Annotated in this window: 56 protein-coding genes (1 of these 56 only partly in view); 31 read left to right on the top strand and 25 right to left on the bottom strand. The window is 72.0% G+C overall.

Annotated features, from left to right (window positions below):
- The 7 genes from ACIQUR_RS13125 to ACIQUR_RS13095 form a co-directional block, all read left to right on the top strand.
- Positions 1-142, top strand: partial view of a sensor histidine kinase gene (locus ACIQUR_RS13125; protein WP_403662875.1) — the final stretch only. It extends 1,169 nt beyond the left edge of the window; 142 of the gene's 1,311 nt are visible here — the last part of the coding sequence; its start codon lies beyond the left edge, outside the window; the stop codon is at positions 140-142.
- A 50-nt stretch (positions 143-192) separates the two neighbouring features.
- Complete coding sequence (locus tag ACIQUR_RS13120; RefSeq protein WP_403662872.1) at positions 193-1,089, top strand: response regulator; 897 nt, start codon at positions 193-195, stop codon at positions 1,087-1,089.
- 212 nt (positions 1,090-1,301) lie between these two features.
- A complete protein-coding gene (locus ACIQUR_RS13115) occupies positions 1,302-1,532 on the top strand; it encodes a hypothetical protein (protein ID WP_403663903.1) in 231 nt (76 codons plus the stop codon).
- A 2-nt stretch (positions 1,533-1,534) separates the two neighbouring features.
- Positions 1,535-2,173 carry a pilus assembly protein TadG-related protein gene (locus tag ACIQUR_RS13110; RefSeq protein WP_403662869.1) on the top strand — a complete coding sequence of 213 codons (639 nt, stop codon included), beginning with the start codon at positions 1,535-1,537 and terminating at the stop codon, positions 2,171-2,173.
- 30 nt (positions 2,174-2,203) lie between these two features.
- Positions 2,204-2,800 carry a hypothetical protein gene (locus tag ACIQUR_RS13105; protein ID WP_403662866.1) on the top strand — a complete coding sequence of 199 codons (597 nt, stop codon included), beginning with the start codon at positions 2,204-2,206 and terminating at the stop codon, positions 2,798-2,800.
- Between the two features lie 4 nt (positions 2,801-2,804).
- Complete coding sequence (locus tag ACIQUR_RS13100; RefSeq protein WP_403662863.1) at positions 2,805-3,464, top strand: OmpA family protein; 660 nt, start codon at positions 2,805-2,807, stop codon at positions 3,462-3,464.
- 218 nt (positions 3,465-3,682) lie between these two features.
- Positions 3,683-4,555, top strand: coding sequence for a hypothetical protein (locus ACIQUR_RS13095; protein ID WP_403662860.1), 873 nt, complete (start codon positions 3,683-3,685; stop codon positions 4,553-4,555).
- A 137-nt stretch (positions 4,556-4,692) separates the two neighbouring features.
- Here the strand turns inward: ACIQUR_RS13095 and ACIQUR_RS13090 are convergent, their stop codons facing one another.
- A complete protein-coding gene (locus ACIQUR_RS13090; protein ID WP_403662857.1) occupies positions 4,693-5,301 on the bottom strand; it encodes a TetR/AcrR family transcriptional regulator in 609 nt (202 codons plus the stop codon).
- 101 nt (positions 5,302-5,402) lie between these two features.
- Between ACIQUR_RS13090 and ACIQUR_RS13085 the strand changes: the two genes are divergently transcribed.
- Complete coding sequence (locus ACIQUR_RS13085; RefSeq protein WP_403662854.1) at positions 5,403-5,813, top strand: nuclear transport factor 2 family protein; 411 nt, start codon at positions 5,403-5,405, stop codon at positions 5,811-5,813.
- Between the two features lie 48 nt (positions 5,814-5,861).
- On the opposite strand, the gene ACIQUR_RS13080 is transcribed toward ACIQUR_RS13085, so the two are convergent.
- Together ACIQUR_RS13080 and ACIQUR_RS13075 are read right to left on the bottom strand one after the other, a co-directional pair.
- Positions 5,862-6,053 (bottom strand): hypothetical protein, encoded by a 192-nt coding sequence (locus tag ACIQUR_RS13080; protein WP_403662852.1) that lies wholly within the window; start codon positions 6,051-6,053, stop codon positions 5,862-5,864.
- A 9-nt stretch (positions 6,054-6,062) separates the two neighbouring features.
- Positions 6,063-6,914, bottom strand: a complete 852-nt coding sequence (locus ACIQUR_RS13075) for a helix-turn-helix domain-containing protein (protein WP_403662849.1) — start codon at positions 6,912-6,914, stop codon at positions 6,063-6,065.
- Between the two features lie 269 nt (positions 6,915-7,183).
- Between ACIQUR_RS13075 and ACIQUR_RS13070 the strand changes: the two genes are divergently transcribed.
- The 3 genes from ACIQUR_RS13070 (at position 7,184) to ACIQUR_RS13060 (ending at position 9,207) form a co-directional block, all read left to right on the top strand.
- A complete protein-coding gene (locus ACIQUR_RS13070) occupies positions 7,184-7,705 on the top strand; it encodes an ATP-binding protein (protein WP_403662846.1) in 522 nt (173 codons plus the stop codon).
- Positions 7,706-7,960: 255 nt separating this feature from the next.
- A complete protein-coding gene (locus tag ACIQUR_RS13065) occupies positions 7,961-8,782 on the top strand; it encodes a polysaccharide deacetylase family protein (RefSeq protein ID WP_403663900.1) in 822 nt (273 codons plus the stop codon).
- 98 nt (positions 8,783-8,880) lie between these two features.
- Positions 8,881-9,207: a nuclear transport factor 2 family protein gene (locus tag ACIQUR_RS13060; protein ID WP_403662843.1), complete on the top strand. Its 327-nt coding sequence runs from the start codon at positions 8,881-8,883 to the stop codon at positions 9,205-9,207.
- 42 nt (positions 9,208-9,249) lie between these two features.
- Here the strand turns inward: ACIQUR_RS13060 and ACIQUR_RS13055 are convergent, their stop codons facing one another.
- Positions 9,250-10,410, bottom strand: coding sequence for a serine hydrolase domain-containing protein (locus ACIQUR_RS13055; RefSeq protein ID WP_403662840.1), 1,161 nt, complete (start codon positions 10,408-10,410; stop codon positions 9,250-9,252).
- A 162-nt stretch (positions 10,411-10,572) separates the two neighbouring features.
- Between ACIQUR_RS13055 and ACIQUR_RS13050 the strand changes: the two genes are divergently transcribed.
- Complete coding sequence (locus tag ACIQUR_RS13050; RefSeq protein ID WP_403662837.1) at positions 10,573-11,196, top strand: hypothetical protein; 624 nt, start codon at positions 10,573-10,575, stop codon at positions 11,194-11,196.
- A gap of 285 nt (positions 11,197-11,481) precedes the next feature.
- Here ACIQUR_RS13050 and ACIQUR_RS13045 read toward each other — a convergent pair whose 3' ends face one another.
- Complete coding sequence (locus ACIQUR_RS13045) at positions 11,482-12,750, bottom strand: extracellular solute-binding protein (protein ID WP_403662834.1); 1,269 nt, start codon at positions 12,748-12,750, stop codon at positions 11,482-11,484.
- Between the two features lie 458 nt (positions 12,751-13,208).
- Here ACIQUR_RS13045 and ACIQUR_RS13040 point away from each other — a divergent pair, with 458 nt between their 5' ends.
- From ACIQUR_RS13040 to ACIQUR_RS13030, 3 genes are read left to right on the top strand one after another with little or no spacing between them, the layout of a single operon-like run.
- A complete protein-coding gene (locus ACIQUR_RS13040) occupies positions 13,209-15,290 on the top strand; it encodes a hypothetical protein (RefSeq protein ID WP_403662831.1) in 2,082 nt (693 codons plus the stop codon).
- A 22-nt stretch (positions 15,291-15,312) separates the two neighbouring features.
- Positions 15,313-15,915, top strand: coding sequence for a hypothetical protein (locus ACIQUR_RS13035; protein WP_403662828.1), 603 nt, complete (start codon positions 15,313-15,315; stop codon positions 15,913-15,915).
- A gap of 2 nt (positions 15,916-15,917) precedes the next feature.
- Positions 15,918-16,343 carry a DUF3592 domain-containing protein gene (locus tag ACIQUR_RS13030; RefSeq protein WP_403662825.1) on the top strand — a complete coding sequence of 142 codons (426 nt, stop codon included), beginning with the start codon at positions 15,918-15,920 and terminating at the stop codon, positions 16,341-16,343.
- A gap of 146 nt (positions 16,344-16,489) precedes the next feature.
- On the opposite strand, the gene ACIQUR_RS13025 is transcribed toward ACIQUR_RS13030, so the two are convergent.
- Positions 16,490-17,101 carry an SMI1/KNR4 family protein gene (locus ACIQUR_RS13025; protein ID WP_403662822.1) on the bottom strand — a complete coding sequence of 204 codons (612 nt, stop codon included), beginning with the start codon at positions 17,099-17,101 and terminating at the stop codon, positions 16,490-16,492.
- Between the two features lie 106 nt (positions 17,102-17,207).
- The gene (locus ACIQUR_RS13020; RefSeq protein WP_403662819.1) at positions 17,208-17,561 is read right to left on the bottom strand and encodes a DUF192 domain-containing protein; all 354 of its coding nucleotides are present in this window, start codon (positions 17,559-17,561) and stop codon (positions 17,208-17,210) included.
- A gap of 168 nt (positions 17,562-17,729) precedes the next feature.
- Here ACIQUR_RS13020 and ACIQUR_RS13015 point away from each other — a divergent pair, with 168 nt between their 5' ends.
- On the top strand, positions 17,730-18,461 hold the full coding sequence (locus ACIQUR_RS13015) for a prepilin peptidase (RefSeq protein WP_403662816.1): 732 nt from the start codon (positions 17,730-17,732) through the stop codon (positions 18,459-18,461).
- Between the two features lie 141 nt (positions 18,462-18,602).
- On the opposite strand, the gene mgrA is transcribed toward ACIQUR_RS13015, so the two are convergent.
- A complete protein-coding gene (gene mgrA / locus ACIQUR_RS13010; RefSeq protein WP_403662813.1) occupies positions 18,603-19,670 on the bottom strand; it encodes an L-glyceraldehyde 3-phosphate reductase in 1,068 nt (355 codons plus the stop codon).
- A 94-nt stretch (positions 19,671-19,764) separates the two neighbouring features.
- Here mgrA and ACIQUR_RS13005 point away from each other — a divergent pair, with 94 nt between their 5' ends.
- The 5 genes from ACIQUR_RS13005 to ACIQUR_RS12985 all read left to right on the top strand — a co-directional run bounded on the left by ACIQUR_RS13005 (position 19,765) and on the right by ACIQUR_RS12985 (position 25,431).
- Positions 19,765-20,526, top strand: a complete 762-nt coding sequence (locus ACIQUR_RS13005) for an isoprenyl transferase (protein WP_403662810.1) — start codon at positions 19,765-19,767, stop codon at positions 20,524-20,526.
- A gap of 345 nt (positions 20,527-20,871) precedes the next feature.
- A complete protein-coding gene (locus ACIQUR_RS13000) occupies positions 20,872-22,188 on the top strand; it encodes a PhoH family protein (protein WP_403662807.1) in 1,317 nt (438 codons plus the stop codon).
- A 401-nt stretch (positions 22,189-22,589) separates the two neighbouring features.
- Positions 22,590-23,276: a transglycosylase SLT domain-containing protein gene (locus ACIQUR_RS12995; RefSeq protein WP_403662804.1), complete on the top strand. Its 687-nt coding sequence runs from the start codon at positions 22,590-22,592 to the stop codon at positions 23,274-23,276.
- 111 nt (positions 23,277-23,387) lie between these two features.
- A complete protein-coding gene (locus ACIQUR_RS12990; protein ID WP_403662801.1) occupies positions 23,388-24,707 on the top strand; it encodes an AI-2E family transporter in 1,320 nt (439 codons plus the stop codon).
- Positions 24,691-25,431 (top strand): hypothetical protein, encoded by a 741-nt coding sequence (locus ACIQUR_RS12985; RefSeq protein ID WP_403662798.1) that lies wholly within the window; start codon positions 24,691-24,693, stop codon positions 25,429-25,431. Before ACIQUR_RS12990 ends, ACIQUR_RS12985 begins: the two co-directional genes overlap by 17 nt.
- Before the next feature lie 63 nt (positions 25,432-25,494).
- Here the strand turns inward: ACIQUR_RS12985 and ACIQUR_RS12980 are convergent, their stop codons facing one another.
- Both ACIQUR_RS12980 and ACIQUR_RS12975 read right to left on the bottom strand, forming a co-directional pair.
- A complete protein-coding gene (locus ACIQUR_RS12980; RefSeq protein WP_399954513.1) occupies positions 25,495-26,031 on the bottom strand; it encodes an alkyl hydroperoxide reductase in 537 nt (178 codons plus the stop codon).
- A gap of 2 nt (positions 26,032-26,033) precedes the next feature.
- Positions 26,034-26,588, bottom strand: a complete 555-nt coding sequence (locus ACIQUR_RS12975) for a peroxiredoxin (protein ID WP_399954516.1) — start codon at positions 26,586-26,588, stop codon at positions 26,034-26,036.
- A 147-nt stretch (positions 26,589-26,735) separates the two neighbouring features.
- On the opposite strand from ACIQUR_RS12975, the gene ACIQUR_RS12970 reads away from it, so the two are divergent.
- Entirely contained in the window at positions 26,736-27,683 is a 948-nt protein-coding gene (locus ACIQUR_RS12970) for a LysR substrate-binding domain-containing protein (protein WP_403662794.1), read from the top strand.
- A 22-nt stretch (positions 27,684-27,705) separates the two neighbouring features.
- Here the strand turns inward: ACIQUR_RS12970 and ACIQUR_RS12965 are convergent, their stop codons facing one another.
- The 5 genes from ACIQUR_RS12965 to ACIQUR_RS12945 form a co-directional block, all read right to left on the bottom strand.
- Positions 27,706-30,045: an FtsX-like permease family protein gene (locus tag ACIQUR_RS12965; RefSeq protein WP_403662791.1), complete on the bottom strand. Its 2,340-nt coding sequence runs from the start codon at positions 30,043-30,045 to the stop codon at positions 27,706-27,708.
- Positions 30,042-30,728, bottom strand: coding sequence for an ABC transporter ATP-binding protein (locus tag ACIQUR_RS12960; protein WP_403662788.1), 687 nt, complete (start codon positions 30,726-30,728; stop codon positions 30,042-30,044). Before ACIQUR_RS12960 ends, ACIQUR_RS12965 begins: the two co-directional genes overlap by 4 nt.
- Positions 30,725-31,249: a PadR family transcriptional regulator gene (locus ACIQUR_RS12955; RefSeq protein WP_403662785.1), complete on the bottom strand. Its 525-nt coding sequence runs from the start codon at positions 31,247-31,249 to the stop codon at positions 30,725-30,727. The genes ACIQUR_RS12960 and ACIQUR_RS12955 overlap by 4 nt, the downstream gene beginning before the upstream one ends.
- A 196-nt stretch (positions 31,250-31,445) precedes the next feature.
- Complete coding sequence (locus ACIQUR_RS12950; protein ID WP_403662782.1) at positions 31,446-31,748, bottom strand: hypothetical protein; 303 nt, start codon at positions 31,746-31,748, stop codon at positions 31,446-31,448.
- On the bottom strand, positions 31,745-32,683 hold the full coding sequence (locus tag ACIQUR_RS12945; protein WP_403662779.1) for an SPFH domain-containing protein: 939 nt from the start codon (positions 32,681-32,683) through the stop codon (positions 31,745-31,747). The genes ACIQUR_RS12950 and ACIQUR_RS12945 overlap by 4 nt, the downstream gene beginning before the upstream one ends.
- Before the next feature lie 211 nt (positions 32,684-32,894).
- On the opposite strand from ACIQUR_RS12945, the gene ACIQUR_RS12940 reads away from it, so the two are divergent.
- A complete protein-coding gene (locus ACIQUR_RS12940) occupies positions 32,895-35,138 on the top strand; it encodes a transglycosylase domain-containing protein (protein WP_403662776.1) in 2,244 nt (747 codons plus the stop codon).
- 99 nt (positions 35,139-35,237) lie between these two features.
- Here the strand turns inward: ACIQUR_RS12940 and ACIQUR_RS12935 are convergent, their stop codons facing one another.
- The 3 genes from ACIQUR_RS12935 to ACIQUR_RS12925 all read right to left on the bottom strand — a co-directional run bounded on the left by ACIQUR_RS12935 (position 35,238) and on the right by ACIQUR_RS12925 (position 39,944).
- Positions 35,238-37,409, bottom strand: a complete 2,172-nt coding sequence (locus ACIQUR_RS12935; RefSeq protein WP_403662773.1) for a SpoIIE family protein phosphatase — start codon at positions 37,407-37,409, stop codon at positions 35,238-35,240.
- A gap of 232 nt (positions 37,410-37,641) precedes the next feature.
- Positions 37,642-38,337, bottom strand: coding sequence for a DUF402 domain-containing protein (locus ACIQUR_RS12930; protein ID WP_403662770.1), 696 nt, complete (start codon positions 38,335-38,337; stop codon positions 37,642-37,644).
- A 203-nt stretch (positions 38,338-38,540) separates the two neighbouring features.
- Positions 38,541-39,944, bottom strand: a complete 1,404-nt coding sequence (locus ACIQUR_RS12925; RefSeq protein ID WP_403662767.1) for a class II fumarate hydratase — start codon at positions 39,942-39,944, stop codon at positions 38,541-38,543.
- Between the two features lie 108 nt (positions 39,945-40,052).
- On the opposite strand from ACIQUR_RS12925, the gene ACIQUR_RS12920 reads away from it, so the two are divergent.
- Both ACIQUR_RS12920 and ACIQUR_RS12915 read left to right on the top strand, forming a co-directional pair.
- Positions 40,053-41,573, top strand: a complete 1,521-nt coding sequence (locus tag ACIQUR_RS12920) for a ricin-type beta-trefoil lectin domain protein (RefSeq protein ID WP_403662764.1) — start codon at positions 40,053-40,055, stop codon at positions 41,571-41,573.
- Between the two features lie 191 nt (positions 41,574-41,764).
- Positions 41,765-42,262: a hypothetical protein gene (locus tag ACIQUR_RS12915; RefSeq protein ID WP_403662761.1), complete on the top strand. Its 498-nt coding sequence runs from the start codon at positions 41,765-41,767 to the stop codon at positions 42,260-42,262.
- A 74-nt stretch (positions 42,263-42,336) separates the two neighbouring features.
- Here ACIQUR_RS12915 and ACIQUR_RS12910 read toward each other — a convergent pair whose 3' ends face one another.
- A complete protein-coding gene (locus tag ACIQUR_RS12910; RefSeq protein ID WP_403662758.1) occupies positions 42,337-44,004 on the bottom strand; it encodes a fumarate hydratase in 1,668 nt (555 codons plus the stop codon).
- A gap of 150 nt (positions 44,005-44,154) precedes the next feature.
- Between ACIQUR_RS12910 and ACIQUR_RS12905 the strand changes: the two genes are divergently transcribed.
- Positions 44,155-44,823 carry a DUF1707 domain-containing protein gene (locus ACIQUR_RS12905; RefSeq protein WP_403662755.1) on the top strand — a complete coding sequence of 223 codons (669 nt, stop codon included), beginning with the start codon at positions 44,155-44,157 and terminating at the stop codon, positions 44,821-44,823.
- A 140-nt stretch (positions 44,824-44,963) separates the two neighbouring features.
- A complete protein-coding gene (locus ACIQUR_RS12900; RefSeq protein ID WP_403662752.1) occupies positions 44,964-45,341 on the top strand; it encodes a WhiB family transcriptional regulator in 378 nt (125 codons plus the stop codon).
- 108 nt (positions 45,342-45,449) lie between these two features.
- Here the strand turns inward: ACIQUR_RS12900 and glpX are convergent, their stop codons facing one another.
- On the bottom strand, positions 45,450-46,481 hold the full coding sequence (gene glpX, locus ACIQUR_RS12895) for a class II fructose-bisphosphatase (RefSeq protein WP_399954567.1): 1,032 nt from the start codon (positions 46,479-46,481) through the stop codon (positions 45,450-45,452).
- A gap of 205 nt (positions 46,482-46,686) precedes the next feature.
- Between glpX and ACIQUR_RS12890 the strand changes: the two genes are divergently transcribed.
- Positions 46,687-47,202 (top strand): DUF4245 domain-containing protein, encoded by a 516-nt coding sequence (locus ACIQUR_RS12890; protein WP_403663897.1) that lies wholly within the window; start codon positions 46,687-46,689, stop codon positions 47,200-47,202.
- Between the two features lie 126 nt (positions 47,203-47,328).
- Here ACIQUR_RS12890 and ACIQUR_RS12885 read toward each other — a convergent pair whose 3' ends face one another.
- The 4 genes from ACIQUR_RS12885 to ACIQUR_RS12870 all read right to left on the bottom strand — a co-directional run bounded on the left by ACIQUR_RS12885 (position 47,329) and on the right by ACIQUR_RS12870 (position 51,156).
- Positions 47,329-47,919 (bottom strand): malonic semialdehyde reductase, encoded by a 591-nt coding sequence (locus tag ACIQUR_RS12885; RefSeq protein ID WP_403662750.1) that lies wholly within the window; start codon positions 47,917-47,919, stop codon positions 47,329-47,331.
- A 123-nt stretch (positions 47,920-48,042) separates the two neighbouring features.
- The gene (locus ACIQUR_RS12880; protein ID WP_403662747.1) at positions 48,043-48,306 is read right to left on the bottom strand and encodes an exodeoxyribonuclease VII small subunit; all 264 of its coding nucleotides are present in this window, start codon (positions 48,304-48,306) and stop codon (positions 48,043-48,045) included.
- Positions 48,307-48,441: 135 nt separating this feature from the next.
- Positions 48,442-49,764, bottom strand: coding sequence for an exodeoxyribonuclease VII large subunit (xseA, locus tag ACIQUR_RS12875; RefSeq protein ID WP_403662744.1), 1,323 nt, complete (start codon positions 49,762-49,764; stop codon positions 48,442-48,444).
- A 9-nt stretch (positions 49,765-49,773) separates the two neighbouring features.
- Positions 49,774-51,156 carry an APC family permease gene (locus tag ACIQUR_RS12870; RefSeq protein WP_403662741.1) on the bottom strand — a complete coding sequence of 461 codons (1,383 nt, stop codon included), beginning with the start codon at positions 51,154-51,156 and terminating at the stop codon, positions 49,774-49,776.
- Between the two features lie 123 nt (positions 51,157-51,279).
- Here ACIQUR_RS12870 and ACIQUR_RS12865 point away from each other — a divergent pair, with 123 nt between their 5' ends.
- The gene (locus ACIQUR_RS12865) at positions 51,280-52,272 is read left to right on the top strand and encodes a 4-hydroxy-3-methylbut-2-enyl diphosphate reductase (RefSeq protein WP_403662738.1); all 993 of its coding nucleotides are present in this window, start codon (positions 51,280-51,282) and stop codon (positions 52,270-52,272) included.
- 87 nt (positions 52,273-52,359) lie between these two features.
- Positions 52,360-53,109, top strand: coding sequence for a polyphosphate--glucose phosphotransferase (ppgK, locus tag ACIQUR_RS12860; protein ID WP_403662735.1), 750 nt, complete (start codon positions 52,360-52,362; stop codon positions 53,107-53,109).
- A gap of 69 nt (positions 53,110-53,178) precedes the next feature.
- On the opposite strand, the gene ACIQUR_RS12855 is transcribed toward ppgK, so the two are convergent.
- On the bottom strand, positions 53,179-53,706 hold the full coding sequence (locus ACIQUR_RS12855; protein WP_403662732.1) for a DUF6542 domain-containing protein: 528 nt from the start codon (positions 53,704-53,706) through the stop codon (positions 53,179-53,181).
- 137 nt (positions 53,707-53,843) lie between these two features.
- Here ACIQUR_RS12855 and ychF point away from each other — a divergent pair, with 137 nt between their 5' ends.
- The gene (ychF, locus tag ACIQUR_RS12850) at positions 53,844-54,932 is read left to right on the top strand and encodes a redox-regulated ATPase YchF (RefSeq protein ID WP_403662729.1); all 1,089 of its coding nucleotides are present in this window, start codon (positions 53,844-53,846) and stop codon (positions 54,930-54,932) included.
- The last annotated feature ends 454 nt before the right edge of the window (positions 54,933-55,386 follow it).

Here is a 55,386-nt window from a genome sequence, read left to right as displayed (position 1 = left end):
CAGGTCCGGCCACTTCGGCCTGGTCGGCATGGTCGAGCGCGCCGCCTCCATCGGCGCCCGCATCCGCATCGGCCGCGGCCGCACCGCCTCCGGCACGGAGGTGCGCCTCGACCTGCCGGTCGCGGCCCTGACCCCGCACTAGAACCGACCGCTCACCCACGCTCCCGCAACCCACGAGAGGAGGCGGCACCCATGCCGGACGACCCGTTCCACGTGTCCCAGCACCGCAGCTCCGGAGCCGCATCGCTCCGCTCCGAGCACACGCCCGCCCACCTGCCGGTTCCCCAGCCGGCCCCGGCGTTCCCCGATCCCTTCCGGTCCCCTCCGCTCCGCGTGGTCGTCGCCGACGACAACCCCGTCGTACGGGCGGGCCTCACGGTCCTGCTCGGCGGCCGCGAGGACATCCAGGTGGCCGCCGAGGCCACCGACGGCCGCCAGGCCGTCCAACTCGCCCAGCAGCACCGCCCGGACGTGGTCCTGCTCGACGTGCGGATGCCGGGCGTCGACGGCATCTCCGCGCTGCCGTACCTGGTGCAGATCGCGCCCGTGATGATGTTGACGTACAGCCGCGAGGACGAGATCGTCCGTGAGGCGCTGAGGCTGGGCGCCGGCGGGTACCTGGTGCACGGCGAGTTCACCGCGGACCAACTGGTGCAGGCCGTACGGGACGTGAAGGAGGGCCGGGCCCACTTCACGGCCACGGCCGCGAGTGCGTTGCTGGCGCAAGTGCGGGAGGGGGCGACGGAGCGGGGTCCGCTGCCGGAAGGTCTGGGGCAGTTCTTCGCGACGGGGGTTCCGTATGCCGGGATTCCCCAGCACACCCCTTCGCAAACGCAACCACATATGGCACAGTCTTCTGAGCGGGCACACAATCGCACCGGTTTCGGGCTGAGTTCGAGGGAGGTGGAGATCATGGACCTGATCGCATCCGGGATGAGCAACCAGCAGATCGCCGCCACCTGCTTCATCAGCGAGAAGACGGTCAAGAACCACATCAACCGCATCTTCGCGAAGCTCCACACCGCCAGCCGCAGCGAGGCCATCGCGGTCTGGCTGGGCACGGCCCGCCCGGGGACGGGCCATGCGTGAGCGCCACCCGGGCCCGGGGGCCCACGCCGCGGATTGGGCCCGGGGTTGGGCCCTGGGGCCCTCGGGCGGGAGGGGCTCCCGGTCGTACGTTTCTCGTGTCGAAAGCGGCACCGGCGAAGACGCCGGGAATGCCGCAGGCACTACAGAGACTTGCGCGTCGGCCGATCACCGGTCGGCCGGACCGGGAGGGGAATCCCATGTCGAACGACAAGATGCTCAAGGCCGCCGTCGACACCAAGATCCGCGTGAACGGCTGGGCCAACACCGCGGTGACCCGCATTCAGAAGCGGTACGCGAACCTGGACCGCGGCCAGACGGCCTTCGAGTACCTGGGCATCATCCTGGTCGTGGTGGCGCTGATCCTCGCGATCGTCGCGTCGGGCATCGGGACGGCGATCACCACCAAGATCAAGGAGCAGGTGGACAAGATCAAGGCCGGCTGATCTTGCGCCTCGGTCTCAAGCAGGACAAAGGGCAGGCCTTCCCCATCTACGTCGTAGTGGTGGCGGGCCTGCTCTTTGCCGCGTTCGCTTTCTTCGCCGTCGGCATGGCCTCCGCCACCCGAAGCACGGCGCAGGGCGCCGCTGACGCCGCCGCCCTCGCCGCGGCCACGGACGCCCGCGACCACCTCAAGCCCGGCCTCAGTCTCGGACTGCTCAAGCGGGAGGACTGGGAGAAGCTCCTGAAGGGCGAGCTCCTGGATCTGGAGGGGGCCTGTGGTGCGGCGAGTGCCTTCGCCGGCGAGAACCACGCGTCCTTGCAGTCCTGCTCGGTCGTGCTCCCGCGCTTCGAGGCGTCGGTGAAGACCGACAAGGCGGTCGGCGAGTCCGTGGTCCCGGGGACCAGCACCATGCACGGCACGGCGGATGCCGCCGCCGTGATCGAGCCGCGGTGCCGGCTGGGCGACGACCCGGTGGACCCCGGCGACGGCGACGACCCGCCCCCCGGGGACGACGAGGACGACGACGAGCCCAAGCCCTTCGATCTCAAGTGCAAGGGCGGGGACGTGACGTTCGATCCCCTGAACCCGGATCCCTGGCGCGAGCTGGCAAAGCTCCTCTTCAGCGTGCGACTGGTCGACTAAGAGCGAACGACAGACAAGGAAGCGGCACACATGAGCATTCGGCAGACGATGAAGGTCCGCGGGGGAGCGGCCGCTGTAGCCATGGCGGCAGCGCTGACCCTCACGTTGGCCGGTTGCGGTGGCGGGGACGACGGCAAGCAGCCCGACAAGGCCGGCCAGTCGTCCGCCGCGAAGCCCCAGGGGAGCGGGGAGAAGAGTCCCGATGCCGAGAACACCCCCGACCAGAGCCAGGTCCTGGCAACGGCGAAAGGCGATGGCGGCGTTGAGCTGATCATCAACTCGGCCAACCGAGACCAGGGGGGCTTCCTCACGGTCAGTGGCAGCATCAAGAACTCCGCGAGCGAGAACTACAACGGCACCTCGGCCTGGCGCGGGAACGAGGAGGGTGTCAGCGCGAGCGGCGACTCGGTAGCCGGCGCCATGCTCACCGATTCCGTGGGCAAGAAGCGCTACTACGTGCTCCGCGACACGGACGGCAAGTGCCTCTGCACCATGGGTCTCGTCAGCATCAAGGCAGGTCAGTCCGTGCCCTTCTTCGCCCAGTTCCCCGCGCCCCCCGAGGGCACTGCCCAGGTGGACTTCCAGCTCCCCACCTTCGCCACCGCGACGATCAAGATCTCGGGGTGACCCCATGACCGAGAACGCCAACCGCCGGCGTCAGGGGCCATCGCGCCTCGCCGTGACCGCCATCGCCGCAGCCCTCGTCATCGGGGGTGCCAACGTCGTTGCCGCCACCGCGGCGAGGGCCGACGACAGGCCCTCCGTGCCGCCCGGCACCGAGGCGTCGTCTCAGCCCGACGTCCCCATCGACTCCAACTCACCCGGTCTCAAGCTCCCCCAAGGCGCCACCCTCGCCCCGCCCAAGGTGCTCGACATCGCCCAGGTCGTCGAGGACCTCGGCGGCGAGGAGCGCCGCCAGGACACCAACGAGACGATCATGATGGCGCTCCAGGCGGAGGTGCTGTTCCCCAAGGACAGCGCCGTCCTCAACGCCCAGGCCACCGCCCGCATCCAGGCCATCGCCGCCGAGATCAACAAGCAGAAGGCCACCAAGGTCCGGGTCTTCGGGTTCACCGACAACCTCGGCACCTACGAGCACGGCAAGGTGCTCTCCAAGCAGCGCGCCGACGCCGTCCAGCGGCAGCTCGCCAAGGACCTCGACCCCGGCATCACCTTCGACATCCGCGGCTACAGCGAGGACTACCCGATCGCGGACAACGGCAGCGAGGAAGGCCGCAAGAAGAACCGCCGCGTCGAGATCTCCTTCCCGCGCGGTGAGGGCGGCCAGTAGCCAGGGAAGAAGCAGTACAGGAACGAACGAACCCACCGGCCCCGCACCGTCGGTCCACGCACGAACCGGCCCCGCCACCCACCCGGCGGGGCCGGTTCTGCCACGTGCACGCGCAGCAGCCAGGGGGAGACGAAGCGATGGCCGGTTCAGGTACAGCCTTGAGACGCGGGTACGGGCATGGGTACGGAGGGGACGGGCGGCCCGGGGCCGGTTCGGGGATGCCCACGCAGCTGCGGGCCGTCGTGGTCCTGCTCTACAGCCAGCTCCTCGTACCGCTCCTGATCGTCCTCGCGCTCGCCCACCCCGAGAGCCGCGCCTGGTTCGGGATCGGACGCGGAGGAGGAAGGGGCGGGGACAGGGGGCAGAGTGCCGTCGAATACCTGGGCATCGTCCTCGTCGTGGTCCTGATCATCGGTGCGATGGCGGTCAGCAGTGTGGGCGGCCAGGTCACCGGCCGCCTTGAGCAGGCCGTGTGCGCCCTGGGCGGTGGCGGGTCCTGTGGCGGGGACGGTACGGGCGACCTCGCCGGCAAGCCCCTCATCAGGCCGGAGCCCAACCCCACCGGCGAGCCCGGTCCGGGCGAGGGCAACGGCCGCCAACGCGAAGGGGACGACAGCTCCGACGGCCGGCGGCGCGCGAGCGGCGGCCTCGAAGGCGGCAGCACGGCGGCGGGTCTGGGCGGCGGCGCCATCGGCGGTCTCGGGGGAGCGCTGGGTGGCATCGGGGCCGGCGCCGTCGGCGGCGGCGGTGGCGGCGCGCTCGGCGGCGTCGGCGGCGGTGCCGTGGGCGGTGGCGGCGGCGGGGCCCTGGGCGGCGCCGGCGGAGGCGCGGCCACCACGGAGGGCCAACTGGCCACCGACGGTGGTACGGAGGGCCGACGGCACGCCACCTCCGGCGCCACCCAGGGGCAGCGCGGCATCGGCGAGGGCGCCACCCAGGGGCAGCGCGGCAGCGGAGACGGCGGCCGGGAGGGCACCCGACGCCGGGCCGGCGACTTCCTCCGGGACGCCGGCGCCATCCTCGTCCCCGGGTACGGCGCCGGAGGCATCGGCGGCGCGGGCGGCGCCATCGGGAACGCCGCACGCGGCTAGGGCCAGGACCCGGCGGCCGTGAACGTGGAGGTGCCGAGCTCGAAGCCGAACGGCCCGGGGACGCGCACCCGCTCCCCGAACGAGACGGTCGTCCGGGACCAACCGCGCGGAGAAGGGGCGGAGGGCCAGGCGCTTCCTCAGCCCAGTGCGCCAGGGGTCGCGCCGCCCGGGGCCCGGCCCGGGCCCCCCGGCCGGGTGAGGAGCAGCTCCGCCACCTCCCGCGCCTGCGCGGCCGGTGCCGGTGTGGGGGAGGCGGCCACGCCCGCCACCACCGTCGCCCCCTCCACCAGCACCATCAGCCGGTCGGCGAGGTCGTCACCCCCGCCCACGCCCTCCGCGAGCTCGCCCAGGAACTGCCGCAGCCGCGCCTTGTGCGTCCGTACGACCTCGGTCACCGCCGGCACCGCGGTGCCCAGCTCCCCGTACGCGTTCAGGAAGGCGCACCCGCGGAAGCCGGGCTCGGCGAACCACTCGCCCAGCCAGTCGAAGACGGCGAGCACCCGCTCGCGGGCGTCCGGGCGCGCGAGTACGTACGTACGCAGCGAGGTCGTCCACCGCTCGTCCCGGCGCTCCAGGTACGCCGCCACGAGCGCCTCCTTCGCCGGGAAGACCCGGTACAGCCGCTTGAGCGGGACGCCGGACTCGGCCCGCAGCCGGTCCATGCCGACGGCCTGCACGCCGTGGGCGTAGAAGAGCGTCTCGGCGGCGTCCAGCAGCCGGGTCCTGGTCTCGGTGTCGGTGCTCATGCCGCCATTATCGCTTGCGCGGAGAACGTTCGTTCTCTAGGCTCCGAAAGGAAAGGAGAACGAACGTTCTCCACCCCTCCCCGCCCCTGAAGGGATCCGCCATGAGCCCGCGCCCGCCCCTGCCGCCGTTCACCGAGGAGTCCGCCCGCGCCAAGGTCCAGGCCGCCGAGGACGCCTGGAACACCCGCGACCCCGAGCGCGTCGCCCTCGCCTACACCGAGGACTCGGTCTGGCGGAACCGCGACCGCTTCCTGACCGGCCGCGACGAGATCCGCGCCTTCCTGCGCGAGAAGTGGCAGCGCGAGCTGGACTACCGGCTGCGCAAGGAGCTGTGGGCGTACACCGGCAACCGCATCTCGGTCCGCTTCGAGTACGAGTGGCACGACGCGGACGGCCAGTGGTGGCGCAGCCACGGCAACGAGCAGTGGGAGTTCGACGGGGACGGGCTGATGCGCCGCCGCGAGGCGAGCATCAACGACGTCCCCATCGACGAGACCGACCGCCGCCTGTGACCCCTCGCCGCCGACGGGGCCTGCGGCGGCGCACGCGCGGCCTCCGCCCTACAGCAGGTGGTCCGCCTTGCCGGCCTTGATGTCCCGGATCAGCTGCCGGAGCGCTTCGCCGGAGTCGGTGAGGTACCGGTCCTCACTCCCGGCGAGGGCGATGTAGCTGTTGCCGTCCGAGTCCGTGCCGATGCGGTAGCAGCTCGCGCCCTCGCCGCAGAACGGCTCTTCCCAGGTGATGTCGACCATCGGGTCTCCTCAGAGTTCGCTTGCCAGCCGTCGGATGAAGTCGCGCGAGGCGCCGGGGGTGAGACTGAGCCGCTCCATCCAGTCCAGATGCGCCCGGTACTTCGTGAGCTGGGTGTCCGCGTGCAGGAAGTCCGGGCCGTGCGTGCTGTCCACCTGCACGGTGTCGAGCTGCGGCACCCTTCCCTCCACGTAGTTGACCGTCTGGCCCGCGCCCGGGAAGCCACCGGCCTCGAAGGTGAGCACCCGCAGGGTGACGTTGTCGTGCTCGGTCATGTGGAGCAGGTGCTCCAACTGGGCCTTGGCCACCTTCGGCCCGCCGAACTGCATGCGCAAGGCCGCCTCGTGGACCACTCCCGTGTACTCGGGGGCGCCGGCGCCCTCCAGTACCTGCTGCCGCTCCAGGCGGTGGGCCAGCCGCAGCGCCACCTCCGGCTCGGGGAGGGCGGGCACGACGAAGCGGAACACCGCGAGCGCGTGGTCGCTGGTCTGCAGCAGCCCCGGGATGTGCACGGAGTGCGCGTACCGCATGCGGCGGGCATGGGCCTCCAGCTCGGCGATGTCCAGAACGGCCGCCGACAGCGATCCCCGGTACCGCTCCCACCAGCCCCGCTGCCGCGGCTGCGCCATCTCCACGAGGGCGGCGATGTACTGCTCGTCGGCGCAGTCGCAGTGGCACGCCAGTGTCCGCAGGCGCTCCTCGCTGATGGTGCGGATGCCCGACTCGATGGCGGACACCTTGGAGCGGTCCACGCCCAGGAGGCCGGCCGCGGACTCGGCCGAAACCCCCGCCGCCAGCCGCATCTTGCGCAGCTCGGCGCCGAGTCGTCGCTGCCGCTGGGTGGGTGACGTCCGCTGGGCCATGGGGGCCAGTCTGCCCCGGCGGGTGGCGCTCGGGCCACGCGTTGGTCCAAGTTCCTTGATCGGGTGGCCAAAAGGCCACCCTCCCCTCTACATTGAGTAACGCACCGCTCACGCAACGGGAGTTGAAGCGCGTCGGATGGGTATGCCCATGCCTACCGACAGGCCACAACCACCACACCCGCACCGCGTAGCCACTCGTGCGCGTCGAACTCGCCACGCCCCATCAGTCACGTATGCCACAAACGCCACGTCACTCAAGGGAGTCCGCGATGCTCAGCCCCTTCCTGCCCGCGTCCCGCGCCACCGGCTGCCCCGCCTCACCCCCGGCAGCGGCCCGTACGGACGCACCGCCGCCCGAAGGGCTCGCGTGCAGCCTGACCGTCCCTGGCGAGCCGTACAGCGGGCGCATCGCGCGCAGTACGGTCACCGCCGCCCTCCGCGCGCACCGCATGGACCGCTTCGTACCCGTTGCCGAGCAGATCACCGGCGAACTGGTCGCGGCCGCCTGCCACCTGAACCCCGGCCAGGAGCTCTACCTCTCCGCCCGCTACCGCGACGACGCGCTCCGGCTGATCGTCTACGACGGCCACGCGTCCCACGAGCACCCGCGCCTGGCCGCCGCCTGCGAGGCCCGCCGCCGCTCCGCGCTCCGCCTCCTGGCGGTCGTCGTCCGCGAATGCGGCGGCGACTGGGGCTTCGGCGACTCCCGCGAACCGGGTGGCGGCACCCGCACCTGGGTAACCCTCCCCCGCAAGGGCGCCCACGCCTACTGGACCCCGCAGCGCGGCTGACGGGAAGTTCATGGCAGAGCGCCGTCGCCGGAGGCGCGCGACGGCGACGAAATACGGGTGGACCGGCGCTCGACCGACGCCGGCACCGGGTGAGGGCCGGGGCGGGGGAGGGCCTCGCGGAACGGACGGGACGCGGATAAAGGCCTGGTGGGGCTTTGGTCCCTGGTTCGGTTTGTTGCCGTTTGGTCATGGAGGTCGCTGCAACCTCCCGTTGGGGGGTCACGTCATCATGGGCGGGAGGAACGACGGATGAAGATGGCGAAGATACGCAAGCCGAAGTACACCAACCAGGCCGTGGTCGTGGCCTCGGCCCTCGCGCTCGCGGCGGCCGTGTGGGGCGCGACGCAGATCACGGCGTCCGAGGCCGGGTCCCACGGCGGTACGAGGCCCGCGGCCCGCGACAAGGGGCAGCCGGACGCGAAGAACCCCGCCGCGCCCCCGGCGCTCAGGCAGGTGCCGCAGGGCATCGCGCACGAGCCGCAGGGCGGCGGCGACGCGGTGAACGTGACCATCGACGACGGGCCCGACCCGACCTGGACGCCCAAGGTGCTGGAGGTGCTGAAGGAGCACCAGGTGAAGGCGGTCTTCTGCATGGTCGGGCCGCAGGCCCAGGCGTACCCCGGCCTCGTCAGGCGCGTCGTCGCCGAGGGGCACCGGCTCTGCGACCACACCATGTCCCACGACACCGGCATGGACAAGAAGCCCGTGGCGTACCAGGAGAGGGAGATCCTGGACGCGAAGAAGCTGATCGAGCAGGCCGCCGGCGGGTCGGCGAAGGTGGACTACTACCGCGCGCCCGGCGGGGCCTTCACCCCCGACAGCCGGCGCATCGCCGCCGCCAACGGGATGCGGCCGCTCGGCTGGAACGTCGACACCAAGGACTTCGAGAAGCCGGGCGTCTCCGCGATCATGCACAACATCCACAAGGAGCTGCCGAAGAAGGGCGGCACCGTGCTCTTCCACGACGGCGGCGGCAGCCGCGGCCAGACCGTCACCGCCCTGGACCGGTTCCTGGGTGAGCTGAAGGAGCAGGGACGGAAGACCGACTTCCCCGTGTGGGACAAGCCCGGTTCCTGACACGCCCGCCGTCCGGCGACCGGGTGAGGGTCGGTGGATCGGGGGCCCTCCGGGTGTTCCCTGAGGAATGCCCGTTCCCCCTGCCCCGAGGAGCCCCCGTGTCCATCGCCCCCGGCAAGCTCAGCGACCCCGCCGTCGCCGCCTTCGTGGCGGCCGTCAACAGCCACGACCGGCAGGCGTTCTTCGACCTGCTCACGCCCGACGCGACCATGTCCGACGACGGGTCGGAACGCGACCTGAAGGAGTGGACCGACCGCGAGATCTTCGACTCGAACGGCCACATGGACGTGCAGACCGAGTCCGACGGCGGCCGGGCCCTGGTCGTCGGCTACCGCAATGACGCCTGGGGCGAGATGCGGACCCTGTGGCGGTTCACCGTCACCCAGGGAGGCAAGGTCAGCCGCTTCGAGACCGGCCAGGCCTGAGGCGGTACCGCCCGAGGGCCCGTACGCCCCACCCCCGGCGGGTCAGCCCAGCCGGCCCGCCACCTCCACCGCCACCCGCGCGAACCGGTCGTTCTCCGGCGCCGCACCGCCCGGGAAGGCGAACCGGCGGCGCGTGTACGCGTACGCCAGCCCCGTGGCCGGATCGGCGAAGGCGTTGGCCCCGGCCGCGCCGCTGTGCCCGAAGGCCCGGTCGCCCACCGCCGGCTGCCGCTCGAAGCCCAGGCCGAAGGCGTCCTGCTGGGGCACGACCGCGTCCGCGCCCGGCGTGGTCAGCCGCGCGCACTCCGCCGCCGTCTCCGGCTCCAGCAGCTCCAGCGCGGCCGCGTACATCCCGGCGATCCCGCGCGCCGTGCCCACCCCGCCCGACGAGGCCGGGCCGCCGGCCCGGACCCGCCGGTCGTTGGCGAAGTCCACCAGGTCCAGCCGCGGCTCGGTGTTCCAGTTGAAGGCGACCAGCTGCAGCTCGCCCGGCCCGCCCAGCGCCGCCCGCGCCGCCAGCTGCTCGTTCGTCGGCAGCATCGGCAGGATCGGCGCCCAGCGCTCCTCCAGCTCCTCCGGCAGCCCGATGAAGAAGTCCAGGCCGTACGGGATCCGGAGCCGCTCGTCGTACTCCTCGGCCACCGTACGGCCCGTCACCCGCCGTACCAGCTCGCCGGTCAGGGCCCCGATGGTCATCGCGTGGTACCCGTACTTCGTCCCCGGCTCCCAGTACGGCTCCGCCCGCACCACCCGCGCCGCGAGGGCCGCGTCGTCCGTCAGCTCCTCGTACGTGAAGCCGCCCTCGACGCCGATCAGCCCCGACCGGTGCGCCAGCAGCTCGCGCACGGTCAGCCGCTCCAGCCCGTGCCCGGCGAACTCCGGCCAGTACGCCGAGACCGGCCGGTCCAGGTCGATCCGGCCCTCCTGCACGAGCAGCGCCACCACCAGGTGCGCGGCGCCCTTGGTGATCGAGTAGACCGTCCCGAGCGTGTCCGGGCCGGTGTCCTCGCCGGTCCACAGGTCCACCACCCGGAGGCCCTTGTGGTGCAGGACCAGCTGCGCCTCGGGGGAGTGCCGCTCGCCGGCCACGAACGCGGCCAGCTCGTCCCGTACGGGCTCCCAGCCGGGCGCTACCTGCCCGTGGACACCGTCGCCCGCTCCCCGGACACCGCCCTGCACGTCCTCGTTCCCCGCCTCGGTCATGTGAGTTCCCCCTGTGATCGGTTCCGGCGATCCTTGACCGGAGACCGTCGAAGATCGACTCATATCATGAATCCGTGACCCCTCAGGAGCCCGCCCGGCCCTTACGGGTGAACCCCGCACGGCCCACGTAACGGCCCCGCACGCGCGCTCCGTTGTCCCGGCATGAAGCGCATCCGGCTCGCCCTCGTGACCACCGCCGCAGCCCTCTTCACCCTCACCCCGGCGCTCACCGCCGCCGGGGCCCCGGCCGCCGCCCCGCCCTCGGGGTCGTACGTACAGGACCCGGCAGGGGACAAGATGCGGCAGGAGTGGTCCGAGGACGGCCGCCGGCGGCTCGACGGGCAGTTCCGCCTCCACTCGGGCCTGCAGATGGCGAAGAAGCAGAAGCCGGGACCCAAGGGTGCGCCCGAGTGGGGCGGCCAGGTGGGGGACCCCGCGACGGCCCGGTACGAGCCGGCCTTCGAGTTCGCGTACGAGGTGCACAGCGCGGCCGTGCTGAGGAAGAGCGTCCTGGCGGGCAAGAGCGGCACGCACGACGTGACCCTGCGCGCCGTGCTGCGCGACGCGCGCGGCGGACTGGTGGCGGAGTTCGAGGAGGCGAAGGCGGGGCGGCACCACACGCTCCGCACCACCCACCCCACCGGCAAGCGGGTCGCCTGCGACACCGGCGTCTACACCGCGGAGTGGAGCATCAGCCGCACCGGTCCCGACGCGCAGACCGTCACCGTGGCCGGCCGGGTCACCTGGGACTCCAGCTGCGAGCAGCTCCGCAAGAGCCTCGGCTAGGGCCGGGGACGGCGAGGGCGGGAGCAGGAGGGGGCGGGTCGGCCCGCGGGCGCCTTGTGGGTGCGGTGCGGGCGACGACCGCCTGGGCGTCGGATCGACGCCGCGGGGTCCATGCTGCCGCGTCGGGGTGGCCGCGGCACGGGTCCGAAGTCCTGTCCGGGCGGGACCTTGCGCACGTGGTACGGGGAGACGTGCGGCTGGTGTCCCGGCGGACCGGCGGACCGGCGGACCGGACAAGCGGAGGGCCGGCGGACCGGCGGACCGGAGGACCGGACGAGCGGACCGTCAGCCGTCCTGCTTCTTCTTCGAGGTGCCGCGGGCCTGCTCCGCGATGTCCTCCAGCACGGCCTTCGGGTCGGAACCCGGGGCGACCGCGCGGCCGATGTTGTGCTTGATCGTGTCGCTGACCTTCAGCCAGGACGGCTCGTTCACGGGGTAGAGCTGCGCCCCGCGCAGGGCGGTGAGGAAGTTCTGGTCCACCTCGTCGGCCGCCGCGTCCTTCGAGACGCGGGTGGCGGAGGTGGTCGAGGGCAGCAGGTGGTACCGGCTCGCGAACTCGTTGAGGTTCTTGTCCTCGTAGAGGAAGTCGAGGAAGGAGCCGACGCTCTCGCGGTTGCCGTTCTGCTTGAACGCCATCATCCAGTCCGCGACGCCCATGGTGGGCGGGGTCTCGCCCTTGGGCAGCCAGTCCGCCACCGGCATTTCCACCGTGCCGACCGGAATTCCCTTCGCCTTCGCCTCGTGGGCGAGCGACGGATATCCGTTGAGCATGCCGACCTCGCCGCGCAGGAAGGCCGCGAAGGCGTCCTTGCGGTTCAGCCTCCCGGGGGCGACGGGGCCGGTGAGGCCCTTGCCGACGAGGTTGTCCCGGAGCCAGACGAAGGTCTGGGTGTTGGCGTCCGAGGCGATGGCGTAGCCGCCGCCGCTGTTGGCCCAGCCGCCGCCGTTGCTCAGCTCCCAGATCATCGCCTCGGCGTGGGCCTCCTCCGGGCCGAGCGGCAGCGCGTACGGGTACGCGACGCCGTCGTCCTTGAGGGCCTCGGCGGCCTTCTTCAGCTCCTTCCACGTCCTCGGCGGCTCGATGCCCGCCTTGTCGAAGAGCTCCTCGTTGTAGAACAGCAGCCGGCTGCTGGCCACGAAGGGCAGTCCGTACAGCCGGTTCCCCACCGACCCGGCCTCCGCCAGCGGCGGCAGGAAGTTCGCCTCCGCCGACACCGACAGCAGCTCACTGGCCTCGTACAGCTTGTCCTGGGCCGCGAAGTCGGAGTACGCGCCCATCAGGGCCATGTCGGGGGCGTTGCCGTCGGCGACCCGCCGGGTCACCTCGCGGTCGATCTCCGCCCAGGGCAGCAGCTCGACCTCGACGCGGATGCCGGGGTGCTCCTCGCGGTAGGCCGCGGTCACCTTGTCCCAGAAGGGCTTGGCGCTGGTGCCGGGGGAGTCGCCGTACTCGGCGGCCACCAGGCGGAGGACGACGTCGTCGCCGGATCCGGCGGAACTGCCGCAGGCGGTGAGGGTGCTGAGCAGGCCGAGCGCGGCCGCCGAAGCGGTCACGCCGAAGATTCTTCGTCGCACGGTCGAAAACCCCTGAAATTCTTTGGTTCCGGTTATTGCTTATGGGTTGCTCAGGGCTGCCGTGTCCCTCGGTGTCCCGTTGCGCCCGGAATTCTCTCCCGTATTCGGCGGGATCTGGCCTTTCGGGCCGCAGGTGTGGGGGTTGCCCCAACTGGCCGAATTCCCACTGGTGTTTTCCGACATCTGATCAACAATTCCCACGCGCGTAGACCGCCGTTGCGTCCCGTTTGTCCGCCGGTCGTCGCGCACCCGGTCGCCGCCGCGCCGACTGACGCGCCGGCCGCCGCGCCGGCCGGCCGATCGGGCCCACGCCCGGGCCCAGCCCCGGGCCCAGCCGTCCTCTGGGCCCCGTCTTGGGCCCACGGGCCCGCGCGTTCCGCTTCCGCCCGGGCGACGCTGCTGCGCAGTTTCCGGGTACGGCAGGGGAGGGCGGTCGGATGCGGGGGACCACGGAGGTCCCGTACCGGAGCGGCGCGGGAGCGGCGCTCGTACGGGCCTGGGTCGCGGGGCTGCTCGTCCTGTGCCTCACCGAATACGTGCAAGTCGGCTGGATCTACGGGACCTTCGCCGACCCGGACCGCCTGGCGGGCTTCGGCGGGCGGCTGCTCCTGCTCCACCTGCCCAACGCGGTCTGCGTGGCGCTCGCCGCCTGGGCCGCGGCCGCCGCCCATCCGGCCCCGCACCGCCACCACCGGGGCCGCCACCTGCTGGCCGCCTGCGCCGTGCCGGCCGTCGCCCAGGTGCTGAACCTGGCGATCCAGCGGGACCGGGCGGGCGTCGAGGGCGTGCTGATGTCCTGCGCCGCGGTCGCGGCCGGCACCGTCACGGGTGTCGCGGTGGCCCGGCTGCGCGAGCCCGACCCCGAGCCGGGCGCCGACCGCACCGCCGGAGGCCCCTACGCCGGCCGGCGCACCCCGTACGGCCGAGTCCCGTACGACCAGAGCCCGTACGGCCGGACCGCGTACGACCAGACCCCGTACGGCCGGCTCCCGCATCGCCGCCCCCCGTACGACCGCGGCGCCACCGCCATGGAGTACCTCGGCTCCGTCCTGCTCGTCGGCGCCCTGGTGCTCGGCATCGGGGCCGCCGGCATCGGCGGCTCCCTCACCACCCGCCTGCTCTGCGCGGTCGGCGCCCTCGGCGGCGGTACGGGCGGCTGCGCGGGCGGCGGCAACCAGGCCGGCGGACCCCCGCTGACCGACGCCGACTTCGAGCCCCCGCTGTGCCAGCTCTCCAGCGTCACCGACAAGGCCGGCTCCAAGGCCAAGGTGCTGTTCTTCGAGTGGGGCCAGGAGTACGGCTTCCAGCAGCAGGTCTTCCAGGCCAAGGAGGACGTCAACGGCGACGGGGTGATCGACGGCAGGGACCAGTACGTCTTCGTCACCTTCACGGACGCCGCTTCCGCAGCCCTGAAGAAGGACTTCAAACCCGGCATGAAGGTCGGCAGGTTCGGTGCCGACAAGGTCGAACTCGGCGCCGGCATCAAGGTCACCAACGGCGACACCTGGGTCTTCCGCAGCCCCGAGGAGGCCGCCCGGTTCCGCGACGACCTCGAAAAGCTCAAGATGTACGAGACGATGCGCAAGTCCCCCGGCGGCGCCGACGCCAGCCTCGGCAACGGCATCCTCGCCATCTTCGGCAAGGGCCCGCTCGCCGAGGAGGAGCGCATCCGCAAGCGCGTCGAGGAGAAGCTCGGCGACCGCCACATCGGCTACGGCAAGGTCGGCCTCGAACTCTCCGCCGGCGCCGGGCTGAAGCTCTCCGCCGCCGACGAGAAGAAGCTCAGCGCCACCCTCGGCGGCAACTTCAAGTTCTCGCCCGAGGCCACCTGGACCGACAACGACTTCAAGGGAACCAAGTCCTACACGTACACCGCCGCCCTGGAGTACGGCACCAAGGTCGGGTACGAGGCGGGCGGGCTCAGCGGCGAGGCGGGCGCCACCACCGTCCGCACCGGCGCGCTGACCGTCACGTACGACAAGAAGACCGGCGAGCTGATCCGCATCGACATGACCCAGACCATCGAGGAGGGCGGCACGAAGGACGGGGTCAAGGGCGGCGGCGACAACGGCAGGAAGGACGACGACAAGCGCGGCGGCAGCGCGGGCGTGAAGGGCACCAACAACACCACCGGCATCCAGGTGATCACCAACTCGATCAGCTTCGAGCCGGGCCCCAAGGGCGCGGCCGACCGGGCCCTCGCCCAGGCCTGGCTCGACGGCCGCGGCGACAACGCGGCGCCCTTCCTCTACCTCTTCGGCGACCGGGCCCCCACCACCCGGCCGGGCCCGGACGACCCCTTCGGGCAGCTGCTCTTCGACAAGGGCCGCTCCAGCCGGACCCGCTACACCGGCACCACCGACGCGGCGGAGTACGGCTTCGAGCTCAACCTGGGCCTCAGCCTCGGCTTCTCGGTCAACACGGAGAAGAAGGAAGAGGTGCTCAACCAGGCCGAGTTCCTGGGAGCGCCCCGCAACGGCACCCGCGGCTACGTCCCCTACAGCTACTGTGCGAACTGACCGAGGAGAGGGGCGGGCACGCGTGAGCAGCACGACCGGAACCCGATGGAAGACCGTCAGGGCGGCCGCCACGGCCCTCGCCGCCGCCGCGCTGGTCGCCGGCTGCGGCACCGCCGGCGGAGGCGGAGGCGGCGGGGGAGGCGGCGCGGGTCCGCAGGCCGTGGTCCCGGACGGCTGGGGCACCCTCAGGACGCCCACCGTCAGCGTCGCGTACCCCAAGGGCGCCGGCGGTTACCGCGAGGAGGCCGCGAAGGACGGGCCCACGGCGGTGCGCGAGCGGTCCGGCCACAAGGAGTCGGTGATCAGCATCAGGATGAACTTCACCAACGCCGACTCCGTCGAGGAGGCCGCGATCGGCGCCGAGGCCGGCATCCAGCTCGGCTCCACCCTCCAGGGCACCCGCGACGTCGACCTCGCGGGCACCGGCGCGGCCAAGCGCATCGACTTCGAGTTCACCGCCACGGGCGCGCCCGGCGGGCCGCCCAAGGGCACCCGCGTCGCCGGGCTGATCCTGACCGGCCTGGACTCCAGGGGGCAGTCCTTCGCGGTCCGCGTGGACACGGTGAAGGCCGAGCGCAGCGGCTCCGAGCTGGCCGCGGTCGTCAAGAGCGTCGAGGTGCGCTGAACGTGCGGGTCCCGGGCGGCGGCTACCTCTTCTTCGGCGCGATGGCGCTGCTCTTCGGCGCCGTCGCCGTGACGTACGGCCGCCGCCTGGCGACCGTGCTGCGCACCGTGCGGCACGGGGTGCGGGTGCCGGGGGAGTGCGCCCGGGTGGTCACCCACTCGGACACCGACGCGCGGGAGCACTTCTTCCGCTTCCGGACCGCGGAGGACGGGCGCGAGGTCGAGTTCCGGGACCTGGCCCCCTGGACCACCGGCACAGGCGACCCGGTCACCGTCACCTACGACCCGGCCGACCCGGAGCGCACCGCCACCATCGCGGGGCGCGGGGCCGGCTGGGCGCCCGTACGCCAGGCGGCGGTGCTCACGGTGGGCTGCGGCCTGGCGGCCCTGCTCTCCGGGACGCTGATGGTGCTCATCGGCGGCGAATAGGCCGGAGCGGGGCCGGAGCGGGGACGCGTACGGGCGGGCGCGCGACGCGGAGGGGCGGGCGCGGACGCGTACGGGCGTACGGGCGCGTACGGGACGCGTGCACGGCACGGACCGGTGTACGGGCCTCAGCGCCCCCTCACGGGCCCTCAGCGCCCCGCGTAGGGGTCCGGCTCGCCCGTCTGCGGGTTGAGCCCGGCCAGCCAGCGGCGCTGCTCCTCACGCCAGTTCACGAAGGTCTGGGGCCGCTCGCTGTCCCAGAACACCAGGGACACCGGATTCACCTCGAACTCGTCCGAGAACAGCCGGCACAGGAACTCCGCCATCCCGTACGGGTGGAGCGCGAACACCTCGGCCGTGTGCCGCCCGCACACCAGCACCGGCCAGCGGTCCGGGTCCGGGTCGGTGGTGAGCCAGCAGAGTATGTCCGAGCCGCCGGTCACCCCCCAGGCCAGGATGTGCGCGGGGTCCGCCTCGAAGGCGGCCCGGCCGCCGAGCACGCCCCACTGGGCACGGGCGTTGGCGGTCTCCTCCGCCATCTGGTCCGGGTCCCACTGCGGGCCCCGCTTGGCCAGCGGCAGCAGGACGCTCGCCTCGCCGTTGATGCCCCCGGCGCCGAACCGGGCCATGAAGGCGACGTAGTCGGCGGGGAAGCGGGTGCCCCAGGCGGCCTCCGCGGCCGCCCAGTCGATCTCCTCGTCGGCGCCGTGCACCGCGGGCATCAGCCGCTCAAGCGCCGCCACCTGCGCGTTCTCCGTCACGACCGCTCCCCACCACAGCCCGAGCCCAACCGGTCCAACCTACCGTGCGCCCCGCCGCCGCCCGGCGGGCGTCCGGCCCGTGGTCGCCCCGGCCGCGGCGTCCCGCTCAGACCCGGTGGAGTCCCACGGTGACGCCCGGCCGCAGCCCCCAGCGGGCCATCTGCCCGGCCTCCGCCTCCAGCACGTGCCGGGAGTGCGGCCGGGGCAGGCCCAGACGTCCGGGCCGCATCGTACGCACCGCACGGACCCGCAGGTTCCGGTCGAGGTACGCCACGTCGATCGCGAACCGCATCCGGAAGGTGTGGATGCTCCCCGCGGGGGTCAGCAGCAGCGCCCCCTCGATCCCGTCCCGCCCGAGCAGCCCCCGGGTGCGGGCCCGGTAGGAGGCGGCGATCTCCACCGGCACGTCCAGGCCGTCCACCGTCAGCGTCCCCTTGCCGTCCTGCCAGCGCCGCGCCATCCGCGTCCCCTTCCCAGCCGTGCCTCCGGGTGCCGCATCCGCGGTGTCCCGGGCCACCCGCAGCCCGGGCCGTGCGGGTGCCCGGCCCAGGCTAGGCCCCGCCCGCCCTGCCGCGAATGGGTCCACGGGCCCATGACCCGGGCCCAGGGGCTCCCTAGGGTCGGGGGCGTGCTCGCACTCCTGATCACCCTCGCCGCCGTCGGGTACGGCACCGCCGCCGGGCTGGCGCTGCCGCGCGCCGCCTACCGGCTGGCCGTCGAGCCGGGCGAGCCCTGGCGCGCGGCCTGCCCCCAGGGCCATCCGCTCACCGGCCGGGCCGGGGGCTGGCTGGGGACGGCCCGCTGCGCCGGCGTCCCGTACGGGCCGCACCCGGTGCGGGTCGCCGTGCTCACCGGCGTGGTGTGCGGGGCGCTGGCCTGGGCCGCCGGGACCGTGCCCGAGGCCGCGGTGTGGGTGCTGCTCGCGCCGTTCGCCGTGCTGCTGGCCCTGGTGGACCGGGCGGTGCACCGGCTGCCCGACGTGCTGACGCTGCCGCTGGCCGCCGGGGCCGCGGCGCTGCTGGGGGCCGCCGCGCTGACGCCGGGGGCCGCCGGGTCCTGGCGCGGCGGACTGCTGGGCGGGCTGGTGCTGGGGGCGGCGTACTTCCTGCTGTTCCTGATCAACCCGAACGGCATGGGCTTCGGGGACGTCAAGCTGGCGCTCGCCCTGGGGGTCGCTCTTGGGTGGTACGGGTGGGGGGTACTGCTCGTCGGAGCCTTCCTCGGCTTCCTCTACGGCGGGATCTACGGCCTCGCCCTTGTGCTGCGGGGCCGGGCGGGCCGAAAGACGGCCCTGCCGTTCGGTCCCTTCATGGCCGCCGGGGCGTTCACCGGACTGCTCCTGGGCGGACTCGGAGCGTAATCGTGTCGCGGCAATGCACGCAGCACGCTTTACGAAGGGTTATGGTGGAACCCCCCCCTCGGGCCGGTCCGTATCCCCCCCACGGACCGGCCCGTTTTCCGTTTTCGGACGGGTCCCGGGAAACCCCAGGTCAGCGGGTGGTCAGCCGCGCTGGGCCCAGATGTTGGTGCCCGGGGTGGAGACGGCGAAGGAGTCGATCTCCTTCAGTTCCTCCTCCGTCAGGGGCGCGCCGGACAGCGCCGCGACGTTCTCCTCCAGCTGCGACACGCTCGACGCGCCGATCAGGGCCGAGGTCATCCGCTCGTCGCGCAGCACCCAGTTCAAGGCCAGCTGGGACAGCGACTGGCCGCGGCGGGCGGCGATCTCGTTCAGGCCGTTGAGCCGGCGCAGCACCTCGTCCGAGAGCAGGTCCGGGTTGAGGGACTTGCCCTGGGTGGCGCGGGAGCCCTCCGGGATGCCCTTGAGGTACTTGCCGGTGAGCAGCCCCTGGGCCAGCGGCGCGAAGGAGATGCAGCCCATGCCGGCCTCCTCCAGGGTGTCGAGCAGCCCGTCCTCCTCCGTCCAGCGGTTGATCATGGAGTACGAGGGCTGGTGGATCAGCGGGCGCACCCCCATCTCGCGCAGGATGCCGGCGGCCTCGCGGGTCTGCTCCGCCGTGTAGGAGGAGACGCCGACGTACAGCGCCTTGCCCTGCTGGACCGCGGACGCGAGGGCGCCCATGGTCTCCTCCAGCGGGGTCTCCGGGTCGAAGCGGTGCGAGTAGAAGATGTCGACGTGGTCGAGGCCCATCCGGCGGAGCGAGGCGTCGAGCGAGTTGAGCAGGTACTTGCGGCTGCCCCACTCGCCGTACGGGCCGGGGTGCATCAGGTAGCCGGCCTTGGTGGAGACCACCAGCTCGTCGCGGTACGCGGCGAAGTCCTGGGCGAAGATCTTGCCGAAGTTCAGCTCGGCCGAGCCGGGCGGCGGTCCGTAGTTGTTCGCCAGGTCGAAGTGCGTGATGCCGAGGTCGAAGCCGCGGCGCAGGATGGCCCGCTGGGACTCCAGCGAACGGTCGTCGCCGAAGTTGTGCCAGAGGCCCAGGGAGATGGCGGGGAGCTTGAGGCCGGAGCGGCCCGTGCGGCGGTACTCCATCGCGTCGTACCGTTCCGCTGCTGCCCGATAGGGATTGTTATCAGTCACGTTGTCCTCCCTATCACGGACTTGTGACATCCCGGGTTGGGCCGCCCCTCCCGGGGCGCAGTAATGTGGCGCAGTCGGGGGAAGCGATTCGCACGGGGTCTTGGCACGGAGGGGCTGGAAGAACGTGAATCTGCGCGACCTGGTGTACCGACTCTATGCACGCCGCGTGGAGGGCCGCCTGGATCACGCTGCGGTGCCCAAGCACATCGGCGTCATCCTCGACGGCAACCGCCGGTGGGCCAAGGCCTCCGGCGGCACCACCGAGCAGGGCCACCAGGCGGGCGCGGACAAGATCTCCGAGCTCCTGGGCTGGTGCAACGAGACCGACGTCGAGGTCGTCACCCTGTGGATGCTGTCCACGGACAACCTGGACCGTCCCGAGGTCGAGCTCCGCCCGCTGCTGAACATCATCGAGAACACCGTCCGCGGCCTGGCCGCCGACGGCCGCTGGCGCGTCCACCACGTCGGCAACCTCGACATCCTGCCCGCGCAGACCCAGGGCGTGCTGAAGGAGGCCGAGGAGGCCACGCACGGGGTCGACGGGATACTCGTCAACGTCGCCGTGGGCTACGGCGGACGCCAGGAGATCGCCGACGCCGTCCGCTCCCTCCTCCTGGAGCACGCGGAGAAGGGCACCTCCTTCGAGGAGCTGGCCGAGAAGCTGGACATCGACCACATCTCCGAGCACCTCTACACCCGCGGCCAGCCGGACCCGGACCTCGTGATCCGGACCAGCGGCGAGCAGCGCCTGTCCGGATTCATGCTCTGGCAGAGCGCCCACTCCGAGTACTACTTCTGCGAGGTCTTCTGGCCGGCCTTCCGCAAGGTCGACTTCCTGCGGGCGCTGCGCGACTACGCGGCCCGCCACCGGCGCTACGGCACCTGACGGCCTCTCGGGCCGCCGCGGCCCCCCGGCACCGCCGGGCCCCCGCCGCGCCCCCCACCAGCGCATCCGCGCAAGGCCTTCACGAGGACTTCACCCCGCGTCCGTCATATGCCATGGCATGGCACGGCGTGTTCGAGGGAATATCCCAACCAGGTCGACGCCCGATCCACGGGTGTCGAGTCTCAGCGGACGGCACCGGGCCGTCCGCCCGGGAGGCCCTTTGCACCAGGACGCGCGTGCGGACCGCACGTACGAAGCGGAGGGCCGGAAATCGGCCCTGGCATTGCGGCCGATGACCGGTCCGGTCTTCATGGCCCGACCTCACTCGAGGGGGTACGTCCTTCCGTGGTGACCAGCACAAAGCGCCGCACGCCCGACAGGCGCACCTACGTTCTCGACACCAGCGTCCTGCTGGCCGACCCGCACGCGTTCTCCCGCTTCGACGAACACGAGGTCGTCCTCCCGATCGTCGTGATCACCGAGCTGGAGGCCAAGCGGCACCACCCCGAACTCGGATACTTCGCGCGCCAGGCCCTCCGCCTGCTCGACGACTTCCGCGTCCGGTACGGCCGGCTCGACGCCCCCATTCCGCTGGGGGACCTGGGCGGCTCCCTGCGTGTCGAGCTCAACCACTCCGACCCGGGTGTCCTGCCCGCCGGCTTCAGGCTCGGGGACAACGACTCGCGGATCCTCGCGGTCGCCCGCAACCTCCAGGCCGAGGGGTACGACGTCACGGTCGTGTCGAAGGACCTGCCGCTCCGCATCAAGGCCTCCTCGGTGGGCCTGCTCGCCGAGGAGTACCGCGCGGAGCTGGCCATCACCGGCGACGGCTGGACCGGCATGAGCGAGCTCGCGCTCTCCGGCGAGCAGGTGGACCTCCTCTTCTCCGAGGAGCGCCTGTACGTGCCGGAGGCGGCCGAACTCCCGGTGCACACCGGACTCGTCCTGCAGTCCGAGCGGGGCAAGGCCCTGGGCCGCGTCACCGCCGACGGCAACGTCCGGCTGGTGCGCGGCGACCGCGAGGCCTTCGGCATCCACGGCCGCAGCGCCGAGCAGCGCATCGCGCTGGACCTGCTGCTCGACCCGGACGTCGGCATCATGTCGATGGGCGGCCGGGCCGGCACCGGCAAGTCGGCGCTGGCGCTCTGCGCGGGCCTGGAGGCCGTACTGGAGCGCCGCCAGCACCAGAAGGTGATGGTCTTCCGGCCGCTGTACGCCGTGGGCGGCCAGGACCTCGGGTACCTCCCGGGCACCGAGGCCGAGAAGATGAGCCCCTGGGCGCAGGCGGTCTTCGACACGCTCTCGGCGGTGGCCGGGCGCGAGGTGATCGAGGAGGTGCTGGGCCGCGGCATGCTGGAGGTGCTGCCGCTCACCCACATCCGGGGCCGCTCGCTCCACGACGCGTTCGTCATCGTGGACGAGGCGCAGTCGCTGGAACGCAACGTCCTGCTGACCGTTCTGTCCCGTATCGGGGCGAACTCCCGGGTTGTCCTGACCCATGACGTCGCCCAGCGCGACAACCTGCGGGTGGGCCGGTATGACGGAGTGGTCGCCGTGGTCGAGAAGCTGAAGGGGCATCCGCTCTTCGCGCACATCACCCTGACCAGGTCGGAGCGCTCGCCGATCGCGGCCCTGGTGACCGAGATGCTGGAGACGATCTGACCGTAACCGGTTAAAACGGACAGCCAGTTGGCGCCGCCCGGCAAAGGCACAGGAGCCTAGCCGGGCGGCGCCGTGCCGCACAGGGGTTTCCAAAAACCTTCTGCGTCATGCCTGGTGTGAGCTTTCACACGTAACGGGGAATTGCCTTGCGCCGTCCACCTCCGGCAGAGTCTTGCTTCCGTCAGGCCCCGCATACGGCACCCGTGTACCTCCTCGGAGTTGCACAGCAGGCAACAACTGAACAGACGACGCCGTATGCCGCCCGGAAGCACCATGCGGCACTCCTCTCAGGGGAGTTGCCCACGGGCCCGCGCCTCCAGTGACCATCGCAAGCGGAGGCCAGCGCCAGGGGCGCTCTTGCATCGCGAGGTCACGCCGCGACGCTGCTGGAAGGAAACCGTGTGAGCCGGATCTCGGTCCGGGGATTCGCAGTGGCATCTGCCACCGCGGTCACCACCGTCGGTGCAGTCGTGGGAGTCGCCGCGGGCGACACCCAGCCCTCGAGCGACCTCGAGACGACCGCTGCCGGCACGACTCTCCTCACTGACATCCCGGTCGGCGACCAGGCCCAGGTCCAGACTGCGTCCCTGACGCAGCAGGCCGACGCCCTCGCCAGCGCGGCCGACGCGGACGCCAAGAAGTCCCTCGAGGAAGCCGCACGCATCCAGGCAGCCAAGGACGCCAAGGCGAAGAAGGAAGCCGCCGAGGAGAAGGCGAAGGAGGAGCGCGAGGCCAAGGAAGCGGCCAGCCGCTCCGCCACGCGTGACGCCGACTCGTTCACGCCGCAGGCCTCGTACACGGTGGCCCAGGTCAAGGCGATGGCCCGTCAGATCGTCGGCGCCGGCCAGTTCCAGTGCTTCAGCAACATCGTGAACCACGAGTCCACGTGGAACTACCGGGCGACCAACCCGTCCTCCGGTGCCTACGGCCTCGTGCAGGCGTACCCCGGTTCGAAGATGGCCTCGGCCGGTGCCGACTGGCGCACCAACCCCGCCACGCAGATCGAGTGGGGCCTCAACTACATGAACAGCCGCTACGGCAGCCCGTGCGGAGCGTGGAGCTTCTGGCAGGCCAACGGCTGGTACTAGGCCGCCCGCCCGCCCAGGGATCCGTCGCAGCCCCTCACCGTCCTTCGGTGGGGGGCTGTACGCGTGTACGGTCGACCGGGATCGTGCTCACGGGCGGGGGAAGGGACCGAGATGTCGAAGAAGCCAGGCTGGCTCAGCAGGCTGGGCAAGGGGCTGGACCGGGTGGAGGCGGCACTCGACGAGCGCCGTGCCGAGGTCGCCGCGGAGACGGAGGGGGACGGGCCGGTGAGCTCCGGACCCGTGCCGCCGCCCGAGGCCGCCGCCCACGCCTCCGGCCAGGGCCGCCCCGAGCCGGCCAGCGTCGTCCCGTGGGGCGTACGCGTGGCCGCCGAGGCCAGCTGGCGGCTGCTGCTGGTCGCCGCGATGCTCTGGGTGCTGATGCGGGTGATCGCAGAAGTCCGCCTCGTGGTCCTGGCCTTCGCCGCCGCCCTCCTCGTCACCGCGCTGCTCCAGCCCTTCGTCGTACGGCTGCGCCGGGCCGGGCTCCCCCGGGGCCTGGCCACCGCGGTGACCGCGGTGCTCGGCTTCGTCGTGATCGGGCTGGTGGGCTGGTTCGTCGTCTGGCAGGTCATGGAGAACCTCGACGACCTCGGCGACCGCGTCAGGGACGGCATCGACGAGCTCAAGCGCTGGGCGCTGGACAGCCCGTTCCACGTCACCGAGAAGCAGATCAACGACATCGCGAAGAACCTCCAGGAGACCATCACCACCAACACCGACGAGATCACCTCGGCCGGTCTCCAGGGCGTGACGGTGGTGGTCGAGGCGCTCACCGGCATCCTGCTGGCGATGTTCTCGACGCTCTTCCTGCTCTACGACGGCCGCCGCATCTGGCAGTGGACCCTCGGCCTGGTCCCGGCCATCGCCCGGCCCGGCGTCGCGGGAGCCGGGCCGCGCGCCTGGCGGACCCTCACGGCGTACGTGCGCGGCACCGTGATCGTGGCCCTCATCGACGCCATCTTCATCGGCCTCGGCCTCTACTTCCTCGACGTGCCGATGGCCGTGCCGCTGGCCGTGTTCATCTTCCTCTTCGCCTTCATCCCGCTCGTCGGCGCGGTGATCTCGGGTGCCCTCGCGGTGCTCGTGGCGCTGGTGACGCAGGGCGTGTTCACCGCCCTGATGGTGCTGCTCGTCGTCCTGGCCGTACAGCAGATCGAGGGCCACGTCCTCCAGCCCTTCATCCTCGGCCGGGCGGTGCGCGTGCACCCGCTGGCGGTTGTGCTGTCGGTGGCGGCGGGTGGGATGATCGCCGGAATCGGGGGCGCGGTGGTCGCGGTCCCGCTCGTCGCGGTCACGAACACGGTGGTCGTCTACCTGCGGGCGTTCTCCCGGGAACAAGAGCTGCGGATCGGCCCGGGCCCCCACGGGGCGACGGCGATCGGCGCGGCTCCGGCCGACCAGGGGGAAACGAACGGTGATATCCGAGCCTGAGCTCGACGGGGGATACGAGGACCCGCGCGGCGGGTCCGGCGCGGCGGAGCCCGAGCCGCCGCCGGCGCACGGGCGGCGTCCGGCGGCCCGGTGGCTGTGGGCGCTGGGCGGTGCCGCGGCGGCCTCCGCGGTGTGGGCGGGCGGACTGTACGTCTACGGCTCGGGGGAGCCGGAGACGCCGGTCATCGCCTACCGGACGCCGGTGAACCTGTGCGACGAGGTGAAGGCCAAGGCCCTGACCGGCCTGATGGGCAACCTGCGGGACCGGACCGTCCGGCGGGAGAACGAGCACCCTGCGGTCGACCGGTTCACCTGCTCGCTGATGGGGCAGGAGACGCCGCCGACGAAGGGCTGGTCGCGCTCGTACGAGGCCTACTTCACCCTCACGCTGCACAAGAAGACCGACCCGGAGCCGGAGTTCGACGCGGACTCCGAGGACATGCGGTGGGGCGGCGTGGAACCCGCCACGCCCGAGCAGGTGCCGGGGCTGGGGGAGAACGCGGTCATGATGAACGGCGGCGACTACCGCGGACCGCAGCTGCGGGTGGTGGACGGCGGTGCCGTCCTGGTGGTGGAGACCGCCACCAACTGGAACTGGTTCTCCGACGAGCCCTCCGGGGAGCAGCCCAAGGACCCGCTCGACAACACCTCGGTCCAGGCGGCGATGATCGAGGACGCCCGCGCCCTGCTGGACGCGCTGCGGCAGAAGGAGAAGCAGGACTGAGACGCGCGGACCCCCGGCGCCGCCCGGAGGCGGCACCGGGGGTCCGGTGCGTCGAGGGGTCCGCTACTCGGCGAGCACGGCCTCGGCGTCGAGGGTGGCGCCCACGGCCTGGATCACCGCGGCGATCTTGACGGCCTCCTGGATCGTCTCGCGGTCCACGCCGGCCTTGCGCAGCACCTGCTCGTGGGAGTCGAGGCACTGGCCGCAGCCGTTGATCGCGGAGACGGCGAGGGACCACAGCTCGAAGTCGACCTTGTCCACGCCCGGGTTGCCGATGACGTTCATCCGCAGACCGGCCCGCATCGTGCCGTACTCCGGGTCGGAGAGCAGGTGACGGGTGCGGTAGAAGACGTTGTTCATCGCCATGATGGCGGCGGCCGACTTGGCGGCCGTGTACGCCTCGGACTTGAGCTTGGCCTTGGCCTCCGGCTCCAGCTCGCGCAGGACCTTCGGCGAGCGCGAGGCGATCGCGCAGGCCAGGACGGTGCCCCAGAGCTGCTGCTCGGTGAGGGCGTCCTGGTTGCCGATGACCGAACCGAGGTTCAGCTTCAGGTCCTTGGCGAAGTCCGGTACGGCGGCCTTCAGCTCATCGAGGGCCATGCTCACTCACCGGCCAGGAGCTTGCCGGCGTCGAGGGTGTCCTCGCCCTTGGTCCAGTTGCAGGGGCACAGCTCGTCGGTCTGCAGGGCGTCGAGGACCCGCAGGACCTCCTTGGGGTTACGGCCCACGGAACCGGCGGTCACCATCGAGAACTGGATCTCGTTGTTCTGGTCGACGATGAAGACGGCGCGCTGCGCGAAGCCGTCCTCGCCCTGCACGCCACAGGCCTGCATGAGCTCGTGCTTGGAGTCGGCCAGCATCGGGAAGGGCAGGTCACGCAGGTCGGCGTGGTCCTTGCGCCAGGCGTGGTGCACGAACTCGGAGTCGCCGGAGACGCCCAGGATCTGCGCGTCGCGGTCGAGGAACTCGTCGTTCAGCTTGCCGAACGCGGCGATCTCGGTCGGGCAGACGAAGGTGAAGTCCTTCGGCCAGAAGAACACCACGCGCCACTTGCCCTCGTAGGTCTTGTGGTCGATCTGCGCGAACTCCTGGCCGGCCTCCAGCGAGACACAGGCGGTCAGATCGTACGTGGGGAACTTGTCACCGACGGTGAGCACATGCACTCCTTGCGGGAGGGAAGACCCCTGCCCTTGTGGGGCGGAATGGGGACTTCCGTGAGGGTTGGACGGATCTCACATGCTGGCACAGCTGCATTGATTGCAGAAATAGCCAAGCTCTACGATGGTGATCGGAGGTACCTATCAGTGGCTGTCGGTAACAGAGGACCCAAAGCTCCCACGCTCGCGCAGCTGCGCGCCTTCGCGGCCGTGGCCGAGCACCTGCACTTCCGTGACGCGGCCGCGGCGATCGGAATGAGCCAGCCGGCGCTCTCCGGCGCGGTCTCCGCGCTGGAGGAGTCCCTCGGCGTCCAGCTGCTGGAGCGGACCACCCGCAAGGTGCTGCTGTCGCCCGCCGGGGAACGCATCGCCGCCCGGGCCCGGACCGTGCTCGACGCGGTCGGCGGCCTCATGGAGGAGGCCGAGGCGGTCCGTGCGCCCTTCACCGGGGCACTGCGCCTCGGGGTGATCCCGACGGTGGCGCCGTACCTGCTGCCCACCGTCCTGTCCCTGATCCACCGGCGCTACCCGCGCCTGGACCTCCAGGTGCACGAGGAGCAGACCGCCTCGCTGCTGGACGGGCTGGCCGGGGGCCGGCTCGACCTGCTGCTGCTCGCGGTGCCCCTCGGCGTGCCCGGGGTCACCGAGATCCCGCTGTTCGACGAGGACTTCGTACTCGTCGCGCCGCGCGACCACGAGCTGGCCGGCCGCCGCGACATCCCCCGCGAGGAGCTGCGCGGGCTGAACCTGCTGCTGCTCGACGAGGGTCACTGCCTGCGGGACCAGGCCCTCGACATCTGCCGCGAGGCGGGCCGGGAGGAGGGCGCCGCGGTCACCACGACGGCCGCCGGGCTCTCCACGCTGGTCCAGCTGGTGGCCGGCGGGCTCGGGGTGACGCTGCTGCCCCGCACCGCGCTGCGGCTGGAGACCACCCGCAACGAGTACCTGTCCACGGGGTACTTCGCCGAACCGGCGCCGTCCCGGCGGATCGCCTTCGCGATGCGCACCGGGACGGCACGGCAGGGGGAGTTCACCGAACTGGCGGCGGCCCTGCGGGAGGCGGTCCGCCCCCTGCCGGTCTGGCCCACGGACTAGAGCCCGTCCGGGGCGGCCGCCGCTACTCGGTGCGGAGGCCGTCCGGCCGCATCAGCCGCAGCAGCGGCGGCAGGCTCAGCGCGGTCACCAGCAGCACCACGCCGGCGCCGATGCCCGTCATCGCGGCCACCGAGGCCCAGTCCACCGACACGGCGACGTTCGTCATCCGCATCAGCACCGCGCCCAGCGCGAGTCCGGTCGCGGTGGCCAGCAGCAGGCCCAGGCCGATCGGCACCGCCGTCTGCCAGAGCACCGACAGGCTGAGCGTGGAGCGGCGGGTGCCGAAGGCCACCAGGGCCGACAGCAGCTTCCTGCGCTCTCGCAGCTGCTCCAGCTGCGAGACCAGCATGCTCGCGCCGATCAGCACCAGCACGCCGGTGGCGCCGATGAACAGGCCGGTGCGGATGGTGGCGAAGCGGTTGGACTGCTGGGTGGAGGCGGCCGTGAAGGCGGTCATCATCGGGTCCGTCAGGAAGACCTTGGTGCGGACCCGCTCCATCGCGTCCGCGTTTCCGGGCGGGACCTGGACGTAGATGATCGTGTACAGCCGGTCGCCCAGGTTCTTCGGCGCGGCCTTGGGGGTGGCCAGCACGCCGGAGCGCATGACGCCCGTGGGGTCCTTGCGGGAGGGCGCGGGGCGGGCGTCCTTCGGCAGGGTCCACCGCACCGCCTTGTCCGCGGTGGGGTCGTCGCCGTAGACGGGCCCGGCGAACAGGCGGGTGCCCGGCACGGTGAGCGCGGAGATGTCGGTGCCGTACGTGTCCCCGCCCTGGAGCACGAAGGTGTCGCCGTCCTTGCAGGAGGGCAGCGTCGCGAGTTCGCTCAGGGCCGCGCAGGTGCCGACGGTCAGGGACGCGCTCTGCTCCGGGTCCTTGGCCTTGAGGGCGAGGTCGGAGGTGCTCAGCGGCGTCGACCGGGCGACGCCCTCGATCGCGCCCAGTTCCCGGGCGAGGGCGTCGGTCCGGCGGGCGGACTCGCTGCCGGACGGGATGTGGACGGAGATGGCCGCCCGCCGGGTGTCCTGGCCGGTGTCCCTGGTGTACTCGCCCTCGACGCCGGCGAACAGCATCTGGAGCGCGATGGCGCCGGCCACGGCCACGGCGATGCCGTTGACCAGGCGGGCCGCGGTGCTGCTGCCGAGCTGGAGGCGGCGCACGGCCAGCTGCCAGGAGACTCCGCCGCCGCCGAGGCGGGCGACGGTCTTCTCGACCAGCCAGGGCAGCAGTGCCGTGATGCCGACCAGCAGCAGGACGACACCGCCGATGACCTGCCACTGGTTGAACTGGCCCTCGTCGTTGCCCCGTCCCATGAGCGGGACGAGCAGGGCGAGCCCGCCCAGGGGCATCAGCAGGCGCCACCAGATCCGGCGCCTGGCCGGCCTGGCGGTACGGACCACCCCGAGCGGCTCGATCACCACGCCCCGCAGGGCGAACAGCGTGACGGCGACGGCCGCGGCCGGCACGGCCACGGCGACCAGCGCCGCGAGCCACAGGGTCGGGTTGAGGTCGGCGGGGAAGACGCTGCGCTGCATGAGCGTGACCTCGCCGGCGAAGTGCCGTACGAACAGGAAGAAGACGGCGCCCAGTCCGAGGCCGAGGACGGAGCCCGTGGCCGCCTCGCCCGCGGCGATGCGGCGGGTCATCCGGCCGTCGGCGCCGACCAGCCGCAGGGCCGCCAGACGGCGGTCGCGGCGGTCGCCGCCGAAGCGGACGGCCGCGGCGATGAACACGGCCACCGGCATCAGCAGGGCCACGAAGACCATGGTCAGCAGGAGGGTGAGGATGGGGTCGAGCGGCTCGGGCACGGCGTCGTTCCTGAAGCCGGTGACCCGCTTGATGTGGGTGCCGTCCGGCTGGAGCCGGTCCTGGCCCTGGTAGAAGGCGAGTTCGTTGGGGCCGATCAGGCCCTCGTCGCCGATGACGGAGACGATCTTCCCGTTGAGGCGCTCGCGCAGCAGCTTGCCCTCGGAGGACTTCAGCAGCTCGGCGAGGGCGGGCGAGACGGCGAGCTCGCCGGTGCCGGGGAAGCTCTTCAGGCCGGGCGGCAGGGGTGCGTCCGGGCCCTCGGGCTGGAGCTGGCGGCCGTAGACGTCGTACTCGCGGAACGTGGAGTCCGCCTCGGCGACCAGCAGGGTGCCGGGGCCGGGCGCCTCCGCCGTGGGAGCGGTGAAGGTGCTGCGCGCGTCGGAGCGCACGTCCCGGGCCTGGAGGGCGCTGGGGAGGGCGGTGGTGACCAGCAGCAGGGCCACGCCGAGGCCGACGCCGACGGCGGTGAGGAGGGTGCGGGTCCAGCCCTCGCGGCCGCCGCCGAGGGCGAACCTGGCGCCCATCCGGAGGTCCTGGGACCAGGTGCGGAGGCTCATATGGCGCGCTCCATGTCGCGGGAGCGGCCGTCCCGTACGACGATCTCGCGGTCGGAGTACGCGGCGACCCGGGTCTCGTGCGTGACCAGGACCACGGCCGCGTTGGTGGACCGGGCGGCCTCGGTGAGCAGCTGCATCACGCGCTCGCCGTTGAGGGAGTCCAGGGCGCCGGTGGGCTCGTCGGCGAAGAGCACGCGGGGGCCGGTGACGAGGGAGCGGGCCACGGCGACGCGCTGGCCCTGGCCGCCGGAGACCTCGCCGGGCCGCTTGTCCTTGAGGCCGTCCACCTCCAGGCGGGCCATCCACTCCAGGGCGGTGCGTTCGGCCTCCCGGCGCTTGGCGCCGTTGAGGCGGAGGGGGAGGGCCACGTTCTCGACGCAGGTCAGCTCCGGGACGAGCTGGCCGAACTGGAAGACGAAGCCGAACTCGCTGCGGCGCAGGGCGGAGCGCTCGCGGTCGCTCATGGCGGTGAGTTCGCGGCCCGCGTAGGTGATGGAGCCGGAGTCGGGCGTGACGATGCCGGCCAGGCAGTGCAGCAGGGTCGACTTGCCGGAGCCCGAGGGGCCCATGACGGCGACGACCTCGCCCGGGTGGATGGAGAAGGCGGCGCCGTCGAGGGCGTTGGTGGGCCCGTACGCCTTGCGCAGGTCGGTGGCGGTGAGCAGGGAGCCGGCGGGGTTCATCGGCGTACCTCCTGGGCGAGCTGGTCGAGCCGGGCGGCGGTGAGTTCCAGCCAGCGGAGGTCCGCTTCGAGGTGGAACAGGGCGTGGTCGCAGACGAGCTGGTCGGCGAGGTCGCCCTTGCGCTTGCGGGTGGTGAGGATGCGCATGAGACGGAGGTGCTCGGCGCGCTGGGTGTCGAGGAGGTCGGCGGCGCTGCGTCCGGTGAGGAGCGCGAGGACGACCTTGGTGTAGAGGGTCGACTGGAGGTACGGCTCGGGCTTCTCCGGCTGGGCGAGCCATTGCTCGACGTCGGTGATGCCGGCGTCGGTGATGGCGTAGCGCTTGCGGTCGGGGCCGCCGCCGGCCTCTATGCCTTCGACCTCGACGAGGCCGTTCTTCAGCAGCCGGGACATGGTCGAGTAGACCTGCCCGTAGTGCAGCGGGCGGTCGTGCCCGAACTTCTCGTCGAAGGCGCGCTTGAGGTCGTAACCGTGACGTGGGCCGGCCTCTAGCAGGCCGAGGAGGGTGTGGCCGATGGACATGGCGACGACTGTACACGCGGTGTATACCCCCGATGTATACACCCGGTGCATAGAGCGGGGGTCGGGTGGCGTCCTTGCAGGTCAGAGCGTTGTGTCACGGTTCGGAACGGGACTTTGGTCCCGGCGTCCGGCGCCCGGCGTTCGGCGTCCGGCGGAAACGGCGAAGCCCCCTCGGCGGCGCCGAGGGGGCTTCGGGTCAGGGATCGGGGGACTTGCGGGGGCGGCCCCTGGGAGCGATGGGAGCCGCGTCGCCGGGCAGCCGCCCCGACTCCGCCAGCGCCCGCCGCAGAAGGAACTCGATCTGGGCGTTGGCCGAGCGGAGCTCGTCGCCCGCCCAGCGCGCCAGCGCGTCGTACACCTGCGGGTCCAGCCGCAGCAGCACCTGCTTGCGCTCCGCCCGCGCCGCCCTGGCCGGCCGGTCCGCGGCTCGCGCGGGCCGGCCGCTCCCGCCGGAATCCGGCGGGGGTGCGGCGGCGGGGTCCTTCCCTGGAGGGGTCACTGGTACAGGGTGCCCGTGTTCACGACCGGCTGCGCGGCACGGTCGCCGCAGAGCACCACCATCAGGTTCGAGACCATCGCGGCCTTGCGCTCCGGGTCCAGGTCCACGATGTCCTCCTCGGCCAGCCGGGTCAGGGCGAGCTCGACCATGCCGACCGCGCCCTCGACGATCTGGCGCCGGGCCGCCACCACCGCGCCGGCCTGCTGCCGCTGGAGCATCGCGGAGGCGATCTCCGGGGCGTACGCGAGGTGGGTGAAGCGGGACTCGATGATCCGCACGCCTGCCGCCGTGACCCGCGCCGACAGTTCGACGGCCAGCTTCTCGGTGATCTCCTCGGCGTTCTCGCGCAGGGAGAGGCCGTCGTCCTCGTGGGCGTCGTACGGGTACTCGATGGCGATGTGCCGCACCGCGGACTCGGCCTGGACCGAGACGAACTCCTCGAAGTCGTCGACCTCGAAGGTGGCCTGCGCGGTGTCCTCGACCTTCCACACGACGACCGCCGCCAGCTCGATCGGGTTGCCGTACGCGTCGTTGACCTTCAGCACGGCCGTCTCGTGGTTGCGCACCCGGGTGGAGATCTTCTCCCGCGAGGTCAGCGGGTTCACCCAGCGCAGGCCGTCGGTGCGGATCGTCCCGCGGTAGCGGCCGAAGAGCTGGACCACCCGCGCCTCGCCGGGGGCCACCGAGTTGAGGCCGCACATCATCACGAAGGACAGCAGGCCCAGCAGGACGCCCGCGACGATCACGGCCGCCTTGCCGCCGCCGGTCAGTGCGGTGGCGCCGAACACCACCAGCAGGACGCCGGCCGTGAGCCCGAGCAGGCCGCACAGCAGGGCGGTGCCGCCGCCGACGCTGTGCGCGGGGAACTCGCGCACCTCCGGTTCGGGCAGGACCGAGTCCACCGCGGTGTCGGTCGGTTCGTTGCTGTTCGTCATGGTCCGCCCCGTTTCAGTCAGTCACTCTGCTTAGCAAAGTGATATCACTTTTTCGGCTCACGGCAACCCCCCGCACACTCCATGCGTCGGTTCCATCGGGGTGGGTGCTCATTCTCACGTCCGGAAAAGACCGGATTGGCCGACCTTTGTCCATTCCGTCGGTGTTAGCTTCGTGAGCTGACATCGGGGGTACACGAGCGGAGCAGGAGCGATGGGCCGAGCAGAAGCGCGACGCGCTCAGAAGCAGCGCGGGGCGCGACGGGCGCCGCGTACCCGGGGCCAGAAGACCGGCATACGCCGGTTCTTCACGTGGAAGAAGGTGCTCGGCACCCTCCTCGGGACCGTCCTCGTCGGCATGGGCCTGCTGATCGGCTTCTACTTCTACCTGCCGGTGCCGCAGCCCAACGACCAGGCGACCCTCCAGAGCAACATCTACCGCTGGTCCGACGGCTCGGTGATGGCGCGCACCGGCGAGGTCAACCGCGTCATCCTCTCCATCGAGCAGATCCCCCGGCCCATCCAGAACGAGTTCATCGCCGCGGAGAACATGTCCTTCGAGAAGGACAACGGCGTGGACGTGAAGGGCCTCGGCCGCGGTCTCCTCAACACCGTCACCGGCAAGGGCAAGCAGGGTGGTTCGACCATCACCCAGCAGTACGTCAAGAACTACTACCTGAACCAGGAGCAGACGGTCACCCGGAAGCTCAAGGAACTGGTCATCGCCCTCAAGGTCGACCGCAGCATGAAGAAGCCGGAGATCCTCGCCGGCTACATGAACACGAGCTACTACGGGCGGGGCGCGTACGGCATCCAGGCCGCGGCCCAGGCGTACTACGGCGTCAACACCGACAAGCTCACCCTGGAGCAGGGCGCCTACCTCGCCGCGCTCCTCCAGTCGCCCAACGGCTACGACTGGGCCATCGCCACCGAGCGCGGCAAGGCCTTCGCCAAGGAGCGCTGGAACTACGTCCTCGACAACATGGTCAAGATGGGCGAGCTGGACCCCGGCAAGCGCGCCGGCATGCAGTTCCCGGTCCCGATCAAGCCCAAGCCCGCCTCCGGCATGGACGGCCAGAAGGGCTACCTGATCCAGGCCGCCGAGGCGGAGCTGAACCGCCAGGGCATCACGGACGACCAGATCAAGGCCGGTGGCTGGGACATCACCCTCAGCATCGAGAAGAAGAAGCAGGCCGCCCTGGAGAACGCGGTCGAGGAGGAGCTGGAGTCCAAGCTCGACCGCAAGGGCCGCAAGGTCGACGCCGCGGTCCAGGCCGGCGCCACCTCCGTGGACCCGAAGACCGGCCGGATCGTCGCGATGTACGGCGGCCGGGGCCAGCAGGAGCACTGGATCAACAACGCGACCCGGCAGGACTACCAGCCGGGCTCGACCTTCAAGCCGATCGTGCTCGCCTCCGCCATCGAGAACGGCGCCACCACCCAGGACGGCCGCCCGATCGCACCGAACACCATCTACGACGGCACCAGCCGCCGCCCGGTGGTCGGCAGCGACACCCCCTTCGCCCCGCAGAACCAGGACGACCAGGACTACGGCAAGCGGATCACCGTCCAGAAGGCGACCAACTCCTCGGTCAACTCCGTCTACGCCCAGATGATCGTGGACGTCGGCCCCAAGACCGTGAAGAAGACCGCCCTGTCCCTCGGCATGAAGGACCGCGGCGCCTTCGTCGAGCGGCCCGCCATGGCCCTCGGCTCCATGCAGTCCACGACCGTCGACATGGCCGCCGTGTACGCCACCTTCGACAACCACGGCAAGAAGGTCACGCCGTCGATCGTCAAGGCCGCCAAGCACAGCGAGCGCACCTACGAGGAGCTCGAACCCATCGGCGGTCAGGTGCTCTCCCGCGCCACCGCCGACACCGTCACCAAGGTCCTCACCGGCGTGGTGCGCAACGGCTCCGCCAACGCGGTGTCCTCCAGCGCCTACGACGCCGCGGGCAAGACCGGTACCACCGAGTCCAACAAGGCCGCCTGGTTCACCGCGTACACCCCCGAGCTGGTCACGGTCGTCGCGATGTTCGGCGAGGAGCCCGGGACCGGCACCCAGGTCACGCTGACCGGCACCGCCGGCGGCGGCCGCGCGGGCGGTTCCAGCTTCCCGGCCGACATCTGGAAGGCGTACACGCTCGCCGCCCTGCGGGGCGTCAGCACGGACACCTTCGACCTGGAGGACGCCGACATGGGCCGCGTCGAGGACCCGGACCCCACGCCGAGCGCCAGCCGCTCCAAGAAGGACGACGACCCGAGCCCGTCGCCGAGCCGGTCCAGGAAGCACGACGACGACGGTCCCTCGCCCAAGCCGAGCAAGTCGGACAAGGACCCGGAGCCGACCCCCTCGAAGACGCGGACGAACAAGCCCAAGCCCGACCCGTCCCCGAGCGCCTCGGACGGCGACGGCGACAAGCCGGAGGAGGGCGGCGCGCGGCTCAGCGGCTGACCGCGCGGTACACGCCGAAGGGCGGCTCCCCTCGGGGAGCCGCCCTTCGGCGCGTACCGGCGGTGACGGGACCGTCCCGGCCCGGGATCCGGCCCGGCGTCAGGACCGGCCGCGCCCGCCCGGCAGCGGCAGCTCGAACCACACGACCTTGCCGCTGCTCAGCCGGGTCGCACCCCACCTGCGGGCCATCCGGTTCACCAGGAACAGCCCCCGGCCGCCCTCGTCGGTGTCCCGCGCCCGGCGCTGGCGCGGCAGCTGCGGCGAGTCGTCGCCGACCTCGCACCGCAGCACGTCCGTCCGCAGCAGCCGCAGCGTCACCGGCCGCTCGGCGTACCGCACGGCGTTCGTCACCACCTCGCTGACCAGCAGCTCCAGCGAGTCCGACAGCTCCTCCAGACCCCACCGCGACAGCGCGCGGCGGGCCAGCCGGCGGGCCCGCCCGGGGGCGGTCTCCTCCGGGTCGAGGAACCAGTACGCCACGTCGCTCGGCGCGATCCCGTCGAACCGGGCCGCCAGCAGCGCGATGTCGTCGTCCCGGTCGCCGGGCCCGAGCATGTCGAGCACGTCGTCGCAGAGCGCCTCCAGCGGCGGCGGGTGGTCCAGGCCCGTCAGCTGGGCGGTGGTGGCCAGCCGCTCGCGCAGCTGCTCGATGCCCGTCCACACGTCCCGCAGCCGCGACTCGACCAGGCCGTCCGTGTACAGCAGCAGGGTCGCCCCGGCGGGCGCGTCCAGCTCCACGGCCTCGAAGTCGACCCCGCCGACGCCGATCGGGGCGCCCGGCGGTACGCGGAGCACCTCGGCGCGGCCGCCGAGGTGGAGCAGCACCGGCGGCGGATGGCCCGCGTTGGCGATGGTGATCCGGTGCGAGACCGGGTCGTACACCGCGTACAGGCAGGTCGCCATGCGGTCCGAGCCGAGTCGCTGCGCCTGCTCGTCCAGGTGGTGCAGCACCTCGGCGGGGGGCAGGTCGAGCTGGGCCAGGGTCTGCGCGGTGGTGCGCAGCTGGCCCATGATCGCCGCGGAGGTCATGGAGTGGCCCATGACGTCGCCCACGACCAGGGCGACGCGGCTGCCGGGCAGCGGTATGGCGTCGTACCAGTCGCCGCCGACCCGGGCCGTCTCGGCCGCCGGGAGGTAGCGGGAGGCGAGCCGTACGCCCGTGGGCTGCGGCAGGCTGTCCGGCAGCATGGTGCGCTGGAGCTCGTCCGCGATGTACGCCTCGCGGCCGTACAGCACGGCCTTGTCGATGCCGAGGGCGGTGTGCGTGGCCAGCTGGGCCGCCACCAGCAGGTCGTTCTGCTCGAAGGCGGGCCGGTCGGGCCGGCGCAGGAACACGGCGGCCCCGATCACCCGGCGCCGCCCGCGCAGCGGCGCCAGGATGGCCCGCTGCCCGCGCGGTACGGGGTGCTCGGCGCCCAGCAGCTCCGGCAGCGCGGCCCGCGCCGCGGGGGCGGAGCCGAACACCGGGCGGACGCCGCGCAGCACCTCGGCCAGGGCGCCGCCGGGCTGGATCTCGCACAGCTCGGCCGCCGGCAGGTCCCCCTGGGGGCCCAGCAGCGGCAGCTGGCTGAAGTCCAGCTCGGGCGAGGTGCCGTCCGGGGCGGCCGTCTCGGTGAGGTCCTCGATGGGCCGCAGGCGGTCGGTCCGGCGCAGCCTTAAGACGACGGGGCCGACCGGGCGCTCGTCGCCGACCGGGAGCGGATCGCGCAGGTAGACCAGGATCGCGTCCGAGAAGGTCGGGACCGTGGCCCGGCACAGGCCCAGGACGATCTCGTCGAGGTCGATGCCGCGCGCGATGCGGCGGGTGGCCGCGCCGACGAAGCGGAGCCGGTCGCCCTCGCGCCGGGCCACGGCGGTGGGGTCGGTGCCCGCGGCCGGTGCGCCGGTGCCGCCGGCGGCGTCCGCCGTGCCGGGCGCGGCCGCGGGAGCGGCGGGCGCCGCCGGGGTGCCCGGGGCGGCGGCGCCGGACGCGGTGCCGGTGGCCGGGGCGTGGCGGGCTCCCGGGATGCCCTCGGCGCCCGGTGCCGCGCTGCGGGTGGCCTGGCGGGAGGGGGCCGGCGCCTTGTCGTGGCCCTCGGGGTCGGCCGACGCGGTGGCGGAGGTGCGCGGGCCGGGACCGGTGCCCGTGCTCGTACCGGAGGAGCCGGCGGCGGGCCGGCCACCCGGCTGCGCGGGCACGCCGAGACCGCCCGGGGCGTGGTTCGCCGCCGCGCTAGCCGCTGCCCCGGCACCCGGCTGCGGGCCCTCGTGAGAGGTGGGGTACTCCGTCACGCGTGGAATTCCGTCCGTTTGCGCTCGATGTGCGCTGCACACAACTCGGTCAGTCGCGGTATACCCGCTCAGCGGCACGGGCACCGTCGCCCGTCAAACCCGCTCCCCGCTCGTTACCTCTCGCTCGGTTCGGTGACTCCTGGTCAAGTCCTGCGCACAGTATGAGAATTACGGAAGTGCAGCCTTGCGGAGGACGATCCTACGTTTGAACCCCGGGGGCGCATCAAGGGTCTCATGAGGTCATATGCGCCGGGGTCCGGTCCCAGTCCTCCGGGAGGGCCGGGACGGCCCAGCGCGGATCGGGGCGCCAGTCCTGCCAGCGGTCGGAGAACGGCCGCCCCCACGCCGTGATCAGGTCGACCGCCGCGCGGCCCGCGTCCCGTACCCGCGCCGCCTGCGCGGGGTCCATCAGGCCGGACCGCTGGGCCTGGGCGAACTCGTCCTCGTCGCGCCACTTCCAGCTGTGGTCGGGGTAGACGGAGATGTCCAGGAAGTGGTCCTCGGAGTCGACGCCGCCGGACCAGCGGACCCGGGGCTCCTCCAGGTTCACGTACCAGCTCTTGAACTCCCAGTCGTGGTCCCAGAACAGCCAGACGGACCAGGGGTCGCCGGGCCGGGCCAGCTTCAGCACGCCGGCGCCCCACCACTTCGAGCGGACGGTGGTGCGGGGCGCGGTGTAGCGGGTGGCGAGCGGCTCCTCGTGGACGGGGGTGCCGTCGGCGAGCACCGGCTTGACGCATTCGGTGCCCGGGGCCATCCAGACGGCGAGGAGGTCGGCGGTGTCCTGCACCACGGTCACCGGCCGGCAGATGTGGACGTGCCCCTTCAGGCCGGGGGCGTTGTCGCGGTAGCGCCAGAGGATGTGGTCCCCGGGTGCCCAGTGCGCTTCCCCGGGCGCGCCGTGCGCGGTGCCTGCCGTACCTGTCATGCGCAGATCTTAGGGGCGGGCGCGCCGGGACCGCTGCGGTGCAGGTCACGGACGTAAATCGGCTGGATTTCGACGGTGCGCCGGGGTGTCGCGGAACGGGTTCCTCCGGCGGTCCGCGCCGGGGCCCGCGACCGGCTCCGGCCCGGGTCCGACCCTGGTCGGGGCCGGGGTCGGGGCCGGGGCCGGAGCCGGGCGGGGCGCGGTCAGGGGCGGGTCATGCGCAGGACGTCGAGGGCCTCGTCGAGCTGTTCGAGACTGAGGTCGCCCCGGTCCACGTAGCCGGATTCGAGCACGACCTCACGGATGGTCTTCCGTTCCGCGAGCGACCGCTTGGCGACCTTGGCGGCCTCCTCGTAGCCGATGTACTTGTTGAGCGGCGTGACGACCGAGGGCGAGGACTCGGCGTACTCGCGGGCCCGCTCGACGTTGGCGGTGATCCCGTCGACGGTGCGGTCGGCCAGCAGGCGGGCGGCGTTGCCGAGCAGCCGGACCGACTCCAGCAGGTTCTTCGCCATCACCGGCAGCATCACGTTGAGCTCGAAGTTGCCGGCCGCGCCCGCCACGGCCACGGTCGTGTCGTTGCCGGTGACCTGTGCCGCGACCATCAGCACCGCCTCGGGCACGACGGGGTTGACCTTGCCGGGCATGATCGAGGAGCCGGGCTGGAGGTCGGGCAGATTGATTTCGGCCAGTCCGGTGCGCGGTCCCGAGGACATCCAGCGCAGATCGTTGGCGATTTTGGTGAGCGACACGGCGATCGTCCGCAGTTGTCCGGAGGTCTCGACGAGCGCGTCGCGGGCGCCTTGGGCCTCGAAGTGGTCCCGGGCCTCGGTCAGCGGCAGGCCGGTGGCGGCGGCGACCTCGGCGATCACGGCCGCGGAGAAGCCGGGCGGGGTGTTGATGCCGGTGCCCACGGCCGTACCGCCGAGGGGGAGTTCGGCGAGCCGGGGGAGCGAGCTGCGCAGGCGCTCGATCCCGTACCGGACCTGGGCGGCGTACCCGCCGAACTCCTGGCCGAGGGTGACCGGGGTGGCGTCCATGAGGTGGGTGCGGCCGGACTTCACGACCTCGGCGAACTCCGCGGACTTCCGCTCCAGGGCCTCGGCGAGGTGGGCCAGGGCCGGGACCAGGTCCTTGGTGACCGCGGCGGTGGCGGCGATGTGGATGCTCGACGGGAAGACGTCGTTGGAGCTCTGTGAGGCGTTGACGTGGTCGTTGGGGTGGACCGGCCGGCCCAGGCGCTCGGCGGCGAGGGTGGCGATCACCTCGTTGGTGTTCATGTTGGACGAGGTGCCCGAGCCCGTCTGGAACACGTCCACCGGGAACTGGTCGTCCCAGCGGCCCTCCGCGACCTCCTCGGCGGCCGCGGCGATGGCGTCCGCCATGTCCTGATCCAGCACCCCCAGGCGGGCGTTGACCGTGGCCGCGGCGGCCTTCACGCGGGCCAGCGCGGCGATGTGCCGGGCTTCGAGCCGCTGTCCGGAGACGGGGAAGTTCTCCACCGCCCGCTGGGTCTGCGCACGCCACTTGGCCTGCGCGGGGACCCGTACCTCGCCCATGGAGTCGTGCTCGATCCGGTGGTCGCCGGTGGGTTGATCGTCAGTCATGTCCTGTGCCTCCCACAAAAGTTGAGCAGTTGTCTTGTTCGAAGTATTCCCAAGTCCCCTACTGGCCAGTAAATACCGTGGGTAACACTGACACCGGGGAGGCGTTCCATGGCGCGTACCACACCCAGAATCAGATCTACCGTCGCGGCGTTCGCGGCGTTCGCGGCCGCTCTCGGCGGCGTGTCGGCCATCACCCCGACGGCCCAGGCGGCCACTCCCGCCTCAGCCATCACACCCCTCTCGCCCGAACTGGAGGCCGTCCGCGCCGCGGAGGCCACCCGCATCTACGGCGACCCGGCCATCCGCCCGATGGCCGACCGCAAGACGGGCCTGATCTCGCTCGGGGACAGCGAGATCTCCGGCGAGGGCATCGGCACCTACGACCCGGCGACCAACACCTCGTCCAACCAGTGCCACCGCTCGCCCGACACCGCCATCCACCGCACCGGCATCGCCGCGGACCTCACCTTCAACGTGGCCTGCTCGGGCGCCTACACCGGCAACATCCGCATCGGCGGCTCGAAGCAGTACGCCGACGAGCTCGTCCAGAGCGACAGCCTCGCGATCAAGGCCCGCAACACCCGCATCAAGATGGTCCTGCTGGTCGCCGGCGCCAACGACGACCTGCAGTTCGGCCCGGTCATGACCGACTGCGTCACGCGCTGGGTGCTCAGCCAGGGCACCTGCGAGCCGAAGTACGCCCCCGGCTGGCAGGCCAGGGTCGACGGCCTCCGCCCCAAGGTCGAGGCCACCGTCGCCGACCTGCGCACGGTCATGCGGGACGCGGGCTACGCGGACGCCGACTACAAGCTCGTGGTCATGGGCTACCCGAGCCCGATCGGCCCCGACTTCCACGACAACCCGTACTTCCCCGGCAAGCTGCCCGGCGGCTGCGCCGGCTACGACTCCGACGCCACCTGGGGCCGCAACTACGCCGTGCCGACGTTCGAGAAGGGCATGCGGGCGGCGGCCAGGGCGTCGGGCGCGGTCTACCTCGACAACTCCCGCCTCTTCCACGGCCACGAGGTCTGCATGGAGGACGCCTGGGCCCGCGGCCTCTACCTGGACCTCGGCGACCACTTCCCGTGGGACGAGAACACCGCCCGCCAGTCCTTCCACCCGAACCAGCGGGGCCACGGCGCGTTCGCGTCCTGCCTGACCCAGCTCTACGACTCCGGACTGCGCGAGGCGAGCTGCGCCGACCCGGGCTCCACCGGCACCCCCGTCCTGCAGCCGCTGGCCTGGGACGACGCGTTCAAGCCGCTGAGGAACGAGGCCACCGGCAGCTGTCTGGACGCCAACGGCGGCGCGAGCGCCAACGGCACCAAGGCCATCGGCTGGGACTGCCACGGCGGCCGCAACCAGGGCTGGTGGTACGACCCGGCCCGCAAGTCGGTGCACGTCGAGCTGACCCACGACCGCTGCCTCGACGTCACGGGCGCCAACTACGCGGCCGGGACGCCGCTGGTCCTGTGGAACTGCCACGGCGGCGCCAACCAGAAGTTCACCCGCGACGGGTCCACCTACCGCCCCGCGGCGGCCCCGTCGATGTGCCTCACCCTGGCCGCCCCCAAGGACCAGCTGAAGCTCCAGCCCTGCAACGGCTCGGCCGCGCAGCGCTTCGCGTAACCGCCACCCGTCACACCCCGCACCCCCCACAGCCCCGGCCGGTGACCCTCCGGCCGGGCGTTGTGCTTTCCGGGGTCCCGGGGGCGCCGAGGGGGCGCGCAAGGCTCGCCGGGCGCGTGCGCGGGGTGCGGCGGACAATGAAGGAGGCTCGGGGGCCGGACGGGGTAAGCCTGACGCCCAGGAGGCAGTACATGTCCCGCAGCTACAGGAGACTCGGCACGCTCGGGGCCTGCGTGGCCGCCGCCGTCGCCCTCGGCTTCCCGGCGCCGGCATCCGCCGCCGTGGCCGACTTCACGATCTACGCCAAGGAGGTTCCGAGCGCCGGGGAGAGCCCCGGCAACGAGGAACCCGAGGTCGGCCAGAACTTCGCCTTCGCCGACGACCTCTACCGCGAGAAGGGCGGCTCGGCCATCGGCCGGGACGGCGGCAGCTGCACCGTCGTGCGCGCCGGGTCGGGCAACGGTCCGAGCGACATGCAGTGCGTCGGCACGCTCACCCTCAACGGCGGCCCCGGCGGCCAGCTCGCCGTCCAGGCGCTCGTCTCGGTCAACCCCGACGACGAGGCCCTGCCGTCCTTCGACGGCGCCATCACCGGCGGCACCGGGGACTTCAAGGACGCCCGCGGCTACATCCGCTTCTCCGACGGGGGCGACGGCTACCAGAAGATGGAGCTGCACTTCTTCCGCTGACGGCGGGCGCCGGGCGCTCACCGCCCACCACCGGCCGCGGGGCCCCGCCCGGGGCCCCACGACCGCGGCACGGCTCAGCCCAGACCGGGACCGCGCACCGGGATGTGGGTGAACGTCGGCTCCGGAGCGGGGTTCTGGAAGAAGTCGTTGCCCTTGTCGTCGACCACGATGAAGGCCGGGAAGTCCTCGACCTCGATCTTCCAGACGGCCTCCATGCCGAGCTCCTCGTACTCCAGGACCTCGACCTTCTTGATGCAGTCCTGGGCCAGCCGCGCCGCCGGGCCGCCGATGGAGCCCAGGTAGAAGCCGCCGTGCGTGCCGCACGCGTCCGTCACCTGCTGCGAGCGGTTGCCCTTGGCCAGCATGACCTTCGAGCCGCCCGCCGCCTGGAACTGGGCGACGTACGAGTCCATGCGGCCGGCCGTCGTCGGACCGAAGGAGCCGGACGCGTACCCCTCGGGGGTCTTCGCCGGGCCCGCGTAGTAGACCGGGTGGTCCTTCAGGTACTGCGGCATCTCCTCGCCCGCGTCCAGCAGCTCCTTGATCTTCGCGTGCGCGATGTCGCGCGCGACGACCAGCGGGCCGGTCAGGGACAGCCGGGTCTTCACCGGGTGCTTGGTCAGCTCGGCGAGGATGTCGTCCATCGGCCGGGTCAGGTCGATCTCGACCACGTCACCCGACGAGTCGAGGTGCTCGTCGGTGGTCTCCGGCAGGAAGCGCGCCGGGTCCTTCTCCAGCTGCTCCAGGAAGACGCCCTCCGCCGTGATCTTGGCGACCGCCTGGCGGTCGGCCGAGCAGGAGACGGCGATGGCCACCGGCAGCGAGGCGCCGTGCCGCGGCAGGCGCACCACGCGCACGTCGTGGCAGAAGTACTTGCCGCCGAACTGGGCGCCGATGCCGATCTTCTGCGTCAGCTCGAAGACCTGCTGCTCCAGCGCCTCGTCGCGGAAGCCGTGGCCCAGCACCGAGCCCTCGCGCGGCAGTTCGTCCAGGTAGTGCGCCGACGCCAGCTTCGCCGTCTTCAGCGCGTGCTCGGCCGAGGTACCGCCGACCACGATGGCCAGGTGGTACGGCGGGCAGGCCGCGGTACCCAGCGAACGGATCTTCTCCTCCAGGAACTTCATCATGGACGCCTCGTTGAGGACGGCCTTGGTCTCCTGGTACAGGAACGACTTGTTGGCCGAGCCGCCGCCCTTGGCCATGAAGAGGAACTTGTACGCGCCGCCGTCGGTGGCGAACAGCTCGATCTGCGCGGGCAGGTTCGAGCCGGTGTTCTTCTCGTCCCACATGGTCAGCGGGGCCATCTGCGAGTACCGCAGGTTGAGCTTGGTGTAGGCGTCGTAGATGCCGCGCGAGAGGGCCTCCTCGTCGCCGCCCTGGGTCAGGACGTTCTGGCCGCGCTTGCCCATCACGATCGCCGTGCCGGTGTCCTGGCACATCGGCAGCACGCCCGCCGCCGCGATGTTCGCGTTCTTCAGCAGGTCCAGCGCCACGAACTTGTCGTTCGACGACGCCTCGGGGTCGTCGATGATGCGGCGCAGCTGCGCGAGGTGCTCGGGGCGCAGGTAGTGCTGGATGTCGTGGATCGCCTCGGCGGCCAGCAGGCGCAGGGCCTCCGGCTCGACCTTGAGGAACGTACGGCCGTCGGCCTCGAAGGTGGAGACACCCTCGGAGGTCACCAGTCGGTAGGGCGTGTTGTCCTCTCCCAGGGGGAGCAGATCGGTGTACGCAAACTCTGGCATCGTTACCGCGGCCATTCCTCACTCGGCAGATGCGCTGACGTCCGTTGGCAGCGCAGTAGACCAGCCTAGAACCTCCTCCGGGAGTCCTGTATGTGAGGTAAGGCTCACTCGGCAGTATCGCGATCTATCGCGTCTCGCTATGCTGGGCCGGTGGACCTCGAAAAGCACCCCGCCGCCGCACCCGCCGATCCGGCCGCCGCGATCCGGGCCTCGGACGCCGACCGCGACCGCATCGCCCTCGTCCTCGCCGACGCGCTCGCCGAGGGCCGCCTGACCGCCGAGGAGCACTCCGAGCGCCTCGACGCGCTCTACGCCCGCAAGACCGTCGGCGAGCTGGAGGCGCTGGTGCGCGACCTCCCCGGCCCGCACGCCCAGGCCCCGGCCCCCGCCCCCGCCGTCCCGCACTACGCCCCGGCGCCGCCCTACGGCGGTCAGCCGGAGACGCTGCTCGCCGTGTGCTCCGGCGCCACCCGCAAGGGCCGCTGGCGGCCCGGCGCCCGCACCCGCGCGGTGAGCGTCATGGGCGACGTGACGATCGACCTCTCCGAGGCCGTGTTCGAGCAGCAGGTCATCGAGATCAGCGCGACGGCCGTGCTCGGCAGCGTCGAGATCAAGGTCCCGGAGAACGTGACGCTGCGCGGGCACGGCAGCGGCGTCCTCGGGAACTTCGAGGTCGCGGACCACGAGGGGACGGACCCCGGGGCCCCGGTCGTGATCGTCCGCGGCTTCGCGCTGCTCGGCAGCGTCGAGGCCAGGCCCAGGCGCGGGCACCGGCTGGTCGACCTGGCCGACCGGCTGCGGAAGCGCCTGGACACCTGACCTGCGGAGGACCGGCGAATTCCGGTCACTTCGTGCCGGATAACGGGCGCCACGGCGGCACGCAGTGCTTAGGGGCACGCACAGCGGGTAGGGACTGTCGCATCGTCTCTCGCTCGCGAATCCGTCGTCAGGAGTAGACCGTGCTTCAACCGCCGCATCAGTCCCTGCAGGTAGCCGCAATGCCGTCGGTTCCGGCCCCGCGGGTGCCAGCCAGGGAAGAGGACGGCCCATGGCATTCGGAGGCGGTCTGCCGCCGGGACGAGGCGGGACTCTTCTTCGCGCCCTCAAAGGAGCCGACGGCCGCCCGGCTGTCCCGGGAGGAGGCCGCGAAGCGCGTCTGCGCGCGGTGTCCCGTGATGGTCGCCTGCCGTGAGCACGCGCTGCTCCAGCCGGAACCGTACGGCGTGTGGGGCGGCCTGACCGCCGCCGAGCGCCGCGTGGTGCTGGCCAGGCGGCGCCGCCGGGCGGCCGAGCTGCGCCAGGCGCCGGGCGCCGGACCGATAGCGGCCGCGGGCTGACGTACGTACGCGGACACGCACGCGCGTACCGCGGGCATGGCAAAGGGGCGGTCCCCCGCACAGGGACCGCCCCTTGCCGTGCCGCCCCGGCCCTGCCGGGGTGTACCGCTACTGCGCGCGGTCGAAGTCGATGGCGCTGTACGCGCGCAGCTTCGACAGGCGGTGGGTGGAGTCGATCTGCCGGATCGTGCCGGACTTCGAGCGCATCACCAGCGAGGACGTGGTGGCGGTCTCGGAGCGGTAGTGCACGCCCCGGAGCAGCTCGCCGTCGGTGATGCCGGTGGCGACGAAGAAGACGTTGTCACCGGAGACCAGGTCGCCGGTGTGCAGGACGCGGCCGAGGTCGTGGCCGGCGTCGAGGGCCTTCTGGCGCTCCGCCTCGTCCTTGGGCCACAGCTTGCCCTGGATCGTGCCGCCCAGGCACTTTATGGCGCAGGCCGAGATGATGCCCTCGGGCGTGCCGCCGATGCCCATCAGCAGGTCGACGCCGGTGCCCTCGCGGGCGGCCATGATCGAGCCGGCCACGTCGCCGTCGGAGATGAACTTGATGCGGGCGCCGGTCTCGCGGATCTCCTTGACGATGCCCTCGTGACGGGGGCGGTCCAGGATGACGACCGTGATGTCCTCGACGGCCATGCTCTTGGCCTTGGCCACGCGGCGGATGTTGACGGAGACCGGGGCGTTGATGTCGACGAAGTCGGCGGCCTCGGGGCCGGTGACCAGCTTCTCCATGTAGAACACCGCGGACGGGTCGAACATGGTGCCGCGGTCGGCGGCGGCCAGCACGGCGATGGCGTTGGGCATGCCCTTGGCGTTGAGCGTCGTACCGTCGATCGGGTCGACCGCGATGTCGACCTCGGCGCCGGTGCCGTCGCCGACCCGCTCGCCGTTGAACAGCATCGGGGCCTCGTCCTTCTCACCCTCACCGATGACGACGACGCCGTTCATCGAGACGGTGGAGACGAGGGTGCGCATGGCGCGGACCGCCGCGCCGTCCGCGCCGATCTTGTCGCCGCGACCGACCCAGCGGCCGGCGGCCATGGCTGCGGCCTCGGTGACCCGGACGAGCTCCAGGGCCAGGTTGCGGTCGGGGGCCTCGGGGGAGACCTCGAGCTGGGGCGGCAAGTTGTGCTCGGTCATCGGAGCGCACCTTTCTGTACGACGACGGCCGGAAAGAGAAGAGGGTCCTGCGACTCTATCGGTAGGCCGATAGATTGAGCAGAGGGGGGCACGTATGAGCGGCATATCGGTATCCGCTTGGTATGTGCCCGCTTTGTCCCGTCTCTTTGCGCCACCCTGCCGATGATCGCTCCAGTGGATGGGGGACGATGGTCGCGTGGCAGGTATGAAAGGCAAGCAGACCATCTGGGACATGGTGCGGTCGCTGGCGGTGATCGGCGCCGTCGTGGCCCTCATCTACGTGTTCGTCCCGCATGACGAGGACGCCGACCCGACCAGGGTGGTGGACTACCGGGTGGAGCTGATCACGGCCCGGCGCGCGGCGCCGTACCCGGTGGCGGCGCCCCAGGGGCTGTCGGCGGACTGGCGCGCGACCTCGGTGACGTACGAGCGCAGGAACGCCAACTCCTGGCACCTGGGCTTCCTCGACCCGGACGGCCAGTACGTGGCCGTCGAGCAGTCGACCGAGGAGCCCCGCAAGTACGTGCCGCGGGTGACCCAGCGGGCGGAGAAGACCGACGCGACCCGGTCCCTGGGCAACGCGACCTGGCAGGTGTGGGAGGGCGCGAAGTACAACGCCCTGGTCCGCGAGGAGCAGGGGCACACCACGGTGGTGACCGGCACGGCGCCCGTCGACCGGCTCGCCGCGATGGTGCAGGCGCTGGAGGCGAAGAAGGGCTGACGCCCGCCGCCCGCGCCGGCGGCGTCCGCCGCCGGACGAGCGAAAGAGGCCGCCCCCGGAATTCCGGGGAGCGGCCTCTTGTCGCTTCGGGGGAGGCCCGGGCTCAGCGGCCCGGGCCGTCGGTCGTCAGACCGTGGTGACGACGTCGTCGTACGCCAGGCGCGGGGAGCGCGGGAACCAGGCGTCCTCGCCCGGCTTGCCGATGTTGACGACCATCAGCGGGGTGTGGTCGGCGTCCAGGAACTCCTTCTGCACGCCGCCGAAGTCCAGGCCGGTCATCGGGCCGGCGGCCAGGCCGGCGGCGCGGATGCCCACGATGAAGTAGGCGGCCTGCAGGGCGGCGTTCAGCAGCGCGGACTGCTCGCGGACCGGGCGCTCGGCGAAGAAGACGTCCTTGGCCTGCGGGAAGTGGGGGAGGAGCTGGGGCAGCTCGTCGTGGAACTCGTTGTCCGCGGAGAGGATCGCGACCAGCGGGGCGGTGGCGGTCTTCGGCTGGTTGCCCTCGGCCATGTGCTTCACGAGGCGCTCGCGGGCCTCGGCGGAGCGGACCAGGGTGATGCGCAGCGGCGTCTGGTTGAACGCCGTCGGGCCGAACTTGACCAGGTCGTAGATCGCCTGGATCTGCTCGTCCGTCACCGGCTCGTCCGAGAACGTGTTGGCGGTGCGGGCCTCGCGGAAGAGGAGGTCCTGGGCGGCGGGGTCAAGAACGAGGGACATCTGGATGCCTTCCATACGTGCTGGTCGAAGCGACGTGAACGACTCTACGACCAGATAGATGAAATTTCAACTAACTGGTGGTTCGTAGTTCAACGAACGGCATCAACCTGCGCACGCAGGTTCCTATTCCCCGGCCCCCGGTCCGCCGGAATCCGTACCGCCACCCTCACGCCCCTCCCGCGCGGCGAGCGCCGAGTCCAGCCGGGCCCGGGCCCCCTCCAGCCAGTGCCGGCAGACCTGCGCCAGCTCCTCGCCCCGCTCCCACAGGGCCAGGGATTCCTCCAGTGAGGTGCCGCCCGCCTCCAGGCGGCGCACCACCTCGATCAGTTCGTCGCGGGCCTGCTCGTAGCCCAGTGCCGTCTCCGTGCCGGTGTCCGTCTCGGCCATCCGTGATCATCCTAGATAGGTAGTGTGGCGGAAGGATTGCGTGTGTACGAATAACTAAGGTCGAATTCAAGGGACTTGAGACGGTGCGCAAGCCGCGGTTCGAGCCCGCGGCCGGGACCCCGCCGGACGCAGCCGTCAGCTGCCGGGCCCGTCCCCGCCGGGCTCCCCGTCGCCGGACGCCTCGCCACTGCCGGGCGCCCCGTCCCCGCCGGACGCCCCGTCCCCGCCGGGCGCCCCGCCCCCGCCGGGCTCCCCGGCCACCCGTACGGCGAACTCGCCCTCGGCCACCCGCGCCCTCAGCGGCTCGTCCGCCCCCACCTCCGAAGGCGACCGCACCACGTGCCCGTCGGCCCGCTGGAGCACCGCGTACCCCCGCTCCAGGGTCGCCGCCGGCGAGAGCGCCACCACCCGGGCCCGGGTGTGCGCCAGCTCCGAGTCCGCCCGGTCCAGCAGGTGCCCCAGCGTCCGGCGGCTCCGCGCGAGCAGCGCCGCGACCTGCTCCTCCCGGTCCTCGACCATCCGCTGCGGGTGCACGAAGACCGGCCGCGCCAGCGCGTGCGCCAGCCCCCGCTCCTCCCGGTCCAGCAGGCCGCGTACGGAGCGCAGCGCCCGGTCGCGCAGCATGCCCACCCGGTCCAGCTCCTCGCCCACGTCCGGCACCACCTTCTTCGCGGCGTCCGTCGGGGTGGACGCCCGCAGGTCCGCGACCAGGTCCAGCAGCGGCGAATCCGGCTCGTGGCCGATCGCCGACACCACCGGCGTACGGGCCGCCGCGACCGTGCGCACGACCTCCTCGTCCGAGAACGGCAGCAGGTCCTCCACACTGCCCCCGCCACGGGCCACGATGATCACGTCGACCTGGTCGATCGCGTCCAGCTCCTTGACCGCCCGCACCACCTGCGGCACCGCGTGCACCCCCTGCACCGCCACGTTGCGCACCTCGAACCGCACCGCCGGCCACCGCCGCCGCGCGTTCTCCAGCACGTCCCGCTCGGCCGCCGACGCCCGGCCCACCACCAGCCCGATCAGCTGCGGCAGGAACGGCAGCGGCCGCTTGCGGTCCAGCGCGAACAGCCCCTCGGCAGCCAGCGAGCGCTTGAGCTTCTCCAGCCGCGCCAGCAGCTCCCCGATGCCCACCGGCCGTATCTCCGTGGCCCGCAGCGACAGCTGGCCGCGCACCGCGTACCACTGCGGCTTGGCCAGGACCACGACCCGCGCCCCCTCCTGCACCACGTCGGCGACCTCGTCGAAGACCTCGCGGTAGCAGGTCACGCTCACCGAGATGTCGTGCGACGGGTCGCGCAGCGTCAGGAACACCACCCCCGCGCCCGGGCGGCGGTTGAGCTGGGTGATCTGCCCCTCCACCCACACCTGGCCCAGCCGCTCGATCCAGCCCCCGATGAGCCGGGACACCTGGCCGACGGGCAGCGGCGCCTCGGCCGACGTATTCAGACCCATGCAGGCAGGCTAACGGCCCGGGCCGACAGGGCCGCCGACCTCCGGGCCGCGCCGCCCCCGCTGCACCACCAGCACCACCAGACCCACGGCCAGCCACACCGCCCCCACCAGCTGCGCCGTCCACGCCGCCTCGACGATCACCGCCACCGTCACGCCCGCACCCAGCACCGGCACCAGCACGTGCCGCCACCAGCTGAAGCCGCCCTCCCCGCGCCGCACGACGAACCAGCCCACCACCGACGCGTGCAGCAGCGTGAACGCCACCAGCGCCCCGATGTCCACCACGGACACCAGGTGGTCCAGCCCGTCGTCGCGCCGGGCCGCCCACACCGCGGCGGTCAGCGTCACCGCCGCCGCCACCAGCAGCGCCGGCCGCGGCACCCCGCCCGACGTACGCGCCAGCGCACCCGGCAGCCGCCGCTCCCGCGCCATCGCGAACAACAGCCGCCCCGCCGCGGCCTGCCCCGCCAGCGCCGCGAACGCCGCCCCCACCGCCTTGCTCACCGCCACCAGATCGCGCAGCCACGACCCCACCGACGCGTCCACCGTGTCGTAGAAGGCCGACCCCTGCCGCGCCGGCTCCGCGGCCAGCTCGGCCGACGACACCGGCTCCAGCAGCGCCGCCAGGTACGTCTGCGCGATGAACAGCACCCCCGTCATGCCCAGGCAGAACAACAGCGCCCGGGCCACCCGCGCACTGCCGCCCGTCACCTCCTCCGCGAACGAGGCGATCGCGTCGAACCCCAGGTACGACAGCACCGCGACCGACACCGCACCCAGCACCGCACCCGCCGAGAAGCCCAGCGACCCGTCCCCGGTCAGCGGCGAGAGCCAGCCGCGCTGCGCACCGTCCCGCACCAGCACCGACACGGCGGCCACCAGGAACACCAGCAGGACCACGATCTCCACGGCCAGCACCACGAAGCCCACCCGCGCGGCGACCCGTACCCCCCACAGGTTCAGCAGGGTGGTCACCACCACGGCCAGCGCCGTCCACACCCAGCGGGACACCTCCGGCACCAGCGCGTGCATCGCGATGCCGGAGAAGAGGTACGCCACCGCCGGGATCAGCAGGTAGTCGAGCATCGCCATCCACCCGGCGACCAGCCCCGGCCCCTCGCCCAGCCCCTTGCGGGCGTACGTGAACACCGACCCGGCCTGCGGCGCGACCCGCACCATCTGCGCGTAGCTGAAAGCGGTGAACCCCATCGCCACCGTGGCGACCAGGTACACCAGCGCGACCGCACCGTGCGAGCGGGCGTCCAGGGTGCCGAAGACGCCGACCGGCGCCATCGGGGCGATGAACAGCAGCCCGTAGACCACCAGGTCACGGAAGCCGAGGTTCCGGCGGAGTCCGCCCCGGTCCGCGTCCAGCTCCTGCGCCGCCGTCATGCTTCCTCCACGAGCCGCCCGTACCCGCCGCGCCCGCCCCCGGGCCCCCCGGCCGGAAGACGATCTTCAGCCACCAGTCTGGGGCATGGGCACGATCTTCGGCCCCCGCTGGACGGCCTTACGATGGACCGCATGACTGCTCCCGCTTCCCGCCGTGTCCTGCTCGCCGCCCCTCGTGGCTACTGCGCGGGCGTGGACCGTGCCGTCATCGCCGTCGAGAAGGCCCTCGAGCAGTACGGCGCCCCCGTGTACGTGCGCCACGAGATCGTGCACAACAAGTACGTCGTGCAGACCCTGGAGAAGAAGGGCGCGATCTTCGTCGAGCGGACGGAGGAGGTGCCCCCGGGCAACATCGTGATGTTCTCCGCCCACGGCGTGGCCCCGGTCGTCCACGAGGAGGCCCGCCAGGGCCGGCTCGCGACCATCGACGCGACCTGCCCGCTGGTCACCAAGGTGCACAAGGAAGCGATCCGCTACGCCAACGAGGACTTCGACATCCTCCTCATCGGCCACGAGGGCCACGAGGAGGTCATCGGCACCTCCGGCGAGGCCCCCGACCACATCACCATCGTCGACGGCCCGCACGACGTCGAGAAGGTCACCGTCCGCGACGAGTCCAAGGTCGTCTGGCTCTCCCAGACCACCCTGTCCGTCGACGAGACCATGGAGACCGTCGACGCGCTGAAGACCAAGTTCCCGCTGCTGGTCTCCCCGCCCAGCGACGACATCTGCTACGCCACCTCGAACCGCCAGGCCGCCGTCAAGAAGATGGGCGCCGACGCCGACCTCGTGATCGTCGTCGGCTCGAAGAACTCCTCGAACTCCATCCGCCTCGTCGAGGTCGCCCTGGACGCCGGCGCCCGCGCCGCCCACCTGGTCGACTTCGCCCGCGAGATCGACGAGGCCTGGCTGGAGGGCGTCACCACCGTCGGCCTCACCTCCGGCGCCTCCGTGCCGGAGGTCCTGGTCGAGGAGGTCCTGGAGTGGCTCGCCGCCCGCGGCTACGCCGACGTCGAGCTGGTCAAGACGGCCGAGGAGTCCATCACCTTCTCGCTGCCCAAGGAACTCCGCCGCGACCTGCGCGCCGAGGCGGCGGACCTCGTCGCCGGCGAGTAGCCGCCGCCCCCGGCGGACCGGCCCCCCGTACGGGTGAGGGCCGGCCGCCGACGGGTACGGGCGCGCCGCGCCCCGTACGGTGATCCCATGCAGATCTTCGGCGTGGACATCGGCGGATCCGGCATCAAGGGCGCTCCCGTGGACCTGGACCGCGGCGACCTGGCGCGCGAGCGCCACAAGGTCCTCACCCCGCACCCGGCCACCCCCGAGGCCGTGGCGGACGGCGTGGTCGAGGTGGTCTCGCACTTCGGCTGGTCGGGCCCGGTCGGAGTGACCTTCCCCGGCGTCGTCACCGACGGCATCACCCGTACGGCCGCCAACGTCGACCAGGGCTGGGTCGACCTCGACGCACGCGCCCTGCTCTCCGCCCGCCTCGGCGGCCTCCCGGTCACCGTCCTGAACGACGCGGACGCCGCCGGCGTCGCGGAGATGACCTTCGGGGCCGGCCGCGGCCGCACCGGCACGGTCATCCTCCTCACCCTCGGCACGGGCATCGGCAGCGCCGTCTTCACCGACGGACGGCTGGTGGCCAACACCGAGCTGGGACATCTGGAGCTGCACGGCCACGACGCCGAGAAGAAGGCCTCCACCCGCGCCAAGGAGGACGAGGACCTCACCTGGGAGAAGTGGGCCAAGCGGGTGCACCGGTACCTGGCGCACGTGGAGATGCTGTTCTCGCCCGAGCTGTTCATCATCGGCGGCGGCGTCAGCCGCAAGGCCGACAAGTTCCTGCCGCTCCTGGAGGGCATCAGGGCCGAGATCGTGCCGGCCACCCTCCAGAACAACGCGGGGATCGTGGGCGCGGCGATGGCGGCCAGGCGGTCCGCGGCGATCTGACCGGTACGGCGGTCTGCTCGGCACGGTCCCGGCGATCTGACCGGTACGGCGATCTGACCGGTACGGGCCCTACGGGCGCCCGGGCCGGTGCGGCAGGCGCCGCCGACCCACCAGCACGGCCTTCCGGACCACCACGATCAGCGCGGCGACCAGCGTCCCGGCGTACAGCCAGCCCGCGTGCAGCGCGAGGGCGGTCACCACCCCCATCAGCTGCCCGCCCAGCCCGCCGGAGCCGCCCGCGATCGGCCAGACCCCGGTGGCGAAGGCGATCGGCACGGCGATCGGCGCGGTGATCAGGTCGGCCGGCCGGACCCACAGGGCGGTCGCGGCGGCCACGGGCAGGAACAGCAGCCCGTAGGCGAGCATCGAACCGTCGAAGAGCAGCCAGTCGAACCCGGCGACCAGCGCCATCGCCGCACACGCGAACAGCCCGCCGCCCAGCCCCGTCAGCCGGGGCCGCGGCAGCCTGCGCAGCAGGGGCACCGCCCGGCCCGCCGAAGGACGGGGGCGCGGCCGCGCCTGCGGCGGCAGCGGCGAGGGCCGCCGCGCCTGCTGTCGCTGAGGGTGATACGGGGATCGCGTCCTGTGTTGCTCCACCCCCCAAAACTAGGCGGCGGGGACCCCGTATCCCCCCTGGACACGTCGACCGGCGGGCATCGGAACGTAAACTGTCCGGTGGCCCGTCTCCGGGCCGGGTGTCCATACCCCCCTCCAGCTCACGGGAAGTCGCCAACGTGTCGCTCACGATCGGAATCGTCGGCCTGCCGAATGTCGGCAAGTCGACCCTGTTCAACGCCCTGACCAAGAACGACGTGCTGGCGGCCAACTACCCGTTCGCCACCATCGAGCCGAACGTCGGCGTCGTCGGCGTCCCGGACCCGCGCCTGGCCGTGCTGGCCGGCATCTTCGGCTCGGCGAAGGTCCTCCCGGCCACCGTCGACTTCGTCGACATCGCCGGCATCGTCCGCGGCGCGAGCGAGGGCGAGGGCCTGGGCAACAAGTTCCTGGCGAACATCCGCGAGTCGGACGCGATCTGCCAGGTCATCCGCGCCTTCAAGGACGAGAACGTCGTGCACGTCGACGGCAAGGTCTCCCCGAAGGACGACATCGAGACGATCAACACCGAGCTGATCCTCGCCGACCTCCAGTCCATCGAGAAGGCGGAGCCGCGCCTGACGAAGGAGTCCCGCCTCCAGAAGGACAAGGTCGCGGTCCTGGCCGCGGTCGTCGAGGCGCGCAAGATCCTCGAAGAGGGCCACACCCTCTTCTCGAAGGGCATCACCAAGGGCACGGAGCAGGGCGACCTCCTCCACGAGCTGCACCTGCTCACCACCAAGCCCTTCCTCTACGTCTTCAACGTCGACGAGGACGAGCTGACGGACGACGCCTTCAAGGCCGAGCAGTCCGCCCTGGTCGCGCCGGCCGAGGCGATCTTCCTGAACGCCAAGCTGGAGGCGGACCTCGCCGAGCTGGACGACGAGGAGGCCCTCGAACTCCTCCAGTCCGTCGGCCAGGAGGAGCCGGGCCTCGCGACCCTGGGCCGCGTCGGCTTCGACACCCTGGGCCTGCAGACCTACCTGACGGCCGGCCCGAAGGAAACCCGCGCCTGGACCATCAAGAAGGGCGCCACCGCCCCCGAGGCGGCCGGTGTCATCCACACCGACTTCCAGCGCGGCTTCATCAAGGCCGAGGTCATCTCCTTCGCGGACCTGGTCGAGTGCGGCTCGGTCGCCGAGGCCCGCGCCAAGGGCAAGGCCCGCATGGAAGGCAAGGACTACGTCATGCAGGACGGCGACGTCGTGGAGTTCCGCTTCAACGTCTGACCCGCCACCAGCACCCGGAGGGGCCGGCTCCCAGGAGGAGCCGGCCCCTCCGCCGCACCCGGGCTGCCGAAGTTGACACCGCGGCGGCCGCTCCGTAATGTTCTCCGAGTTGTCCGACGTGAGCACCGACCCCGGTCGGCCCCGGACAGCCCTTCCGCAAGATCACAGAAGCCGACGGTGCTTTTCCGCGCCGTTCTGCTTTCGCGCGTTCTTGCGAAAAATGCGGAATCCGCATCGGAAGGCCGGCGGGATCCGCCCGATTAGCGTCGGGGGCAGGGAATCCGCTAAAGTCTCACTCGTCGGAACGGCCCAACGGCCGGGAAGACAAATCCCGCTGACTGGGAATCAGACGCCGAAAGGATCTGATAGAGTCGGAAACGAAGGAAGCGCCCGGAGGGCCCGGAAACGGGAACAAAGGAAGCGACCGCACCTTGAGAACTCAACAGCGTGCCAA

The sequence above is a fragment of the Streptomyces sp. NPDC101132 genome (genome assembly GCF_044759225.1).
GTDB lineage: Bacteria > Actinomycetota > Actinomycetes > Streptomycetales > Streptomycetaceae > Streptomyces.
Note: the sequence above shows the minus strand (reverse complement) of the source record. Positions and strands in the feature narration are given on the sequence as shown.

Bases quoted from the DNA above. Each gene is read 5' to 3' on its own strand.
- ACIQUR_RS13070 (WP_403662846.1), top strand. From the start codon at position 7,184: ATGCTCAGCCCCTTCCTGCCCGCGTCCCGCGCCACCGGCTGCCCCGCC.
- ACIQUR_RS12915 (WP_403662761.1), top strand. From the start codon at position 41,765: ATGTCCCGCAGCTACAGGAGACTCGGCACGCTCGGGGCCTGCGTGGCC.
- ACIQUR_RS12965 (WP_403662791.1), bottom strand. From the start codon at position 30,045: ATGAGCCTCCGCACCTGGTCCCAGGACCTCCGGATGGGCGCCAGGTTC.
- ACIQUR_RS13095 (WP_403662860.1), top strand. From the start codon at position 3,683: ATGCCCACGCAGCTGCGGGCCGTCGTGGTCCTGCTCTACAGCCAGCTC.
- ACIQUR_RS12865 (WP_403662738.1), top strand. From the start codon at position 51,280: ATGGACCGCATGACTGCTCCCGCTTCCCGCCGTGTCCTGCTCGCCGCC.
- ACIQUR_RS12920 (WP_403662764.1), top strand. From the start codon at position 40,053: ATGGCGCGTACCACACCCAGAATCAGATCTACCGTCGCGGCGTTCGCG.
- ACIQUR_RS12890 (WP_403663897.1), top strand. From the start codon at position 46,687: ATGAAAGGCAAGCAGACCATCTGGGACATGGTGCGGTCGCTGGCGGTG.
- ACIQUR_RS12940 (WP_403662776.1), top strand. From the start codon at position 32,895: ATGGGCCGAGCAGAAGCGCGACGCGCTCAGAAGCAGCGCGGGGCGCGA.
- ACIQUR_RS13055 (WP_403662840.1), bottom strand. From the start codon at position 10,410: ATGACCGAGGCGGGGAACGAGGACGTGCAGGGCGGTGTCCGGGGAGCG.
- ACIQUR_RS13100 (WP_403662863.1), top strand. From the start codon at position 2,805: ATGACCGAGAACGCCAACCGCCGGCGTCAGGGGCCATCGCGCCTCGCC.
- ACIQUR_RS12990 (WP_403662801.1), top strand. From the start codon at position 23,388: ATGTCGAAGAAGCCAGGCTGGCTCAGCAGGCTGGGCAAGGGGCTGGAC.
- ACIQUR_RS13120 (WP_403662872.1), top strand. From the start codon at position 193: ATGCCGGACGACCCGTTCCACGTGTCCCAGCACCGCAGCTCCGGAGCC.
- ACIQUR_RS13040 (WP_403662831.1), top strand. From the start codon at position 13,209: ATGCGGGGGACCACGGAGGTCCCGTACCGGAGCGGCGCGGGAGCGGCG.
- ACIQUR_RS13090 (WP_403662857.1), bottom strand. From the start codon at position 5,301: ATGAGCACCGACACCGAGACCAGGACCCGGCTGCTGGACGCCGCCGAG.
- ACIQUR_RS12960 (WP_403662788.1), bottom strand. From the start codon at position 30,728: ATGAACCCCGCCGGCTCCCTGCTCACCGCCACCGACCTGCGCAAGGCG.
- ACIQUR_RS12910 (WP_403662758.1), bottom strand. From the start codon at position 44,004: ATGCCAGAGTTTGCGTACACCGATCTGCTCCCCCTGGGAGAGGACAAC.
- ACIQUR_RS13115 (WP_403663903.1), top strand. From the start codon at position 1,302: ATGCTCAAGGCCGCCGTCGACACCAAGATCCGCGTGAACGGCTGGGCC.
- mgrA (WP_403662813.1), bottom strand. From the start codon at position 19,670: ATGTCACAAGTCCGTGATAGGGAGGACAACGTGACTGATAACAATCCC.
- ACIQUR_RS12880 (WP_403662747.1), bottom strand. From the start codon at position 48,306: ATGGCCGAGACGGACACCGGCACGGAGACGGCACTGGGCTACGAGCAG.
- ACIQUR_RS13020 (WP_403662819.1), bottom strand. From the start codon at position 17,561: ATGGCGCGGCGCTGGCAGGACGGCAAGGGGACGCTGACGGTGGACGGC.
- glpX (WP_399954567.1), bottom strand. From the start codon at position 46,481: ATGACCGAGCACAACTTGCCGCCCCAGCTCGAGGTCTCCCCCGAGGCC.
- ACIQUR_RS12925 (WP_403662767.1), bottom strand. From the start codon at position 39,944: ATGACTGACGATCAACCCACCGGCGACCACCGGATCGAGCACGACTCC.
- ACIQUR_RS13085 (WP_403662854.1), top strand. From the start codon at position 5,403: ATGAGCCCGCGCCCGCCCCTGCCGCCGTTCACCGAGGAGTCCGCCCGC.
- ppgK (WP_403662735.1), top strand. From the start codon at position 52,360: ATGCAGATCTTCGGCGTGGACATCGGCGGATCCGGCATCAAGGGCGCT.
- ACIQUR_RS13050 (WP_403662837.1), top strand. From the start codon at position 10,573: ATGAAGCGCATCCGGCTCGCCCTCGTGACCACCGCCGCAGCCCTCTTC.
- ACIQUR_RS12885 (WP_403662750.1), bottom strand. From the start codon at position 47,919: ATGTCCCTCGTTCTTGACCCCGCCGCCCAGGACCTCCTCTTCCGCGAG.
- xseA (WP_403662744.1), bottom strand. From the start codon at position 49,764: ATGGGTCTGAATACGTCGGCCGAGGCGCCGCTGCCCGTCGGCCAGGTG.
- ACIQUR_RS12945 (WP_403662779.1), bottom strand. From the start codon at position 32,683: ATGACGAACAGCAACGAACCGACCGACACCGCGGTGGACTCGGTCCTG.
- ACIQUR_RS13080 (WP_403662852.1), bottom strand. From the start codon at position 6,053: ATGGTCGACATCACCTGGGAAGAGCCGTTCTGCGGCGAGGGCGCGAGC.
- ACIQUR_RS13065 (WP_403663900.1), top strand. From the start codon at position 7,961: ATGGCGAAGATACGCAAGCCGAAGTACACCAACCAGGCCGTGGTCGTG.
- ACIQUR_RS12930 (WP_403662770.1), bottom strand. From the start codon at position 38,337: ATGACAGGTACGGCAGGCACCGCGCACGGCGCGCCCGGGGAAGCGCAC.
- ACIQUR_RS13075 (WP_403662849.1), bottom strand. From the start codon at position 6,914: ATGGCCCAGCGGACGTCACCCACCCAGCGGCAGCGACGACTCGGCGCC.
- ACIQUR_RS12870 (WP_403662741.1), bottom strand. From the start codon at position 51,156: ATGACGGCGGCGCAGGAGCTGGACGCGGACCGGGGCGGACTCCGCCGG.
- ACIQUR_RS12955 (WP_403662785.1), bottom strand. From the start codon at position 31,249: ATGTCCATCGGCCACACCCTCCTCGGCCTGCTAGAGGCCGGCCCACGT.
- ACIQUR_RS13105 (WP_403662866.1), top strand. From the start codon at position 2,204: ATGAGCATTCGGCAGACGATGAAGGTCCGCGGGGGAGCGGCCGCTGTA.
- ACIQUR_RS12980 (WP_399954513.1), bottom strand. From the start codon at position 26,031: ATGGCCCTCGATGAGCTGAAGGCCGCCGTACCGGACTTCGCCAAGGAC.